We start from the raw sequence: 57,094 nt of genomic DNA, 5'->3' as shown, positions 1-57,094 counted from the left end.
TGACGCAAGGGCCGCGAACTCAGTGGGCCGGCAGCTCCCGTTCCAGCCGGGCCACCAGTGGCCCGACGAGGCCGTGGTCCCCGTCATCCGGGGTCCGCAGGACGCCGCCCGCCCTCTGCCGGACTCCCGCCATGCATGCACGTACCACTCAAGACTGGGACCTGCACCCCACCACCTCCGCCGGCCTGGAGGGTGGACGTCTTCATGGTCCGCGGCCCGGGGCTGCCTCGTAACCGTAAAAACCGAAGGGCCCCGTCCCACCGCGTGAACGGTGGGACGGGGCCCTTCTTGGTGCTCTGTGCGGAGCAACCAGGTCAGACGGTCAAGTGACTACTTGACGATCTTGGTGACCTGGCCGGCGCCCACGGTCCGGCCACCCTCACGGATGGCGAACTTCAGGCCCTCCTCCATGGCGACCGGCTGGATCAGCGCGACGTCCATGAGGGTGTTGTCACCCGGCATGACCATCTCGGTGCCCTCGGGAAGGGTCACAACGCCCGTCACGTCCGTGGTACGGAAGTAGAACTGCGGGCGGTAGTTGTTGAAGAAGGGGGTGTGACGGCCACCCTCGTCCTTCGACAGGATGTAGGCCTGGGCCTGGAAGTCCGTGTGCGGCGTGACCGAACCCGGCTTGATGATGACCTGGCCGCGCTCGACGTCCTCGCGCTTGATGCCACGGAGGAGCAGACCGACGTTCTCACCGGCCTGGCCCTCGTCGAGCAGCTTGCGGAACATCTCGATGCCGGTGACCGTGGTGGTGGTCTTCTCGGTCTTGATACCGACGATGTCGACGGTCTCGTTGACCTTGAGGACACCACGCTCGATGCGGCCGGTGACGACGGTGCCACGACCGGTGATCGTGAAGACGTCCTCGATCGGCATCAGGAACGGCTTCTCGACGTCGCGCTCGGGCTGCGGGATGTTCTCGTCCACGGCCTTCATGAGCTCGAGGACGGTGTTGCCCCACTCCTTGTCGCCCTCGAGGGCCTTGAGCGCCGAGACCTTGACGACCGGAAGGTCGTCGCCCGGGAACTCGTACTCGGAGAGCAGCTCGCGGACCTCGAGCTCGACGAGCTCCAGGATCTCCTCGTCGTCCACCATGTCGGCCTTGTTCAGGGCGACGACGATGTACGGAACGCCGACCTGGCGGGCCAGGAGCACGTGCTCCTTGGTCTGCGGCATCGGGCCGTCGGTGGCGGCGACCACGAGAATGGCGCCGTCCATCTGCGCGGCACCGGTGATCATGTTCTTGATGTAGTCCGCGTGACCCGGGCAGTCGACGTGCGCGTAGTGACGCGACTCCGTCTGGTACTCGACGTGCGCGATGGAGATGGTGATACCGCGCTGGCGCTCCTCGGGAGCCTTGTCGATCTGGTCGAAGGCCGAGGCCTCGTTCAGGTCGGGGTACGCGTCGTGCAGCACCTTGGTAATGGCGGCCGTGAGGGTCGTCTTACCGTGGTCGATGTGACCGATGGTGCCGATGTTGACGTGCGGCTTAGTCCGCTCGAACTTCGCCTTCGCCACTGGGTCCTCCTGTGGAGTGGTTCTGTACGCCTTGCTTCATCGGCGCCAGGTGATCTTTGCTGGGATGCCGGCCCCCGGGGGCATTCTCCACGAAGTGTGAACTGCGCGACGAATGCCCCACGGGCTCCGGTGACAAGCCTAAAGCGTGAGCTCGGGAGAGTTACTCGCCCTTGGCCTTCGCGATGATCTCCTCGGCGACGTTCCGCGGAACCTCGGCGTAGGAGTCGAACTGCATCGAGTAGCTTGCGCGACCCGAGGTCTTGCTGCGGAGGTCTCCGACGTAGCCGAACATCTCCGAGAGGGGCACGAGGCCCTTCACGACGCGAGCGCCGCTGCGCTCCTCCATGGCCTGGATCTGGCCACGGCGGGAGTTGAGGTCGCCGATGACATCGCCCATGTAGTCCTCGGGCGTGGTGACCTCGACGGCCATCATCGGCTCAAGGAGCACGGGGGACGCCTTGCGGGCACCCTCCTTGAACGCCTGCGAACCGGCGATCTTGAAGGCGAGCTCCGAGGAGTCGACCTCGTGGTAACCACCGTCGAGAAGGATGACGCGGACGCCGACCATCTCGTAACCGGCCAGGATGCCGAACTGCATGGCTTCCTGGGCACCCGCGTCCACCGAGGGGATGTACTCACGGGGGATGCGGCCACCGGTGACCTTGTTGACGAACTCGTACGACGCGTCGCCGCCCTCAAGGGGCTCAATGGCGATCTGCACCTTCGCGAACTGGCCGGTACCACCAGTCTGCTTCTTGTGCGTGTAGTCGATGCGCTCGACGGCCTTGCGGATCGTCTCGCGGTACGCGACCTGCGGCTTGCCGACGTTCGCCTCGACGCGGAACTCGCGCTTCATGCGGTCGACGAGCACCTCGAGGTGAAGCTCGCCCATACCACCGATGATGGTCTGGCCGGTCTCCTCGTCGGAGTGCACCTGGAAGGACGGGTCCTCCTCGGAGAGGCGCTGGATGGCGACACCCAGCTTCTCCTGGTCACCCTTGGACTTGGGCTCGATCGCGACCTGAATGACCGGCGCCGGGAAGTCCATGGACTCCAGGATGACCGGGTTCTTGTCGTCGCACAGCGTCTCACCGGTGGTGGTCTGCTTCAGGCCCATGACGGCGATGATGTCGCCGGCGCCCACCGAGTCGATCTCCTCACGCTTGTTTGCGTGCATGCGGTAGATCTTGCCGATGCGCTCCTTCTTGCCCTTGACGGAGTTCAGCACCGCGGTGCCGGCGTCCAGGCGACCGGAGTAGATCCGGACGAAGGTGAGCTTGCCGAGGTGCGGGTCGCTCGCGATCTTGAACGCCAGAGCCGAGAGCGGCTCGTCGTCCGAGGGCTTGCGCTTGATGACGGTCTCGGCGTCCTTGGGGTCGTGGCCCTCGATGGCCTCGACGTCCAGGGGGGAGGGCAGGTAGCGGACGACCGCGTCGAGCAGGGGCTGGACGCCCTTGTTCTTGAACGCCGTGCCACAGAACACCGGGGTGACCGTGACGGAGTCGGCGCTGCCGCGGGAGGCCAGCGTGATGCGGCGGATCGCCTCGTGCAGCTGGTCCTGGGTGGGCTCGGTGCCCTCCAGGTACAGCTCCATCATGGCGTCGTCGTTCTCGGCCACGGCCTCAAGGAGCTTGCCGCGCCACTCGTCGGCCTGCTCCTGGAGGTTCTCCGGGATGTCGACGACGTTGTACATCTCGCCCTTGGCGGCCTCTTCGGGGTACACGAAGGCCTTCATCGACACGAGGTCGACGACGCCCGTGAAGTCCGCCTCGGCGCCGATGGGCAGCTGCATGACGATCGGGGTCGCGCCGAGGCGGTCCACGATCATGTTGACGCAGCGCAGGAAGTCGGCGCCGGTGCGGTCGAGCTTGTTGACGAAGCAGATGCGCGGCACGCCGTAGCGGTCCGCCTGACGCCAGACCGTCTCGGACTGCGGCTCGACGCCGGCCACACCGTCGAACACGGTGACGGCGCCGTCGAGGACGCGGAGCGAACGCTCCACCTCGACGGTGAAGTCGACGTGACCCGGGGTGTCGATGATGTTGATGGTGTGGTCAACATCGTTGAGCGGCCAGTGACAGGTCGTCGCGGCGGACGTGATGGTGATGCCGCGCTCCTGCTCCTGCTCCATCCAGTCCATCGTGGCAGCGCCGTCGTGGACCTCACCGATCTTGTACGAAACGCCGGTGTAGAACAGGATCCGCTCAGTGGTGGTCGTCTTGCCCGCGTCGATGTGGGCCATGATCCCAATGTTGCGGACCTTGGCCAGGTCAAGCGAAGTGGTGGCCATAAGGCTCAGTCTTCTCTCGGTCTCGATGGGGGTAGCGACTACCAGCGGTAGTGCGCGAAGGCCTTGTTGGACTCGGCCATCTTGTGGGTGTCCTCACGCTTCTTGACGGCAGCGCCAAGACCGTTCGAGGCGTCGAGCAGCTCGTTCATGAGCCGCTCGGTCATCGTCTTCTCGCGGCGGGCGCGGGAGTAACCCACGACCCAGCGCAGCGCGAGGGTGGCGGCACGACCGGGCTTGACCTCGATCGGCACCTGGTAGGTGGCGCCACCGACACGGCGGGACTTGACCTCGAGCGAGGGCTTGACGTTCTCCAGCGCGCGCTTCAGCGTGATCACCGGGTCGGCGCCGGTCTTCTCACGAAGACCCTCCATGGCGCCGTACACGATCCGCTCGGCGGTGGAACGCTTGCCGTCGAGCAGGATCTTGTTGATCAGCGACGTGACAAGAGGAGAGCTGTAGACCGGGTCGATGATGACCGGGCGCTTCGGGGCGGGGCCCTTACGAGGCATTCTTACTTCTCCTTCTTGGCGCCGTAGCGGCTGCGGGCCTGCTTGCGGTTCTTGACACCCTGGGTGTCGAGCGAGCCGCGGATGATCTTGTAACGAACACCCGGCAGGTCCTTCACACGGCCACCACGCACGAGCACGATGGAGTGCTCCTGCAGGTTGTGTCCCTCACCCGGGATGTAGGCCGTGACCTCGATGCCCGAGGTCAGACGCACACGTGCGACCTTCCGGAGCGCGGAGTTCGGCTTCTTCGGGGTGGTCGTGAACACACGCGTGCAGACGCCGCGGCGCTGGGGCGAACCCTCGAGCGCGGGCGTCTTGTTCTTCTCGACCTTGTCCTGCCGGCCCTTCCGGACCAGCTGCTGGATCGTAGGCACTACTTCTCCGGTTTCTGTGTGCCGTCGGTGAAACTAACCTGGAACGTCGCCGACCCACGCGGTCGGGTGTGTCGGATCCTGCGAGCCCGTACCGGAACGGCATGAGGAGCACGGATCACGGTGGCCGAAGACAGGTCCGCCATGCGGTTGAGGACACGCACACGAACCCAGGCACACCCCAGGCACAAGGTCTGAGCGTACCTACCTCATGGACTGCGGTCAAAACAAATGCCCTGAGGCCGACGCCCGCTCCGGGGTGATCCCAAGGCAGCGCCCCACCTCGCACGCTACCCCGTGTCCCACGTCACAGGGGCTCACCGTCGGGCGCGACGCGGTTCGCGCCTCCGGCCGGCCGGCGCGACGGAGGGCGCAGCCGGGGAATCGTGGGCACCCGGGAGCTTCGGCTCCGGGGGCCGGGGCGGGCCCGGTCCCTCGCTCACCGCCGGCCGCACCCGCGAGTCAGTAGGACCCCAGCAGCCACGCGCCCACGGCGACAAATGGAACCCCCACCAGGGCGCCGAGCACGATTGCCCTCTTCAGCCCCGTACTGTCCAGGCTTCGCTCGGTCTCCAACAGCGCGTCCTGCGGCCTGCGGGAGTCATAGATCAGGGGATGGGACGAGCCCACCGGTGCGGGCGCGTACTTGGTCGTCAGCGTTGTCCGCACTTGCTCGGCGCCGACCGAATACTGCCAGACCACCCTCATCTCACCGTCGTCCGGAATTCCGTGAGCAACACAGACGGCCTCGGTCCTGACGCCACGCCTACGCATTTTCCGGACAGTCGAAAAGCTATTGAAACCAGCTAGGCCGAGGATGCAGAAGAACAGACCGACAAGCATGAAAAAGAATCCCAGCAGATCCATGAACCTTTTCCTCGCCACCCCAGAAGAGATGAGTCCGTAAACGTGGTCAGGAAAGCACACGGACGACGAATGCCGCGATGAGCAGCAGAAACATGACCAGAAGGAAAACGCGCACCTTCGTACCGTCTGGCGGGACCTGATAGGCGAGGCCGGCCCGTTTCGGGTTCTCCCGGTCGTAGAGGACTTCGACCTGCTGCCCTATCTGAGCAGCAGGAGCAGATGACGAGGAGGTCGTGAAAGTGACTTCGTCCTCACCTATTCGGTATTGAATACGACACGAGACCTTCTGGTCGACCGGGGCGGAATGCGCAATGCAGACACCCATGACGCGCACACCCCGCCGGCGAAGACGTTCATTCGACAGGTGCGGAACCGCAAAAACAAGAATGACGATGACTGCAAGGACCATTCCGACGTCCAGCAGAAGTTTCATATCGTCTCGCACCATCGATGCATCCCCTCCACCTACATACGCCCCGCACGCTCCTCGGCCTGAAAGTTCTCGTCGACCGGAACCATGCGCTGATCCGCACCGGGCCGGGCCGGACGCGGGCGGCTCCATCCTCTCTCGCGGCGCACCAACTACACTACGGAACGCGCGTATTGGAGCTCCGGGCCCCAGCACCACCCTCCCGAGCGCTCCCGCGTACGTGCCCCCCACACCTCCAGCCGTCCTCCCGCCCTTCAGGAGCACCACGTGCAGGTCGTGTCCCGTCCCGTCGTCGCCACCCTCGCCACTGTGAGCGTGCTGCTGCTCGGCTCAGCCTGCGGCAGTCAGGCCTCGGACGACTCAGCAGCCGCCCCCTCGGATCCCCCGGCCGCCTCGGTGGCCGCCGACGAGGAGAGCACGGAGCCGTCAGGTTCCCCATCCCCCTCCACTTCCGCCTCCGCCTCCGCCTCCGCGTCCCCCTCACCCTCGGCGTCGGCCTCCGCATCCGCGTCCCCCTCGAAGCGGCCCACCGGTTCGGCCTCGCCGAAGCGCGCCTCCGGTACGAAGACAGAGCCCACGAAGACCGCGTCGAAGCCGCCCGCCGCCCCGTCCTTCCCCGTACCGGTCTCCGTGGGCAACGCCACCCAGCTGATCACCGTGCGCGCCTCCGGCTCGTACGCGACCGTGACCGCGTGGCAGAAGGGCTCGGCGGGGTGGAAGGCACAGTTCTCCACCACGGCCGGACGTGTCGGCTCCAACGGAGTGACCAACGGGTCCACCCGGCGCCAGAACACGTACACGACCCCGAACGGCACCTACACCCTCACCGAGGGCTTCGGCGTCCAGGCCGGGGGCACGGCGATGCCGTACACCGTGGTCAACAGCACCCACTGGTGGGTGGAGGACCCGGAGTCGAAGTACTACAACCAGATGCACTCCGCGGCCGGCGCGGACTTCCCCCTGACGGAGAGCGGTGTACGAGGCAGCGAGCACCTGGTGAACTACCCCACGCAGTACGCCAAGGCGCTCGTCATCAACTACAACCGGTGGCCGGCCGTGCCCGGCCGGGGCGCCGGCATCTTCCTGCACGTCAACGGCAGCGGCGCGACCGCCGGCTGCGTCTCCGTCCCCCGGGCGACCATGGACCGGATCATGGGCTGGATCAGCCCGAACGCACACCCCCGGATAGCCATCGGCTGACCACCGCACGCAGAAGGGCGCCCACCCCGTCGATGACGGGATGGGCGCCCTTCTCACTACCTGCTACTGGTTGTACGGACCGTAGTCGTAGTCCTCCAGCGGAACGGCCTGGCCGGAGCCCGTGCCGAACGGCGAGTAGTCGATGTCGTCGTAGCCGACGGCCGAGTACATCGCGGCCTTGGCCTCCTCGGTCGGCTCGACCCGGATGTTGCGGTAGCGGGCCAGGCCCGTACCGGCCGGGATGAGCTTACCGATGATGACGTTCTCCTTGAGGCCGATGAGGCTGTCGGACTTGGCGTTGATCGCCGCGTCCGTCAGGACTCGGGTCGTCTCCTGGAAGGAGGCGGCCGACAGCCAGGATTCCGTCGCCAGCGAGGCCTTGGTGATACCCATCAGCTGCGGACGGCCGGAGGCGGGGTGACCGCCCTCGGTGACCACACGACGGTTCTCGGTCTCGAACTTCGAGCGCTCGACGAGCTCGCCCGGCAGCAGCTCCGCGTCGCCGGACTCGATGATCGTCACGCGGCGGAGCATCTGCCGGATGATGATCTCGATGTGCTTGTCGTGGATCGACACGCCCTGCGAGTTGTAGACCTTCTGGACCTCGCCGACCAGGTGCACCTGGACCGCGCGCTGGCCGAGGATGCGCAGCACATCGTGCGGGTTGGTGGCACCCACGGTGAGCTTCTGGCCCACCTCGACGGGGTCGCCCTCGCCCACCAGGAGACGGGCGCGCTTGGAGATCGGGAAGGCGATCTCGTCGCTGCCGTCGTCCGGGGTGACGACGAGCTTCTTGGTCTTCTCGGTCTCCTCGATGCGGACGCGGCCCGCGGACTCGGAGATCGGGGCGACACCCTTGGGCGTACGCGCCTCGAAGAGCTCGACGACACGCGGCAGACCCTGGGTGATGTCGTCACCGGCCACACCACCGGTGTGGAAGGTACGCATCGTCAGCTGGGTACCGGGCTCACCGATGGACTGGGCGGCGATGATGCCGACCGCCTCACCGATGTCGACCAGCTTGCCGGTGGCGAGCGAGCGTCCGTAGCAGAAGGCACAGGTGCCGACCGCGGACTCGCAGGTCAGGACCGAGCGGGTCTTGACCTCCTCGACGCCGGCGCCCACCAGGGCGTCGATCAGGACGTCACCGAGGTCGACGTTGGCAGGCGCGATGACCTTGCCGTCGACGACGACGTCCTCGGCGAGCATGCGGGCGTAGACCGAGGTCTCGACGTCGTCCGTCTTGCGGAGGACACCGTCGGCACCCTTGACGGCGATCTTCAGCTTGAGGCCGCGGTCGGTGCCGCAGTCCTCCTCGCGAATGATCACGTCCTGCGAGACGTCCACCAGACGACGGGTCAGGTAACCCGAGTCGGCGGTACGCAGGGCGGTGTCCGCCAGACCCTTACGGGCACCGTGCGTGGAGATGAAGTACTCCAGAACGGTGAGGCCCTCACGGAAGGACGCCTTGATGGGACGAGGGATCGTCTCGTTCTTGGCGTTGGACACCAGACCACGCATACCCGCGATCTGACGCATCTGCATCATGTTTCCTCGGGCACCCGAGTCAACCATCATGAAGATGGGGTTCGTCTTGGGGAAGTTCGCGTTCATCGCCTCGGCAACCTCGTTGGTCGCCTTGGTCCAGATCGCGATGAGCTCCTGCGTGCGCTCGTCCTTGGTGATCAGGCCGCGCTCGTACTGCTTCTGGACCTTCTCGTCCTGCTCCTCGTAGCCCTTGACGATGGCCTTCTTGGCCTCGGGCACGACGACGTCGGAGATGGCCACGGTGACGCCCGAACGGGTCGCCCAGTGGAAGCCGGCCGCCTTCAGGTTGTCGAGCGTCGCCGCCACGATGACCTTGGGGTAGCGCTCGGCGAGGTCGTTGACGATCTCGGAGAGCTGCTTCTTGCCGACCGAGTAGTCGACGAACGGGTAGTCCTCGGGCAGCAGCTCGTTGAAGAGCGCGCGGCCCAGGCTCGTCCGCAGCCGGAAGGTGTCACCCGGCTGGTACTCGGGCTCGCCCTCCTCGGCGACCGGCGGCACCCAGCCACGCGGCGGGATGGTGCCCACCGGGAAGCGGATGTCGACGGACGACTGGAGCGCCAGCTCGCCGGCGTCGAACGCCATGATCGCCTCGGCCGTGGAGCCGAACGCGCGCCCCTCGCCCTTGGTGTCGCGGAGCTCGCCGTCGGTGGTCAGGAAGAACAGGCCCAGCACCATGTCCTGGGTCGGCATGGTGACGGGGCGACCGTCGGCCGGCTTCAGGATGTTGTTCGAGGACAGCATCAGGATGCGGGCCTCGGCCTGCGCCTCCGCGGAGAGCGGCAGGTGCACGGCCATCTGGTCACCGTCGAAGTCCGCGTTGAACGCGGTGCAGACGAGCGGGTGGATCTGGATGGCCTTGCCCTCGACCAGCTGCGGCTCGAAGGCCTGGATACCGAGGCGGTGCAGGGTGGGCGCACGGTTCAGCAGCACCGGGTGCTCGGCGATGACCTCTTCGAGGACGTCGTACACCACGGTGCGTCCGCGCTCGACCATGCGCTTGGCCGACTTGATGTTCTGCGCGTGGTTCAGGTCGACCAGGCGCTTCATCACGAACGGCTTGAAGAGCTCCAGCGCCATCGCCTTCGGCAGACCGCACTGGTGCAGCTTGAGCTGCGGACCGACGACGATCACGGAACGCGCGGAGTAGTCCACGCGCTTGCCGAGCAGGTTCTGACGGAAGCGGCCCTGCTTGCCCTTCAGCATGTCGCTGAGGGACTTCAGGGGGCGGTTGCCGGGACCGGTGACCGGACGGCCACGACGACCGTTGTCGAAGAGGGCGTCCACGGCCTCCTGGAGCATGCGCTTCTCGTTGTTCACGATGATCTCGGGCGCGCCGAGGTCGAGAAGCCGCTTCAGGCGGTTGTTGCGGTTGATCACGCGGCGGTACAGGTCGTTCAGGTCGGAGGTCGCGAAGCGGCCACCGTCCAGCTGCACCATCGGACGCAGGTCCGGCGGGATGACCGGCACGCAGTCGAGCACCATGCCCTTGGGCTTGTTGCTGGTCTGCAGGAACGCGGAGACGACCTTGAGGCGCTTGAGCGCACGGGTCTTCTTCTGGCCCTTGCCGGTACGGATGATCTCGCGGAGGCGCTCGGCCTCCTCGTCGAGGTCGAAGGACTCCAGGCGCTTCTGCAGCGCGGCGGCGCCCATGCAGCCGTCGAAGTACGTGCCGAAGCGGTCACGCAGCTCGCGGTAGAGCAGCTCGTCGCCCTCCAGGTCCTGGACCTTGAGGTTCTTGAAGCGGCTCCACACCTCGTCGAGGCGGTCGATCTCGCGCTGCGCACGGTCGCGCAGCTGCTTCATCTCGCGCTCGGCACCCTCGCGCACCTTGCGGCGCACGTCGGCCTTGGCGCCCTCGGCCTCCAGCTCGGCCAGGTCGGTCTCGAGCTTCTTGGCGCGGTTCTCCAGGTCGGAGTCGCGGCGGTTCTCGACCTGCTGGCGCTCGACGGAGACGTGCGCCTCCAGCGACGGGAGGTCGCGGGTGCGGCGCTCCTCGTCGACGAACGTGATCATGTACGCGGCGAAGTAGATGACCTTCTCAAGGTCCTTCGGCGCGAGGTCCAGCAGGTAGCCCAGGCGCGACGGGACGCCCTTGAAGTACCAGATGTGGGTGACGGGAGCGGCAAGCTCGATGTGGCCCATGCGCTCACGGCGCACCTTGGCGCGCGTGACCTCGACGCCACAGCGCTCACAGATGATGCCCTTGAAGCGGACACGCTTGTACTTGCCGCAGTAGCACTCCCAGTCCCGGGTCGGACCGAAGATCTTCTCGCAGAAGAGTCCGTCCTTTTCGGGCTTGAGGGTGCGGTAGTTGATGGTCTCCGGCTTCTTGACCTCGCCGTGGGACCAGGTCCGGATGTCGTCCGCGGTGGCAAGGCCGATCCGCAGCTCGTCGAAGAAGTTGACGTCGAGCACTTGTCGTCAATCCCTCTTTCGGGGGTTCGAGCCCCCTCGCATCACGCGAGAAAATCGGGGCACTTCAGCAATGGTCTGAACGGGTCCGGGGAGAGCCGGCCGGATCACGGGGATCCGGCCGGCCAACCCGTCAGACCTCTTCGACGCTGCTCGGCTCGCGCCGGGACAGGTCGATACCGAGCTCCTCCGCCGCGCGGAAGACGTCCTCGTCCGTGTCGCGCATCTCGATGGACATGCCGTCCGAGGACAGCACCTCCACGTTGAGGCAGAGCGACTGCATTTCCTTGATGAGCACCTTGAAGGACTCGGGAATGCCCGGCTCGGGGATGTTCTCGCCCTTGACGATCGCCTCGTAGACCTTCACGCGGCCCGTGACGTCGTCGGACTTGATCGTCAGCAGTTCCTGGAGGGCGTAAGCGGCGCCGTAGGCCTCAAGGGCCCACACCTCCATCTCACCGAATCGCTGACCACCGAACTGCGCCTTACCACCCAGCGGCTGCTGCGTGATCATGGAGTACGGGCCGGTCGAGCGGGCGTGGAGCTTGTCGTCGACCAGGTGGTGCAGCTTGAGGATGTACATGTAGCCGACCGAGACCGGCTCCGGGAACGGCTCGCCGGAGCGGCCGTCGAACAGGTTGGCCTTGCCGGAGGGCTGCACCAGACGCATGCCGTCGCGGTTCGGGATCGTGGCCTCGAAGAGACCGGAGATCTCGTCCTCGCGCGCACCGTCAAAGACGGGCGTGGCGACGTTGGTACCGGGGGCCACCTGGTCGGCGCCGATGACCTGGAGGCGCTTGGCCCACTCGTCACCGAGGCCGGAGACGTCCCAGCCGCGGCTGGCGAGCCAGCCGAGGTGGATCTCAAGGACCTGTCCCGGGTTCATTCGGGACGGGACACCCAGCGGGTTGAGGATGATGTCGACCGGGGTGCCGTCCTCCAGGAACGGCATGTCCTCGATCGGCAGGATCTTCGAGATGACGCCCTTGTTGCCGTGACGGCCGGCGAGCTTGTCACCGTCGGTGATCTTGCGCTTCTGCGCGACGTAGACGCGGACCAGCTGGTTCACGCCGGGCGGCAGCTCGTCGCCCTCCTCACGGTCGAAGACGCGAACGCCGATGATCTTGCCGATCTCGCCGTGCGGCACCTTCAGCGAGGTGTCGCGCACTTCGCGCGCCTTCTCGCCGAAGATCGCGCGGAGCAGGCGCTCCTCGGGGGTCAGCTCGGTCTCGCCCTTGGGCGTGACCTTGCCGACGAGGATGTCACCGGCCGTGACCTCGGCGCCGATCCGGATGATGCCGCGCTCGTCGAGGTCCGCGAGGACCTCTTCGGAGACGTTCGGGATGTCCCGGGTGATCTCCTCCGGACCGAGCTTGGTGTCACGGGCGTCGACCTCGTGCTCCTCGATGTGGATCGAGGAGAGGACGTCGTCCTGCACGAGGCGCTGCGACAGGATGATCGCGTCCTCGTAGTTGTGACCCTCCCACGGCATGAACGCCACGAGCAGGTTCTTGCCGAGGGCCATCTCACCGTTCTCGGTGGCCGGACCGTCGGCGAGCACCTGGTCGGCGACGATCCGGTCGCCCTCGGCGACGACGACCTTCTGGTTGACCGAGGTGCCCTGGTTGGAGCGCATGAACTTCGCGATGCGGTACGTGGTGTACGTACCGTCGTCGTTCGTCACGGTGATGTAGTCCGCGGAGACCTCCTGGACCACACCGTCCTTCTCGGCCTTCAGCACGTCACCGGCGTCGGTGGCGCAGCGGTACTCCATGCCGGTGCCGACCAGCGGGGCCTCGCTCTTGATGAGCGGGACCGCCTGGCGCATCATGTTCGCGCCCATGAGGGCACGGTTGGCGTCGTCGTGCTCCAGGAACGGGATCATCGCGGTGGCGACGGACACCATCTGGCGCGGCGAGACGTCCATGTAGTCGACCTCGTCACCGGGGACGTAGTCGACCTCTCCGCCACGACGGCGGACCAGCACGCGGGGCTCGGTGAAGCGCAGGTCGTCGGAGAGCGTCGCGTTCGCCTGGGCGATGACGAAACGGTCTTCCTCGTCGGCGGTGACGTAGTCGACCTCATCGGTGACCTGGCCGTCGACGACCTTGCGGTACGGGGTCTCGATGAAGCCGAACGCGTTGACGCGGCCGTACGAGGCGAGCGAACCGATCAGACCGATGTTCGGGCCTTCGGGGGTCTCGATCGGGCACATGCGTCCGTAGTGGGACGGGTGCACGTCTCGGACCTCGAAGCCGGCCCGCTCACGGGACAGACCACCCGGGCCGAGAGCCGACAGACGGCGCTTGTGGGTGAGACCCGACAGCGGGTTGTTCTGGTCCATGAACTGCGACAGCTGGCTGGTGCCGAAGAACTCCTTGATGGAGGCGACGACCGGCCGGATGTTGATCAGGGTCTGCGGCGTGATCGCCTCGACGTCCTGGGTCGTCATGCGCTCGCGCACGACGCGCTCCATACGGGCGAGACCCGTACGGACCTGGTTCTGGATGAGCTCGCCGACGTTGCGCAGACGGCGGTTGCCGAAGTGGTCGATGTCGTCGGTCTCGACGACGATCGTCCGGCCGGACTCGCCCACGGTCTCGGTCTCACCGGCGTGCAGCTTGACCAGGTACTTGATGGTCGCGATGACGTCGTCGGTGGTGAGCACGCCGGCGTCCAGCGGCTCGTCGGCGCCGAGCTTCTTGTTCACCTTGTAGCGGCCGACCTTCGCGAGGTCGTAGCGCTTCGGGTTGAAGTAGAGGTTCTCGAGCAGCGTCTGAGCGGCCTCGCGGGTGGGCGGCTCGCCCGGGCGGAGCTTGCGGTAGATGTCGAGCAGCGCGTCGTCCTGGCCCTGGGTGTGGTCCTTCTCCAGGGTGGCGCGCATCGACTCGTACTCGCCGAACTCCTCGAGGATCTGCTCGGTGGTCCAGCCGAGAGCCTTCAGGAGGACGGTGACGGACTGCTTGCGCTTGCGGTCGATGCGCACACCGACCATGTCGCGCTTGTCGATCTCCATCTCCAGCCAGGCACCCCGGGAGGGGATGATCTTGGCGGAGAAGATGTCCTTGTCGGACGTCTTGTCGATCGACGAGTCGAAGTAGACACCCGGCGAGCGGACCAGCTGCGACACCACGACACGCTCGGTGCCGTTGATGACGAAGGTGCCCTTGTTGGTCATGAGCGGGAAGTCGCCCATGAAGACCGTCTGGGACTTGATCTCGCCGGTCTCGTTGTTGGTGAACTCGGCCGTGACGAAGAGCGGGGCGGCGAACGTGAAGTCGCGCTCCTTGCACTCGTCGATCGAGTTCTTCGGGGGCTCGAAGCGGTGGTCGCGGAACGTGAGCGACATCGACCCGGAGAAGTCTTCGATCGGTGAGATCTCCTCGAAGATCTCCTCGAGGCCGGACTTGGTGGGGACGTCTTGTCCACTGTCCAGAGCAGCCTCGACGCGAGCCTTCCAGGCGGCGTTGCCGAGGAGCCAGTCAAAGCTCTCGGTCTGCAGCGCGAGGAGGTTCGGAACCTCGAGGGGCTCCTTGATCTTTGCAAAAGAGATGCGCAGCGGGGCGGTGCTGGCGCCGTTGTTCGTATTCGCGGTCGAGGCGTTGCGCGAGGCGGCCAAGAGGGGGTCCTTCCGAGGGCTCGGACTCACTACGCGCGTACCGGTCCCAAATTGGACATGAGGGCAGAAAATCCCCGGTCAGGGAGGTTCGGTCCACGATGCACGAGATGGGTATGCCCCTGGTGACGGGCAGGAGGCAGCTAACAGGCAGCGCAAAGGGTCAGTGTAGCCAAGTGCCACACTGATGTCCAGTCGGGGTTCTCAGAGACCCACGTTGCTCTCAACAGCTTGTTTCAACACCCTTGTCCAGCCCTGCGCGAGGTGCGCTCTTCTTTACTGCCCGCTTCACCGTCGATCCATGCCTCGGATTCGGATCGATTCGGCGCCGCGCCTTGAGAATTGCGCGCCGCGTGCGGTTCGTCAAGGGCCCCCTCGGCCCCGTCGGCCCTCCGGCCCCGCGTATGCCGCCCCCGGCGGCGGCCGCGCACCCCACGAGAGGCGCACGGCGAAGATCACGATACTCGTCAACGCGGGAAGGGCAAGGCACCCGCCCCGGGGACGCCGAAAGGCGACCACCCGAACGGGTGATCGCCTTTCGCGATGTGACTCCGCGCCTCGCGGCACGGGTGTCCTGAGGAGTCAGACGACTCCTGAGGTCACTTGACCTCGACGGAGGCGCCGGCGCCCTTGAGGGACTCGGCAGCCTTCTCCGCGGCGTCCTTGGCGACCTTCTCGAGGACGGGCTTCGGGGCGCCGTCGACGAGGTCCTTGGCCTCCTTCAGGCCGAGGGAGGTCAGCTCGCGCACGACCTTGATGACCTGGATCTTCTTGTCACCGGCGGCGGTGAGGACGACGTCGAACTCGTCCTTCTCCTCCTCGGCCGGGGCGGCCGGGCCACCCTGGGCCGGGCCCGCGACGGCGACGGCCGCGGCGGCGGTGACGTCGAACTTCTCCTCGAAGGCCTTCACGAACTCGGAGAGCTCGATGAGGGTGAGCTCCTCGAACTGAGCGAGCAGGTCTTCCTGGCTGAGCTTCGCCATGATGGCGTCCTTCCACTATTCGGCAGGTGCCGGATGTACATGTCGGCGGGCGTACGTGGAGCCCGCTGGACCGCTGAGCGTGATTACTCGGCGGCCTCGGCGGGAGCCGGCGTACCGGCACCGCCCTGCTCCTCCAGCTTGACGCGAAGCGCTTCCGCAGTGCGGACGAACTTCGACGGCAGCGCCTGGAAGAGCTGCGCAGCCTGGGTCTGCTTGCCCTTCATGGCACCGGCCAGCTTGGCGAGCAGAACCTCGCGGGACTCGAGGTCCGCGAGCTGCTTGATGTCATCGGCGGACAGCGCCTTACCGTCAAGGACACCGCCCTTGATGATCAGGTTCGGGTTGTCCTTGGCGAAGTCACGAAGACCCTTCGCCGACTCCACCGGGTCACCGGTGACGAAGGCAACCGCCGTCGGACCTGCGAACAGGTCGTCCAGCGTGTCGATCCCGGCCTCGTTGGCCGCAATCTTGGTCAGCGTGTTCTTCACCACGGCGTACTGGGCGTTCTCACCGAGCGAACGGCGCAGCTGCTTGAGCTGTGCAACGGTGAGACCCCGGTACTCGGTCAGCACGGCGGCGTTCGAGCTGCGGAACTGGTCCGCGAGCTCGGCTACCGCGGCAGCCTTGTCGGGCCTTGCCATAGCGTCGGCCTCCTTCCGGGTGATGAGGACCGCTCAAAAGGACCCGGAAAGACGAAACGCCCCGGCGCAGGCGCCAGGGCGTAGCTCGACCGAAACGAAGTCCGGGAGCTTTCCACAGTCACCTGCGCAGGTCGTCCGCATCAACGGAGCCTTCGGTTGCCCGAACCCTTGCGGATCCAGGACAACGACCAGCGGTCTTTGGCTTCTGCAGAAGCGTACGCGACTCGAGTCGCGTCGGGCAAATCCGTCCCGTCTCGAGACATCTCGAGTCGGTCCCGGGAGGTTTGCACCCCCCGGAACCGGGTTACGAAGAGGTGCCCTGCTGCTGCTCCATCAGCTCCGCGAAGTCGACGGTCTGGTCGGCCGGCGGGCGCTCGACGGAGACCTTGGTGCCGTAGTCGCTGTAGTACACCGTGGAGTTGAGCTCGCCGGTCTTCATGTCACCGCGCTCGGTCTTCTTCACCAGCAGGTCGTTCTCGTCGACCCAGATGTCGATGGTCTCCGTGGTGATCCCACCGTCGGCCAGCTGCTTCTTGAGCGCAGCGAGCTCGTCGGCGTCGAGGTTGCTGCTCTTGGCGGTGAGATCGGCGACGTCGACCGTGCCCGAGTAGTGCGTGGCGCTGACGCCGCGCACGTCCTCCTGGCCGACCTTCTTGACGTCACCGGAGGCCAGCAGCGACTTCACTCCCTGCTCGGGGGTGCTGTTCTGCATCTGGTCCTTCATCACCGCGCCAGAGGCTCCGGCGAGCTTCGCGAGGTCGTCGTAGCTGTAGCTGATCCAGCGCTTGCCGCCGGTCTGCTGGGACATGGCCTCGCCCATGTCCACCGCGTACCCGTCCTTGAGGTAGCGGGCCTCCATCGTGCCGTTGCCGCCGAGCTTCTTCACGCTGTCGGCCATGGCGCCAGCGGTGGGGGTGATCTTCAGGGTGCCGGTGATCCCGTCGGACCAGTCGATGACGCCCGACTGCTTCGTGGACATCGTGCTGCCCATGGTCATCGTGCTGTCGATCCGGGCCGACTGCGCCTGACCGGTCTTCTTCTGGACGGCGACCAGCGCGGCGATCGGGTCGACCTTCGCCACGGAGCCGCCGGCGCTCTCCTTCTTGCTCCCGCCCTTGCTGCCGCCGTCGTCCGATCCGCCACAGGCCGCGACCGACGTCAGCGCCGCCACCACGGCCACGGACAGACCCACGCGCCGTACGGTATTGGTCAACATCTGTGATTCCACCCCTCGTTCGACTCTCGGTGACCCACGCTAACGCAGGGCACCGACAGCCATGTACACGTACGAATGAGGACGAGCCCCGCACCTCGAAAGGTTGCGGGGCCCGTCCTATGTCACACGCGACGCGGCGGTCGTACGAGCGCGAGGGCTCAGACGGCGGCCGGGTCCTCCTCGACGAGGAGGTTACGGGTGCGGTTGGAGTCCAGCGGGATGCCGGGGCCCATCGTGGTCGCCAGCGCGGCCTTCTTGATGTAGCGGCCCTTGGCGGCGGACGGCTTCAGACGGAGGACCTCTTCCAGCGCCGCTGCGTAGTTCTCCACCAGCTTGGTCTCGTCGAAGGAGACCTTGCCGATGATGAAGTGCAGGTTCGAGTGCTTGTCGACGCGGAACTCGATCTTGCCGCCCTTGATGTCGTTGACAGCCTTCACGACGTCGGGGGTGACGGTGCCGGTCTTCGGGTTCGGCATCAGACCACGCGGACCGAGCACGCGGCCGAGACGGCCGACCTTGCCCATGAGGTCCGGGGTCGCGACGACGGCGTCGAAGTCCAGACGGCCCTTCGCCACCTCGTCGATGAGCTCGTCGGAGCCGACGATGTCGGCCCCGGCGGCTTCCGCGGCCGCAGCACGGTCACCGGTCGCGAAGACCAGGACCCGGGCGGTCTTGCCGGTGCCGTGCGGGAGGTTCACGGTGCCGCGGACCATCTGGTCGGCCTTGCGCGGGTCGACACCCAGGCGGAAGGCGATCTCGACGGTGCCGTCGAACTTCGTGGAGGCGGTCTCCTTGGCGAGACGGACGGCCTCGAGCGGGGCGTACAGGCGCTCCCGGTCGATCTTGGCGTCCGCAGCGCGGAGGTTCTTGCTGCGCTTCACTTCTACTCCTGATGGTTTCAGAGTGTGGAGTCGTGGTGCGGACCAGCGCTTGGTCCTACCACTGAGGGGGTGGGGCTGAATCAGCCTTCGACCGTGATGCCCATGGAACGGGCGGTACCGGCGATGATCTTCGACGCGGCGTCGAGGTCATTGGCGTTCAGGTCGGGGAGCTTCGTCGTGGCGATCTCGCGGACCTGGGCGGCCGTCAGCTTGGCGACCTTGGTCTTGTGCGGCTCGCCGGAGCCCTTGTCCACACCCGCGGCCTTGAGGATCAGCTTGGCGGCCGGCGGAGTCTTGGTGATGAAGGTGAAGGAGCGGTCCTCGTAGACCGTGATCTCCACCGGCACGACCATGCCACGCTGCGACTCGGTCGCGGCGTTGTAGGCCTTGCAGAACTCCATGATGTTGACGCCGTGCTGACCCAGTGCGGGGCCGACCGGCGGGGCCGGGTTGGCCGCACCGGCGTTGATCTGGAGCTTGATAAGCCCCGTGACCTTCTTCTTCTTGGGAGGCATGTGCTCTCTCCGGGTCCTAGTGAGAGTTTTCGCCGTCATCCGGTCATCCGGATGCAGGCATACCGCACAACGATAACGGGTATAGCTGCGCGACCAAAAACCAAGCAGGTCAGACCGGCTTCGACAGCCTGTCTGACCTGCTCGGTAGGCATGTGTCCAGAAGCGAGCGGAAAGCTCAGTTCTTCTGGATCTGGTCGAAGCTCAGCTCGACCGGGGTCTCGCGACCGAAGATCTCGACGAGGCCCTTGACCTTCTTCGAGTCGGCGTTGATCTCGTTGATCGTCGCCTGCAGCGTCGCGAACGGGCCGTCGGTGACGGTGACCGAGTCGCCGACCTCGAAGTCCAGCACCTGGACCTCGACCTTGCGGGCCGGAGCCGGCTTGCCCTCGGCCTCGGCGGCCTCGCGGGCGGCCTTCTCCTCGGCCTCCGGAGCGAGCATCTTGACGATCTCGTCCAGCGTCAGCGGGTACGGGTCGTAGGCGTTGCCCACGAAGCCGGTGACGCCGGGGGTGTTGCGGACGACGCCCCAGGACTCGTTCGTCAGGTCCATGCGCACCAGGACGTAGCCCGGGAGCTTGTTCTGGCGGACGTTCTTGCGCTCGCCGTTCTTGATCTGGACGATTTCCTCCTCAGGCACCTCGGCCTGATAGATGAACTCCTCCACGTTCAGCGAGACGGCGCGCTGCTCCAGGTTGGCCTTCACACGCTTCTCGTAACCGGCGTACGTGTGGATGACGTACCACTCGCCCGGGAGGGTGCGGAGCTCCTCGCGCAGGGCGGTGACGGCGTCGACGGGCTCGGCCGGCTCGGCCTCCTCCACGTCGGCCGCGACCTCGGTCTCCTCGGCGGCGGCCTCGGGCGCCTCGTCGGTGTCGGTGTCGGTGTCGGCGGCTTCGGCCTGGTCCGACTCCTCGGCGTCCGCCGCCTCGACGATGTCGAGCTCGTCCTCGGCGGACTCGAAGGCGCCCGCCGTCGGCTCGACGGCGTCGTTCAGGTTCGGGTCAGACACGGTGGCTTCTTCCTGGATACAAATGGGTGGAACATGCGAAAGGGGCGCCCATCAGGCGCCCTTCGCGTGGATCAGCCGAAGACGTACTTGATGACCCGCGCGAATCCGAAGTCAATCACGGTTACGAGGCCAATCATGACGACTACGAACACGATCACCACACTGGTGTACGTCGTCAGCTGGTTGCGCGTCGGCCAGACGACCTTGCGCAGCTCCGCGATGATCTGGCGGTAGAAGAGCGCGAGACGGCCCAGAGGGCCCTTCTTTCCGCGCTTGCCGCCCTTCCGGGTCTTCTTCGACTCGGGGGCCTCGTCCTCGGCATCAGGCTTGTCGATGGAGCCCACGGCGTCCGTCACGCTTCTCACCTGATTCCGGGTCATGGCCGTGCCGCGCCCGGTGGAGCCGCACGGCGGTGCATTGAAGTACGTACATGCGCACACATCCTGGCGAAGGAGTGTGTAGCAGGGCCGGAGGGACTTGAACCCCCAACCGCTGGTTTTGGAGACCAGTGCTCTACCAATTGAGCTACGACCCTTTGTGGATTCCACCAACCTACCGCATGTTCCCGGATGACCCGAGTGCAGGAACGGCGCGGCTGGTGAAGGCCAACGACAGGAGAGTGTACGTGCTCAGCGGCCCGGCGTCGAACAGAAAGCTCCTGACCGCTCCTGGCCCCTTCCTGTCCGCATGCTGTCCGAGTGCTGTCCGGTCCCTGAAACCCCTGTGCCGACGCGGAAAACGGTCTGCGAGCATGGGGGGCATGAGCGCTGCTACTTCTCCGTCCGAGAGCCGGGTCTCCGCCCGCATCGGTGCCATCTCCGAGTCCGCCACCCTCGCCGTCGACGCCAAGGCCAAGGCCCTCAAGGCCGCCGGCCGTCCGGTGATCGGCTTCGGTGCCGGCGAGCCCGACTTCCCGACGCCCGGCTACATCGTCGACGCCGCGGTCGAGGCCTGCCGCACCCCGAAGTACCACCGCTACACCCCGGCGGGCGGGCTCCCCGAGCTCAAGGCCGCCATCGCGGAGAAGACGCTGCGCGACTCCGGTTACGAGGTCGACGCCTCCCAGATCCTGGTGACCAACGGCGGCAAGCAGGCGATCTACGAGGCGTTCGCCGCGATCCTCGACCCGGGCGACGAGGTCATCGTCCCGGCCCCGTACTGGACCACCTACCCCGAGTCGATCCGGCTGGCCGGCGGCGTGCCGGTGGAGGTCGTGGCCGACGAGACCACCGGTTACCGGGTCTCCGTCGAGCAGCTCGAGGCCGCCCGCACCGAGCGTACGAAGGTCGTCCTGTTCGTCTCCCCGTCGAACCCGACCGGCGCGGTCTACAGCGAGGCGGACGCCGAGGCGATCGGCCGCTGGGCCGTCGAGCACGGCCTGTGGGTGATGACCGACGAGATCTACGAGCACCTGGTCTACGGCGACGCGAAGTTCACCTCGCTCCCGGCGATCGTGCCCGAGCTGCGCGACAAGTGCATCGTGGTCAACGGCGTCGCCAAGACGTACGCGATGACCGGCTGGCGCGTCGGGTGGATCATCGGCCCCAAGGACGTCGTGAAGGCCGCGACCAACCTCCAGTCGCACGCCACGTCCAACGTCGCCAACGTCTCGCAGGCCGCCGCGCTGGCCGCCATCTCCGGGAACCTGGACGCGGTCGCCGAGATGCGCACCGCGTTCGACCGGCGCCGCAAGACCATCGTGCGGATGCTCAACGACATCGACGGCGTGTTCTGCCCGGAGCCCGAGGGCGCGTTCTACGCGTACCCGTCGGTCAAGGAGCTGCTCGGCAAGGAGATCCGCGGCAAGCGCCCGGAGACCTCGGTGGAGCTCGCGGCGCTGATCCTGGACGAGGCCGAGGTGGCCGTCGTCCCGGGCGAGGCGTTCGGCACGCCGGGCTACCTGCGCCTGTCGTACGCGCTGGGCGACGACGACCTGGTCGAGGGCGTCTCGCGCCTCCAGAAGCTGCTGGGCGAGGCGAAGGCGTAACGCCTCGCCATGCGCATAAGCGGGTCCCCGGCTCGGCCGAGGGCCCGCTTATGCGTTCAGGCAAGCCCTCGTTCGGTGAATCCGGCTGCCTGGTCCGAGATCCTTGCGGCAGGATCTTGCAGTGACTCCTCCCCCTGCGAAGGGGGCTTCTCGTATGCGCACACAGGCCATACGACGGACAAGCCCTGCCCGCGGCCTTTCGGCACAGTGCGGAGCGTAACAGCTACAGAAGGCGATCGGCCATGGAACGTGATGTCCGGCAGCTGCCCAAGGCCCACCTGCACCTGCACTTCACCGGGTCGATGCGGCCCACGACGCTGCTGGAACTCGCCGACAAGTACGGGGTGCGGCTGCCCGAGGCCCTGACCGGCGGCGAGCCGCCCAAACTGCGTGCGACGGACGAACGGGGCTGGTTCCGCTTCCAGCGGCTCTACGACATCGCCCGGTCCTGCCTGCGGGCCCCCGAGGACATCCAGCGCCTCGTGCGCGAGGCCGCCCAGGAGGACGTGGCGGACGGGTCGGGCTGGCTGGAGATCCAGGTCGACCCCACCTCGTACGCGCCGCTGCTCGGCGGGCTGATCCCGGCGATCGAGATCATCCTGGACGCGGTGGACGCCGCCTCGCGCGAGACCGGGCTGCCGATCCGGGTGGTCATCGCGGCGAACCGGATGAAGCACCCGCTGGACGCCAGGACCCTCGCGCGCCTCGCCGTGCGATACGCGGACCGGGGCGTCGTCGGCTTCGGCCTCTCCAACGACGAGCGGCGCGGGATGGCCCGCGACTTCGACCGGGCCTTCGCCATCGCCCGGGAGGGCGGCCTGCTCGCCGCTCCGCACGGGGGCGAGCTGTCGGGCCCCTCCAGCGTCCGGGACTGCCTGGACGACCTCGACGCGGCCCGGGTCGGGCACGGCGTGCGGGCGGCGGAGGACCCCCGGCTGATGCGCCGGCTGGCGGAGGCCGGGGTGACCTGCGAGGTGTGCCCCGCGTCGAACGTGGCGCTCGGCGTCTACGAGAAGCCCGCCGACGTACCCCTGCGCACCCTGTTCGACGCCGGGGTGCCGATGGCGCTCGGCGCGGACGACCCGCTGCTCTTCGGCTCCCGGCTGGCCGCGCAGTACGACCTGGTGCGCCGCCACCACGCGTTCACGGACGAGGAGCTGGCCGAGCTGGCCCGCCAGTCGGTACGGGGGTCATCGGCGCCCGAGCCGGTGCGGGCGGAGCTGCTGGCGGGGGTCGACACATGGCTCGCGGAGCCGGTGGCCTGAGCCCTCAGTCCGCCAGGCCCCGGAGCAGAGTGCGGGCCAGGGACGCGGCGAAGTCGTCGAGCGGCTGGGGCGGGTCGAGCAGCGGGTCGTCGGCGGGCTGCGGGGCGACCGGGGCGGACCCACCCGTGGGCCCTACAGGTTCACGCCCACCGTCACCGGTTCGTTGACGAGGGTGACGCCGAAGGCGGCGTGCACCCCGTCGACGACCTCGCGGGCCAGCGCGAGCAGGTCCTCCGTGGTCGCAGCGCCCCGGTTGGTGAGGGCGAGGGTGTGCTTGGTGGAGATGCGGGCGGGTCCGGTGCCGTAGCCCTTGGTGAAGCCGGCCCGGTCGATGAGCCAGGCGGCGGAGGTCTTGGTGCGGCCCTCACCGGCCGGGAAGGCGGGGGGTGCGACCTCGGGGCCGAGCCGGTCCGCGACCCGGGCCAGGAACGCGTCGAACTCGGCCTGTTCCAGGATCGGGTTGGTGAAGAAGGACCCGGCCGACCAGGTGTCGTGGTCCTCGGGGTCGAGCACCATGCCCTTGCCTGCGCGCAGCCGGAGGACGGTTTCGCGGGCGGCGGCCGCGGGAACGCGGTCACCCTCCTCGACGCCCATGGCCCGCGCGGTCTCGGGGTACTTCAGGGGCGCCGAGAGTCCGCCGGACTCCTCCAGGCCGAAGCGGACGCGCAGCACCACGTACCGGTCGGGTTCGGCCTTGAGGCGGCTGTGCCGGTAGGAGAAGTCGCACTCGGAGTTGGGCAGGACGACCGTTTCGCGGGTGCGCCGGTCGTAGGCGACGACCTCCGTGATGGTGGAGGACACCTCCTGCCCGTACGCGCCGACGTTCTGGATCGGTGTCGCGCCCGCGGAGCCGGGGATGCCGGCCAGGCATTCGAGGCCCGCGAGGCCGGCTTCCACGGTGCGGGCGACGGCGTCGGTCCAGACCTCGCCGGCGGCCAGTTCCAGGGAGCCGCCGTCGAGGACGAAGCCCTTGGTGGCGATGCGCAGGGCGGTGCCCTCGAAGCCCTTGTCGCCGATGACCAGGTTGCTGCCGCCGCCGATGACCAGGAGCGGAGTGCCGCTGTCGTCGGCCTCGCGCACGGCGTCGACGACCTCGGCGTCCGTGGTGGCGGTGAGCAGCCGGGTGGCGGGGCCGCCGAGCCGGAAGGTGGTCAGGGGGGCGAGGGGGGCGTCGTGGAGTTCCTGCACGGGGACAAGAGTACGGTCCGTGGCCCCACCGCTGGGCGGGGCCACGGACCGTTTCGGGTGTACGGGGCGCGTCAGGCGGGTACGGAGACCCGCTCCTCGGTGGGCTCCGCGGCCTCGGCCGCCTCCGTGGCGGGCTCGGACTTCGCGGCGCGGCGGCCGGGGATCATCAGGGCGACGAGCGCGGCCAGGGCGACGACTCCGGAGCCGATCCAGACGGCCGGCACGGTCCCGTCAGTGAAGGACCGGGCGGATTCGAGGCCGCCCTGCGAGGCGAAGACGGTGGTGAGTACGGCGACTCCGAGGGCGCCGCCGACCTCGCGCAGGGCGTTGTTGGCGCCGGACGCGATGCCCTGCTCACCGGGGCGGACGCTGGACATCACCAGGCTGGCGGCCGGTGCGAAGTAGAGGGCCATCCCGATGCCGCCGACGATCAGGCCGGGCAGCTGCGAGACGTAGGAGGCGTCCGGGGCGATGGCCATGGCGAACAGGGCGAGACCGGCCGCCTGGAGGGCGAGGCCCGTGACGACCACCGGACGCCCGCCGAAGCGGTCGGAGAGCATTCCGGCGATGGGGGCGACGAGCATCGGCATCCCGGTCCAGGGCAGCATCCGCAGTCCGGCCTCGGTGGGCGAGTAGCCGAGGACGCCCTGGAGGTACTGGCTGAGCAGGAAGATCGAGCCGAACATCCCGAGGTACATCAGCATGCTGGAGATGTTGATCCCGAAGAAGCCGCGGTCCCGGAAGAGGCGCATGGGCAGCATGGGCTTGCGGCCGCGGAAGCCGTGGCGGATGAAGGCGCCGATGAGCGCGGTGCCGGCGATGAGCGAGGTGAGGACGGTCGGGTCGGTCCAGCCGTCGGCGTTGGCGTTGACGAGGCCGTAGACGATCCCGAAGAGGCCGCCGCTGACCAGGAGGGTGCCGGGGATGTCGAGCCGGGCGCCGGGGGCGTACGACTCCGCGAGGCGGAAGCGGGCGAGCGGCAGCAGGAGCAGGCCGACCGGCACGTTGAGCCAGAAGATCCACTGCCAGGAGATGTGCTCGGTGAGGCTGCCGCCGATCAGGGGTCCGCTGGCCACGGCGAGGCCGGTCGCGGCGCTGAAGATGCCGAGCGCCATGCCGCGGCGGGCGGGTTCCACGGCGGCCGTGAGCAGGGTGAGCGTGAGCGGCATCATGATCGCGGCGCCGACGCCCTGGACCGCGCGGAAGGCGATCAGTTCGTTGATGCCGGGCGAGAGGGCGGCTGCGGCGGAGGCTCCGGTGAAGACGGTGAGCCCGGTGAGGAAGAGCCGGCGGCGGCCGAAGCGGTCACCGAGGGCGGCGCCGAACATCAGCAGGACGGCGAAGGTCAGCGTGTAGGCGTTGACCGTCCACTCCAGCTCCTCCATCTCTCCGCCGAGGCTCTCGCGGATGGACGGCAGGGCGGTGGTGACGACGAGGTTGTCGAGGGCCGCCATGAAGCCGGCGACGCTGGTGATGACGAGTGCCCAGGCCGCTCCTGCGCGGCCGGTCGTTTGCTGGTTCACTGCTCCCCCTGGAGAGTTGGTTAGTTATTGATGACTAACTTTCGCGGGCAGAAAACCGGGCCGAACCCGGGTGGAGCGTCGTCAGGCGGTGGCCGGCCGGGCGGAGGCGTAGAAACCGGACCAGATCCGGTGTCCGGCCGGGAAGCCGAGCGAGGTCAGCGTATTGGCGAGCATGCCGTACGCGAGGAACGTGGTGGCGTCGCCGGCATCGGCGCCGAGTGCGAGGTTGACGGAGTCGAACAGCTCCAGCCAGCCGGCCCGCACCGACTCGCCGAACGCGTGGTCACCGGCCGCCTCGGCGGCGGCGACGGCCGCGTACACCTGCATCTGCATGAGCAGCTTGTCGGGGTCGTCGGCGATCAGCCGCTGGTAGGAACGGGCCATCGAGTGGAGCGCCTCTTCGCCCTCCAGCCCGTCGGCCGCCTTCTCGAACACCTGCCGCGTCTCCAGGAGGCAGCGCTCGGCCGCCGCGAGGAACATCGCCTGCTTGTTGGGGAAGAGGCGGAAGAGGTACGGCTGCGAGACGCCCACACGCTTGGCGATCGCCTCGGTGGAGGTGGCGCTGTACCCGCCGCGGGCGAACTCGGTGATCGCCGCCCGGATGACGCTCTCGCGTCGCTCGTCCGCACTCATCCTTGCCATGCTCCAAAGTTATTGCTCAATCACTAACTTTGTCAACCGGGGTGGTGGAGCGGGTCGCGAGCAGGGGCACGAGTAAGGGGCACGGCCCATGGACCGTGCCCCTTACCTCAGGCCGTTCGCGCCGGTGTCAGGCGAGCTGCACCACGGCCCGGGACATGCCCAGGACCTTCTTGCCGTCGCTCATGACCGTCAGGTCGACCCGCACCCGCCGGTCGTCGAGCAGGGCGGCCACCTTGCCGCTGACCTCGATCTGCGCGCCCTTGTCGTCATTCGGGACCACCACGGGCTTCGTGAAGCGCACGCCGTACTCCACGACCGCTCCGGGGTCGCCGGCCCAGTCCGTGACCACCCGGATCGCCTCGGCCATCGTGAACATGCCGTGCGCGATCACATCGGGCAGCCCGACCTCGCGCGCGAAGCGCTCGTTCCAGTGGATCGGGTTGAAGTCGCCCGAGGCACCCGCGTACTGCACGAGCGTCGCCCGGGTGACGGGGAAGGACCGCGCCGGCAGCTCCGTGCCGACCTCGACCGCCTCGTAACTCACCTTCGCCGTCATCACGCCTCCTCGGCGGCGCGCGCCACCAGCTTCGTCCAGGCGGTCACGACCAGCTCACCGGACTCGTCGTGGACATCACCCCGCACGTCCAGGATGTCGTTGCCCGCCATGGACTTCACGGCCTCGATCGTCGAGGTGACCGACAGCCGGTCCCCCGCGCACACAGGGCGCACGTAGACGAACTTCTGGTCGCCGTGCACCACCCGGCTGTAGTCCAGACCCAGCTGGGGGTCCTCGATGACCTGGCCGGCGGCCTTGAAAGTGATCGAGAACACGAAGGTCGGCGGCGCGATCACATCGGCGTGGCCGAGCGCCTTTGCGGCCTCGGGGTCGGTGTACGCGGGGTGGGCGTCGCCCACGGCCTCGGCGAACTCGCGGATCTTCTCCCGTCCGACCTCGTACGGCGCGGTGGGCGGATAGGTCCGTCCCACGAAGGACTGGTCGAGCGCCATGAACTCGCAACCTCCTGATGAAAGAACGACTGGGCCGGCCTGTGGCGGCGTCCGGCACCATTCAACGCCACACCCGCCGCACAACGACACGAGGCCGCCCCCCGAAGGGGACGGCCTCGTGTACGAGCCTGATTCAGCGCGTTTCGCGGTGCGCGGTGTGCGAGTTGCAGCGCGGGCAGTGCTTCTTCATCTCAAGACGGTCCGGGTTGTTACGCCGGTTCTTCTTGGTGATGTAGTTCCGCTCCTTGCACTCCACGCAGGCCAGCGTGATCTTCGGGCGGACGTCGGTGGCAGCCACGTGAGTGCTCCTTGGACGGACGATGGACGGATGAACGCATAAAAGAGTAGCCGATCGAAGGACCGACCCCACAATCGGCTACTGTTAGTAGCGGTGACCGGACTTGAACCGGTGACACAGCGATTATGAGCCGCTTGCTCTACCGACTGAGCTACACCGCTTTGATGACTGGACCCCCCGCCGAGGCGGGGTTAACCGGTCACCAGAGCCCCAATGCGGAATCGAACCGCAGACCTTCTCCTTACCATGGAGACGCTCTACCGACTGAGCTATTGGGGCGAGCGATGAAGACATTACACGCTCGGTCGCCGATCGCCCAAATCCGTTTCGCGGCGCCCTGCCGACCCCGTCGCGTACCCCGCTCCGGACTCCCGCACACCGCTGATCAGCAAGGCCGCACCGGTACGACTATTGCGCTCCTCCTCGAACCGGGCGGGGCACGCCCCTAGGCTCTTCTCACTCTGCGTGATCTTGACCCCTTCCCAGGAGCACGATGCCCGACAGCCAGCCGCGGCAGCCCGACGACCGCGCGGCCGACACCACCGGCGCCCCGGAGGCCTCCGCGCTGACGCTCTCCGGCGCCCGCCTCGCCGACGGCCGCGTCGTGGACGTACGGGTCTGCGGAGGCCGCATCGAGGCCGTCGGCACCGCGGGCAGCCTCACCGCCCCCGGAGCCCGCCTCGACCTGCGCGGCCACCTCCTGCTCCCCGCGCCCGCCGAGCCGCACGCCCACGGCGACACCGCCCTCACCGCCGACGGCGCCGGGCCCGCCTCCCAGCACCCCGAGGACATCCAGCGCCGCGCCACCGAGGCCGCCCTGCTCCAGCTCGGCCACGGCGCGACGGCACTGCGCTCCCACGTACGGATCGGCGACGTACAGGGCCTGGCGGCGCTCGAAGCCGTCCTCCAGGCCCGGCGCTCCCTGCGCGGCCTGGCCGACCTGGCCCCGGTCGCCGTCCCCCGGCTGCTCACCGGCGTGGCCGGAGCGGGCAACCTGGCCATGCTCCGCGACGCGGTGAAGATGGGCGCCGGTGCGGTCGGCGGCTGCCCCGACCTCGACCCGGACCCGTCCGGCTACGTCGAAGCCGTCCTGGAGGTGGCCGCCGAGCACGGCTGCCCGGTGGACCTGCACACGGACGGCGACGACCCCGCCCGGCTGGCCCGGTTCGCCTCGCTGGCCGGCGGCATGCGCCAGGAGGTCACCATCGGCCCCTGCGCGGGCCTCTCCCGCCTCCCCGTCGACGCGGCGGCCCGGATCGCGGGCCGGCTGGCCGCCGCCGGCGTGAACGTGACCTGCCTCCCCCAGGGCCCCTGCCGCGGCGCGGAACACCAGGGCACCGCCCCCGCACGGCTGCTGCGCGACGCCGGGGTCCGGCTCGCGGCCGGCAGCGGGGCCCTGCGCGACCCGGCCAACCCGGTGGGACGCGGCGACCCGCTGGAGGCGGCCTTCCTGCTGGCCTCCCAGGGCGGACTGCGCCCCGAGGACGCCTACGCGGCGGTCTCCGCCGAGGCCCGGCACGTCATGGGGCTGCCCGAGGTCCGCGTCGAGGCGGGCTTCCCGGCCGAACTGCTCGCCGTACGCGGCGAAGGGCTCGCCGGCGCGCTGTCGCTCGCGTACAGCCGGATCGTGGTGCACCGGGGCCGGGTGGTCGCCCGTACCAGCGCGGTGCGCGAGTACTGCGACTCGGAGGCCGGGGGCGGGCCGGGTCTTCCCCGCCAGGGACGGCCGGAATCCACCGGCGGGCCGTGAGCGCGGCGGCCCGCTCCGGCGTACCGTCGGTTGCATGCGCATTGTCATCGCAGGTGGACATGGTCAGATCGCGCTGCGGCTGGAGCGGCTGCTCGCTGCACGCGGGGATGAGGCGGCCGGCATCATCCGCAATCCAGAACAGAGCGAGGACCTCCGGAAGGCGGGCGCCGAACCCGTGGTGCTGGACCTGGAATCGGCCACGGTCGAGGAGGCCGCCGAGGTGCTGCGCGGCGCCGACGCGGCGGTCTTCGCGGCCGGTGCGGGCCCCAACAGCGGCACGGCCCGCAAGGACACCGTGGACCGCGGCGCGGCCGTGCTGTTCGCGGACGCGGCGGAGCGGGCGGGGGTGCGGCGCTACGTCGTGGTCTCGTCCATGGGCGCGGACCCGGACCACGCCGGGGACGAGGTGTTCGACGTGTACCTGCGGGCCAAGGGGGCGGCGGACGCGGACGTACGGTCCCGCTCCGGCCTGGACTGGACGATCCTGCGCCCCGGGATGCTCACCAACGACGCGGGCACCGGCCAGGTCCTGCTCGCCGCGTCCACGGGCCGGGGCCCGGTCCCGCGCGACGACGTGGCGGCGGCACTCCTGGAACTCCTGGACACCCCGGCCACGGCGGGCCTGACCCTCGAACTGATCGCGGGCAACGTACCGCTGGCGGTCGCGGTGAAGGACATCGCCGGGAACTGACCCGGACAACGAAGAAGGCCCCCGTCCGAAGGACGGGGGCCTTGCTTGTGGCGGCGCCAGGGTTCGAACCTGGGTAGGCTGAGCCGGCAGATTTACAGTCTGCTCCCTTTGGCCACTCGGGCACACCGCCAAGGGATGCCGCCTTCGAGTCCCGGTTTCCCGTGGCGCTCTCTGGCAACGACGTAAACAATACCTGATGACCGAGGGTGCTACGCCACCGGATTGTTCGGCGGCCCGGGCGCCCCTGGGTGGCTAGGCTTTGCCGGGCGGCAGGGCCCGCGGGTCACGCGGCCGCCGCGCCACGCACGTCCATCCCCGCACCCCCGATCCAAGGAGCCACACGTCATGGCCGACTCCAGTTTCGACATCGTCTCGAAGGTCGAGCGGCAGGAGGTCGACAACGCCCTCAACCAGGCCGCCAAGGAGATCTCCACCCGTTACGACTTCAAGGGCACGGACGCCTCGATCGCGTGGTCCGGCGAGAAGATCCTGATGGAGGCGAACGGCGAGGAGCGGGTCAAGGCCATCCTCGACATCTTCCAGTCCAAGCTGATCAAGCGCGGGATCTCGCTGAAGTCGCTGGACGCCGGAGAGCCGCAACTGTCCGGCAAGGAGTACAAGCTGTTCGCCTCGATCCAGGAGGGCATCTCCCAGGAGAACGCCAAGAAGGTCGCGAAGATCATCCGCGACGAGGGCCCCAAGGGTGTCAAGGCCCAGGTCCAGGGCGAGGAGCTGCGCGTCACCTCGAAGAGCCGGGACGACCTGCAGGCCGTGCAGGCGCTGCTGAAGGCGCAGGACTTCGACTTCGACGTGCAGTTCGCGAACTACCGCTAGAACGTGGGGTCCGGGTGCGGAGGATTCCGTTCCGCACCCGGACTGCATGTCCGAATACCGCCGGTCGCGGCGGTTCGGGCGCAGCAGACTGGTCCGTGGCGGCAGGCGTTCCGGCCGGTCGTACGGACGAGGAGAGGGACCGGTCATGACCATGTACGCGACGGTCGAGAGCCCGTTGGGTGAACTGCTGCTCGTCGGGGAAGAGGCCCCGGGGGCGGCGGGCATCGCGCTCGTCTCGCTCTCCCTGCCCGGCCAGAAGGGCGCCGCGGTGATCCAGGACGGCTGGGTGCGCGCGCCCTCGGCGTTCGCGGGGGTCGCCGGTCAGCTGCGGGAGTACTTCGGGGGGCGCAGGACGCGCTTCGAGCTGGTGTACGCGCAGGGCCGGGGCACGGAGTTCCAGCGGCGGGTCTGGGCGGCCCTGGAGGGCGTTCCGTACGGGGAGACGGTCTCGTACGGGCAGATCGCCGAGCGGGTCGGCGCGAGCGGCGCCGGGGTGCGGGCCGTGGGCACGGCGATCGGGCGCAATCCGCTGCTGGTCGTGCGGCCGTGTCACCGGGTGATCGGTGCGGACGGCGCGCTGCGCGGGTACGCGGGCGGGCTTGAGTGCAAGGAACGGCTGCTGGGGCTCGAAGGCGCCCTGCGGCGTAAGGAACGGCTGCCGGGGCTCGACGGCGCCGCGCAGCGTCAGGATCGGCTCCCCGGGCTCGACAGCGCCGCCCTCGTCGCGCGCTGATGGACGGGCTCTTTCCCCGGTCGCGCGCGGTCGTCGCGCCGGGGGCGGTGCATGTGCCCGACTGGCTGTCGCCGGAGCGGCAGCGGGAGTTGGTGGCGGCGTGCCGGGAATGGGCGCGCGGGCCCGTACCGCTGCGGCAGACGGCGTTGCCGGGCGGCGGTGTGATGTCGGTGCGGACGGTGTGCCTGGGGTGGCACTGGCAGCCGTACCGCTACTCCCGTACGGCGGACGACGTGAACGGGGCGCCGGTGGACCCTTTTCCGGCGTGGCTGGCGGATCTCGGGCGGGCGGCGGTCGCGGAGGCGTACGGGCCGGAGGGCGGTCCGGAGACGTACGAGCCGGACGCCGCGCTGGTGAACTTCTACGACGGCACCGCCCGGATGGGCATGCACCAGGACAACGAGGAGCGGTCCGGGGCGCCCGTGGTGTCGCTCAGCATCGGCGACACGTGTGTCTTCCGCTTCGGCAACACGGAGGGGCGGGGCAGGCCGTGGACGGACGTGGAGCTGGTGTCCGGGGATCTGTTCGTGTTCGGCGGGCCGTCGCGCCGGGCGTTCCACGGGGTGCCCGCGGTCCGGCCCGGCACCGCTCCTCCCGGTACGGGGATGAGCGGTGGCCGGCTCAATGTGACGTTGCGTGAGACGGGGCTGAGGGGCTGACGTCAGCGCCGTTCGCGGGAGTTGCCGAAGAGCAGCCGGTAGGCGATCAGCAGGACCAGCGAGCCGCCGATGGCCGCGACCCAGGTGGCCGGGTCGAAGAAGTCCTTGGTGATCTCGCGGTCCAGGAAGCGCGACGATATCCAGCCACCGAGGAAGGCGCCGACGACGCCTATGAGGGTCGTGCCCACCAGGCCGCCGGGGTCGCGCCCCGGCAGCAGGATCTTGGCGATGACGCCCGCGACGAGCCCGAGAATGATCCAGCCGATTATGGTCATGCGTGCGAACCTACCCGTCCCTCTGTCCTGAAATCCAAGACGCGGGTGAGGGGCGGGCGGTTGCGTGGCGGGGCTGTCGGCCCCGGGTCGGTCACCAGCCGGCGAACTGCTCGTCGGTCCTGACGATCTCCTTGCCGAAGGGCATGAGCGACACCGGGATCAGCTTGAAGTTGGCGATGCCCAGGGGGATCCCGATGATCGTGAGGCACAGGGCGATGCCGGTGGTGATGTGGCCGAGCGCCAGCCACCAGCCTGCGAGGACGAGCCAGAGCACGTTGCCCACGCAGGACGGTCCGCCCGCGTCCCGGCGGTCGACGACCCGGTACCCGAAGGGCCACAGGGCGTAGACGCCGATCCGGAAGGCGGCCAGGCCGAAGGGGATGCCGATGACCGTGATGCAGAGCAGGACTCCCGCGAGCAGATAGCCGAGGAACATCCAGAATCCGCACAGGATCAGCCAAATGACGTTCAGAATGGTTTTCACGGGCGAGGACCTGCCATCTGCTCGAGTCGGGCGATGCGCTCCGCCATCGGCGGGTGGGTGGAAAACATCCTGGACATACTCTGCCCCGCGCGGAACGGGTTGGCGATCATCATGTGGCTCGCCGTCTCGATCCTCGGCTCCGGTGGCAGCGGGAGCTGCTGCGTCCCGGCCTCCAGCTTCCGCAGGGCGCCGGCCAGGGCGAGCGGGTCGCCGGTCAGCCGGGCACCCGAGGCGTCCGCCTCGTACTCCCGGGAGCGGCTCACGGCGAGCTGGATCACGGACGCGGCGAGCGGGCCCAGGATCATGATCAGCAGCATGCCGAGGAGGCCGGGGCCCTCGTCGTCGTTGGAGCGGCCGACCGGGATCAGCCAGGCGAAGTTGACCAGGAACATCACGACGGAGGCCAGGGCGCCGGCGACCGAGGAGATGAGGATGTCCCGGTTGTAGACGTGGCTCAGCTCGTGGCCGAGGACGCCGCGCAGCTCGCGCTCGTCCAGCAGCCGCAGGATGCCCTCGGTGCAGCAGACCGCCGCGTTGCGCGGGTTGCGGCCGGTCGCGAAGGCGTTGGGGGCCTGGGTCGGCGAGATGTAGAGGCGGGGCATGGGCTGGCGGGCGGACGTGGAGAGCTCGCGGACGATGCGGTAGAGCTGGGGCGCCTCGAACTCGCTGACCGGGCGGGCGCGCATGGCCCGCAGCGCCAGCTTGTCGCTGTTCCAGTACGCGTACGCGTTGGTGCCGATCGCGACCAGGAGGGCGACGATCAGGCCCGTACGTCCGAAGAAGCTGCCGATGACGATGATGAGTGCGGACAGGCCCCCGAGGAGTACGGCGGTTCTCAGCCCGTTGTGCCGGCGGTGCACGGTACGCCCTCCAAATCGTGCAGCAGGGGAACCCTTGCTGGGTGGGGCTCCACTCCCCAGTGGAGCCTCCCGTACTGGTCAACGCCAGGCGGCGGGAGCGAGTTCCCTGGTGCGGACGGCCGTACGGCCCAGGCCGTCCCCGCTGTACGCGCGGGGCGGGCTCTGGGCCGTACGGGTGGAGGCGCGCGAAGCGCTCAGCGCTGGACGGGGAGCTTCGCGAGCTCCACGGCCGCCGGGTCGGGCTCGACCTCGCTGGTGCAGTGGGCGCAGCGGGAGGCGATGGCCGGGATCTCGGTGTAGCAGCGGGGGCAGTCGCGCAGGGCGGCCTTGATGTCGACGGGCTCGTTCGCCTTCTTGGCGGTGAAGCGGTCCTGGACCTTGGCCATCGGCATGACGACGCCGAAGTAGAGGACGGCGGCGGTGATGATGAAGGCGATCGCGGCGCTGATGAACAGGCCGTACGGGAAGTTCACGCCGTCGACCACGAAGTGCGCCTTGCTGAAGTCACCGGTTCCGCGCGTGATGATGCCGATCAGCGGCACGATGAAGCCGTTGCTGAACCCGGTGACGACTGCGGTGAACGCGGCTCCGACGGCGAGACCGACCGCCATGGAGATGACGTTTCCGCGCAGGATGAAGTCCTTGAACCCGCTCAGCACTGCTCTGGCTCCTCTGTGGTGATGTGAAGGTCGTACGCGCCCGTACGCGGGCATGACCCTGCCCTGTGCGGGCGGCCGGGGGCAAACCGATCTTGCCGTCGCTCGAACTGGTGAACGATGTCAGAAGAGGTTGACGCCGGCGAATCTGAGGACGGTCTGCGGAGCGCCCGACAGGACGACTCCGGCGGCGGCCGTGAGGACGATCGCCGCGGTCAGCGGTGCCGGAACCCGGTGCCGTACGGCGGGCTCGGTCTCCTTCTCGGAGGGGTCGCGGAAGAGCGCGGCGGTCCACCGGAGGTAGTAGTACAGCGCGACCACGACGTTGACGGCCATGACGACGGCGAGCCAGCCGAGGCCGGCGTCGACGGCGGCGGAGAAGACCGTGACCTTCGCGAACAGGCCGATGATGCCCGGCGGCAGACCGGCGAGGCACAGCAGGAAGAAGGCCAGCGCGAGGGCGGCCAGGGGCCGGGCGGCGTACAGGCCTCGGTAGTCGTCGACGCGGTTGCCGGGGTGGCTACGGGCCACCAGGGCGGCCACCGCGAACGCGCCGAGGTTCACGACGGCGTACATGAGGGCGTACGCGACGGTGGAGCCGATCCTGCGCTCACCGGCGTACGCGGCGGCGGCTACGGGGACGAGCAGGTACCCGGCCTGGGCGACGGAGGACCAGGCGAGCAGGCGTACGGCGCTGCGCGCGCGGGAAGCGCTCTGGCGCAGCGCGGCGACGTTGCCGACGGTCATCGTGAGCGCGGCGAGGACCGCGAGGGCGGGGCCCCACACGTCCGCGTACGCCGGGAAGGCGACCACGGTGACGAGGATGAGGCCGGTGAAGCCGACCGCCTTGCCGACCACCGAGAGGTAGGCGGCGACGGGCAGCGGGGCGCCGACGTAGGTGTCGGGCACCCAGAAGTGGAAGGGCGCGGCGGCCGTCTTGAAGGCGAAGCCGACGAGGGTGAGGGCGACGCCCGCCCCGGCGAGGGTGGAGAGCGCGGGGTCGACGTGGTCGAGGCGGCCGGCCAGGTCGGTGAGGTGCAGGGTGCCGGTGGCCGCGTACACGAAGCTGACGCCCAGGAGCATCACGGCGGTGGCGACCACGGAGGACAGAAAGAACTTCAGCGCGGCCTCGGAGGAGCGGCGGTCGCCGCGCTTGATGCCGACAAGGGCGAACGCGGGCAGCGAGGCGACTTCGAGGGCGATGACCAGCGTGGCGAGGTCCCGGGAGGCGGGCAGCAGCGCGGCTCCGGCGGCGGACGACAGCAGCAGGAACCAGAACTCGCCGGCCGGGAGCTTGCGGGTGTCGCCGATGGAGAGCAGCGCGGTGAGCAGGGCGCCGCCGAGCACGAGGGCCTGGATGACCAGGGTGAAGTGGTCGGCGGTGTAGCTGCACGCGTGGCTGCCCGTGGTGAGGCAGAAGGTGGAGCGGTCGCCCGCGTGGAGCGGGACGATCAGGGCGAGCGCGGCGACGAGTCCGGCGACGGCCCCGTAGCCGAGGAGCGGTTTGCGGGCCTCGGGGACGAAGAGGTCGGCGACCAGGACGACGAGGGCGACGGCCGCGGCGGTGACCGGGGGCGCGATGGCGAGCCAGTCGACGGACTGGACGAGGCTGGTGGCGCTCTCGGCCGCTGTGGTCACGACTTGCCTCCTGCGAGGAGCTTCTGCACGGCCGGGTCGGTGAGGCCGAGGAGGACGGCGGGCCACAGGCCGGCGAGGACGGTGAGGGCCGCGAGGGGGGTCCAGGCGGCGAATTCGTAGCTCTGCACGTCGGCGATGGCCCGGGGTTCGTCGCGGTTCGCGCCCATGCAGACGCGGCGGACGACGATCAGGAGGTACGCGGCGGTGAGCAGGGTGCCGAACGCGGCGATCGACATGAACGTCAGGAAGGCGGGCCTGCTCAGCCCGGCGGCCGGGTCGAACGCGCCGAACAGGGCGAGCATCTCGCCCCAGAACCCGGCGAGTCCGGGCAGGCCGAGGGAGGCGATCGCGGCGAACGCGAGGAGGCCGCCGAGGCGGGGCGCGCGGCCGTAGAGCGCGGCGCCGGTTGCCCCGGCGAGGGTGTCCAGGTCGGCGGTGCCGTACCGGTCCTTGACCGCGCCGACCAGGAAGAACAGCAGGCCGGTGATAAGCCCGTGGGCGATGTTGGCGAAGAGCGCGCCGTTGACGCCGGTGGGGGTCATGCTCGCGATGCCGAGGAGGACGAAGCCCATGTGGCCGACGGAGGAGTACGCGATGAGCCGTTTCAGGTCGCCCTTGGCGCCGGGCCGGGCGAGCGCCAGGCAGGCGAGCGATCCGTAGACGATCCCGGCGACGGCGAAGGCCGCGAGGTACGGGGCGAAGGTGTGCATCCCGTCGGGGGCGACCGGGAGCAGGATGCGGACGAACCCGTATGTGCCCATCTTCAGCAGGACGCCCGCGAGGAGCACGGAGCCGACCGTGGGGGCGGCGGTGTGGGCGTCGGGCAGCCAGCTGTGCAGCGGCCACATCGGGGTCTTCACGGCGAGCCCGATTCCGATCGCCAGAACGGCGGTGACCTGCACGGACGAGGTGAGCCCGCGGCCGTTGTCAGTGGCGAGTGCCACCATGTCGAAGGTGCCGCTCTTCAGTCCGACGAGGAGCAGGCCCAGCAGCATGACGACCGAGCCGAGCAGTGTGTAGAGGATGAATTTCCAGGCCGCGGCCTGCCTCCCCGCACCGCCCCATCGGGCGATGAGGAAGTACATCGGGATGAGCACCATCTCGAACGCCAGGAAGAACAGGATCAGGTCGAGGACGGCGAAGGTGGCGAGGGTGCCGGACTCCAGGAGGAGGATCAGCGCGACGAAGGCCTTCGGGGAGGGTCCTTCGGGCAGCTTGAAGTAGCTGTAGAGCGCGCAGAGGAAGGTCAGCAGCGCGGTCAGTACGAGCAGGGGGAGCGAGATGCCGTCGATGCCGAGGTGGATGCGTACGTCCAGCGCCGGGATCCAGCTGATGTCGGTCGTGGCCTGCATCTTCGACGGGTGGTCGTGGTCGAAGCCGGCGGCCAGCACGAGGGTCGCCAGGAGGATGACCCCGGTGACGGTCACGCCGTGGCGGAGCACGGCCTGGTCGGGGCTGCGGCCCTTCAGCCCGGGTGGAGCGGGGAGCAGGGCGGCTACGGCGCCGATGAGCGGGCCGACGACGACGAACGCCAGAAGGAACTGCATCACGGATGCGCTGATATCGATCACGGCTCAGGACCCCGCGTTGACGTTGGCGAAGACGACGGCGGCGACCGCCAGGACCAGGGAACCGGCCAGCAGTGCGCTGAGGTAGGTCTGCACGTTGCCGGTCTGGGCGCGGCGGACGGCCGTGCCGAGCCAGCGTGCGCCGGTGGCGGAGCCGCGTACGTAGGTCTCGACGACCTCGCGGTCCAGGAAGCGGACGAGGCGTGCCGCGGCCTGGACGGGGCGGACGAACAGGGCCGCGTACAGGGCGTCGAGGTGGAAGCCGGTGGCCGCGTGGCGGTGGAGCGGGCCGAGGAGCAGGCGTCCGGGGTCGGCGGGGTCGGGCGCGTCCCCGGCCGGGCCGTAGGCGGCGGTGCGGGCCTCGATGGCCTCGATCTCGACGAGGGCCGGTTCCGCGTCGGGGTGGGCGACGACCGAACCCATGGGGACGCGGGCGGCGAGTGCGGTGGTGTGGCGCCACGCCCCGTAGGTGACCAGGCCGCCGACGAGGCCGACGCCGGTGGACAGGACGGCGGTGGTCAGCGAGGGGACCAGGCGGTGGCCGTCGAACCAGTCGCCGATCACGCCGACGCTCAGCCCGAGGGCGATGGTCGGGACGGCCAGCACCCACAGGACGGCGGTCATGGCGACGGGCTGCTTGCCGTGGTCGGGGGCCTCGGCGCCCCGGCCGCGGAAGGCGAGGAGCCAGAGCCGGGTGGCGTAGGCGGCGGTGAGCACGGCGGCCAGCAGCCCGGCGACGAGGACCGTCCAGCCGGCGGCGGCCGGGGCGACGTGCCGGTGGCCGAGCGCGGTGTGTTCGGCGGCGACGAGGACGGCTTCCTTGGAGAAGAAGCCGGCGAACGGGGGGATGGCGGCCAGCGCGAGCAGCGCGACGGTCATCGTCCAGTAGGCGTCCGGGATGCGCCGGGCGAGGCCGCTCATCCGGGACATGGCGGCCAGGGAGTTGGTGCCGGCGGCGTGGATGACGACGCCGGCCGCGAGGAAGAGGACCGCCTTGAAGGCACCGTGCGAGACGAGGTGGAAGACGGCGGCCCCGCGGTCGCCGACGGCCAGGGCACCGGACATGTAGCCGAGCTGCCCGATGGTCGAGTAGGCGAGGACGCGCTTGATGTCGTCCTGGGCGAGGGCGGCGAGCCCGGATCCGATCATCGTGACTGCGGCCATCACGGCGAGGACGACGAGGGCGGCGCCGGAGGACGCGAAGACGGGGAGGAGCCGGGCCACGAAGTAGATGCCGGCGGCGACCATCGTCGCCGCGTGGATCAGCGCCGAGACGGGGGTGGGGCCGGCCATGGCGTCGGGCAGCCAGGTGTGCAGGGGGAACTGCGCGGACTTGCCCGCGACCCCGGCCAGGAGGAGGAGCGCGATGACGGTGGGGTGATCGAGGCCGCCGTGGGCGACGGCGCCCAGGACGCGGGTGATGCGGAAGGAGCCGGTGTCGGCGGCGAGCGCGAACAGGCCGATGAGGAAGGGGACGTCGCCGAGCTTGGTGACCAGGAACGCCTTCAGGGAAGCGGCGCGCGCCTCGGGCGTCTCCCAGTAGTGGCCGACCAGGAAGTACGAGCAGATGCCCATGACCTCCCAGCCGACCAGGAGCACCATCAGGTCGCCGGAGTAGACGACGAGCAGCATCGCGGAGGTGAAGAGGGAGACGAGCGCCGCGTACGAGGGGTAGCGGGGGTCGTCGCGCAGGTACGCGGTCGAGTAGATCTGCACACAGCTCGCGACCAGGGCGACCAGCACGGCGACCAGGACGGCGAAGCCGTCGAGGTGCAGGGCGAGGTCGATGGGGACGGAGCCGGTGGGGGTGAGCTGGGTCGCCGCGTCGATGGCCCGGCCGCCGCCCTGGCGCGAGGCGACCACGGCCGCGAGGACGAGCGAGGCGAGGGTGGGCAGGACGGCGAGCGGGCGCACGTACTCGGGCGCGGTGCGGCCGATGAGCAGGCCGGCCGCGGCCGCCAGGAACGGGAGGAGGGGGACGAGGACGGCGAGGGTCGTGGTGGTCACGGGGTGGCCTCTGCCTTCTTTGCCTTCCCTGCCGCAGCAGTGGCCTGGTCTTCGGGGCGGCCGTCGGTGTCCGCCGGGTCGTCGTCCTCGTCGTCGCCGGCCGGGACCGTCTCGGCCTCGTCGGTCTCGGCGGTGTCGCGGAGGCGGTCGACGGCGGAGCTGCCGCGGTTGCGGTACACGGCGAGGACGATCGCCAGGCCGATGCCGATCTCCGCCGCCGCGATGGCGATGGTGAACAGGGTGAGGGCCTGGCCGGAGTGCAGGCGGTCGCGGAGCCAGACGTCGAAGGCGACCAGGTTGAGGTTGACGGCGTTGAGCATCAGCTCGACGGACATCAGGACGAGGATCGCGTTGCGGCGGGCGAGGACTCCGTACAGCCCGGTGCAGAAGAGGAGGGCGGCGAGCACGGCGGGATAGGCGAGGTGCATCAGCGCTTGTCCTCTCGGTTGCTCTGGTCCTGTCGGCCGGTGGCCCCGGCGTCGGCCCTGCCGCCCTTGCGGGAGAGGACGATCGCGCCGACCAGGGCGGCGAGCAGCAGGACGGAGAGCGCCTCGAAGGGGAGCACCCAGTTCCGGAAGAGGAAGGAGCCGGTGGCTTCGGTGGAGCCCTGGGCGGGCCCGTCCAGGGCGATCCACGTCGTACGGAAGGCGTCCACGACGACCCAGACCAGGGTGCCGGCGGAGGCGACGGCGACCGCGAGGGCGGCCCACCGGTTCTCCGAGTCGGCGTCCGGGGAGCGGCCGATCGGGGCTCTGGTGAGCATCAGCCCGAACAGGAGGAGGACGACGACGGAACCCACGTAGATCAGTACCTGCACCCAGGCGATGAACTCCGCCGTGAGCAGGAGGTACTCGACGGCGAGGCCGCCGAGCGCCACGATCAGCCAGAGGGCGGCGTGCACCAGCTGCCTGGTCGTGACGGTCACCAGGGCCGCGCCGAGGGTGGCGATGCCGACGAGGACGAAGGCGATCTCGACGCCGGTCGGGGAGAGGAAGCCGGGGGCCGCGGTGGCGCCGGAGGCGCCGAGGGCGGTGATCATGCGTCGCCCTCCCCTGCGTCCGGCTGTGCTGCGTCCGGCTGTGCTGCGTCCGGCTGTGCTGCATCTGCCTCTGCGGCGGCTTCCTGTGCCTGCTGTGCCTCTTGTGCCTGCTGTTCCCGCTGGGCGCGGAGTTTGTCGGCCGTCTTGCGGGCGGCGGCGATCTCCTTCGGCTCCTCGGCGTGCGGGTCGAGCGCGGGCGGCTCGGGGACCGTCCACATCCAGTCGCGCAGCTTGTCGCGCTCATGGGTGAGGTCGAGGATGTCCGTCTCCGCGTACTCGAACTCCGGCGACCAGAACAGCGCGTCGAACGGGCACACCTCGATGCAGATGCCGCAGTACATGCAGAGCGAGAAGTCGATCGCGAAGCGGTCCAGCACGTTGCGGCTGCGTTCGCGGCCGCCCGGGGCCGCCGCGGGCACCGTCTCCTTGTGCGAGTCGATGTAGATGCACCAGTCGGGGCACTCGCGGGCGCAGAGCATGCAGACCGTGCAGTTCTCCTCGAACAGCGCGATGACGCCGCGGGAGCGGGGCGGGAGTTCGGGCTGCACGTCCGGGTACTGGGCGGTGACGGTCTTCTTCGTCATCGTCCGCAGGGTGACGGCGAGGCCCTTGGCCAGACCTGAGCCGGGGATCGGGGGCACTAGTTGATCGCCACCTTCACGATGCCGGTGAGCGCGATCTGCGCGAGAGCGAGCGGGATGAGGGTCGTCCAGGCGAGCTTCTGCAGCTGGTCCTCGCGCAGGCGCGGGTAGGTGACCCGCAGCCAGATCACGACGAACGCGAGGATGCCGGTCTTCAGCAGGGTCCAGACCCAGCCGAGTCCGTCGGCGCCCAGCGGTCCGTGCCAGCCGCCGAGGAACAGCACGGTGGTCAGCCCGCAGAGCACGACGATGCCGGCGTACTCGGCGAGCAGGAACAGCGCGAAGCGGAGGCCGGTGTACTCGGTGTACGCGCCGAAGATGATCTCCGAGTCGGCGACCGGCATGTCGAACGGGGGCCGCTGGAGTTCGGCGAGCCCCGCCACGAAGAAGACCAGTGCGCCGATGATCTGCCAGGGCAGCCACCACCACTCGAACGCGTCGAGGATGCCGGGCAGGGACACCGTGCCGGCCGCCATCGCCACCGAGGCGGCGGCGAGCAGCATCGGCAGCTCGTACGCGAGGAGTTGGGCGGCGGTACGGAGGCCGCCGAGCAGGGAGAACTTGTTCGCCGACGCCCAGCCGGCCATCAGCGAGCCGAGTACGCCGACGCCCATGACGGCGAGCACGAAGAAGATGCCCGCGTCGACGACCTGGCCGACCGCGCCCTCGCCCGGGCCGATCGGGATGGCGACGAGTACGAGCAGATACGGGAGGAGGGCCACGGCCGGCGCGAGGCGGAAGACCTTGCGGTCGGCGCCGGCGGGGACGATGTCCTCCTTCTGCGCGAACTTCACTCCGTCGGCGACGAGCTGGGCCCAGCCGTGGAAGCCGCCCGCGTACATGGGGCCGAGGCGGCCCTGCATGTGGGCCATGACCTTGTGCTCGGTCTGGCCCACGACGAGGGGGAGGACCAGGAAGACGGCGAAGACGATGACGATGCGGAGGGCGACGTCCAGTGCGTCGGTCACTCTTGATCGCCTCCGTTGTCGGGGGTGCCGGTGTCGGGTCGAACCGGGGGCTCCGCCCCCGTGCCCCCGCTCCTCGAACGCCGGAGGGGCTGGTTTTGGCCCGGCTCGTGCCACGGGGCGTCCGGCGTCTCCGGCGTCCCCGTGTCCCGCTGGCTCGCCGAGCCCTGGGATGCGCTGCGGCTGCGGCGCGGGCGGGTCGCCGGGGCCTCCGGCGGGGTTCCGGCGGCCGTCTCGCCCGCCGTGCGGGTACGCCGCGCCGGGCGCGCCGGGGCCGGCGGGAGCTGGCCCTTCAGGGGGCCCCACTCGTTCGGGTCCGGGACGCCGGGCGGGAGCATGGTGCGGCGCTTCGGGCCGCCGTGTTCGGACTCGCCCGGTTCCTTCGCGCCCGGCCAGGCCTTCGCCACGCGGGCGGCCAGGACGAAGTCCTTGCGCAGGGGGTGGCCCTCGAAGCCCTCGGGGAGGAGCAGGGGGACCAGGTGCGGGTGGTCCTCGAAGTCGACGCCGAACATCTCGTGCGTCTCGCGTTCGTGCCAGGCGGCGCCCGCGTACACACCGACAGCCGTCGGCAGGACCGGGGCCTCGTGCGGCACCGTCGTACGGACCAGCAGCCGGCGGACACCGGCCCCGGCGGACGGCAGCGCCGCCACATGGGCGCAGACCCGGAAGCCCGTGCCCGGCTCGTCCACCGCGCTCAGCCAGTCGAAGTACGTGCAGCCGAGGGCGTCGCGGGCCGTTTCCAGGGCGGTGATCCACGCGGCGGGCGGGACGTCGACCGTGAGGAGGTCGTACGCCTGCTCGGCGGTGGCGTCCTCGCCGAAGATCTCGGTGACGGCGTCCGGGAGCCGGTCGAAGGGGGCGGTCACTTGCCCTCCCCCGCGTCCGGAGGCGGGGTCACCAGGCCGCTGCGCAGGGCCGCTGTGGAGGGGCGGCCGCCCGCGGCCTCGGCGTAACGCTCGCCCAGCGACTCGCGCGCGATCTTCTCCTGGAGCTTCAGGATGCCCTGGAGCAGCGCCTCCGGGCGGGGCGGGCAGCCCGGGACGTAGACGTCGACCGGGATGATCTGGTCGACGCCCTTGGTGACGGAGTACGAGTCCCAGTACGGGCCGCCGCAGTTGGAGCAGGCGCCGAAGGAGATGACGTACTTGGGTTCGGGCATCTGCTCGTACAGGCGCTTGACCGCCGGGGCCATCTTGTCCGTCACCGTGCCGGAGACGATCATGAGGTCGGCCTGGCGCGGGCCCGGCGCGAAGGGGATGACGCCGAGCCGGATGAAGTCGTGGCGTGCCATGGAGGCGGCGATGAATTCGATGGCGCAGCAGGCGAGTCCGAAGTTGAAGACCCAGAGGCTGTAGCGGCGGCCCCAGTTGAGGACCACCTTCATCGGTTCCGGCGCGAGCCGGGACAGGACGCCCAGGCGCTTCGGTTCCGGGAGGAACGTGGGTACGGCGGCGGGTTCGTCCCCCGCCCCTGCGGACGACGGGCTCGTCACGTCCATTCGAGGACGCCCTTCTTCCATGCGTAGAGCAGTCCCACGGCCAGGAAACCGAGGAAGATGAACATTTCCACCAGCGTGGTCGCGCCGTAGCCCGGAGCAGCGAAGACCGTCGCCCAGGGGAACAGGAAGATCGAGTCCACGGCGAAGATCACGTACAGGAACGCGTAGACGTAGTAACGGACCTGGGTGTGGGCCCAGCCCTCGCCGACGGGGTCCACGCCGCACTCGTAGGTGAGGAGCTTCTCCGGCGTCGGGACGACGGGGCGCAGCAGCCGGCCGGCGCCGAAGGCGACCGCGACGAACAGGACGCCGACCAGGGCGAGCAGTCCGACCACCGAGTAGCTGTGGAAGTAGTCCGAGGACGCGAGCACCGCCCGCGTGGGCGCCACACCCGGTAGGTCCGCCACGTCCGCCCCTCGCTCCCTCGACCCCGTTCGACGATCTGTACGCACGGGAGTCTAGGCCCTGTAAAGGGCGGGTAAGCAGTTGCGTCGGGCAACGGACGGGGAACGGGTGAGGCACGGGTGGGGATATCCCTACTTCACCTCACCCACGAGCCCCATGGCATCCGCATGCCGCGCCCGGCAGGCTGGTCGTATGACCATGAGCCCCCAGGTGCCCTCCGACGACGGGCCCCCTCCCGTCCGCTTCGCCTTCGGCCGGTGGACGTGGAAGGAGGTCGCGCACCTCCTCGCCAATCTGCCGATGGCGATCGTCGGGTTTGTTTACACAGTGTTGATGATCGCGATCGGTGTGGGCCTCGCGGTCACGGTCGTCGGGCTGCCGCTGCTCGCCGCCGGGCTGCAGGGGTCGCGGCTGATCGGGCGGGCCGAGCGGGCCCGGGCCCGGAAGCTGCTCGGGGTCCGGGTCGACGAGCCCAGCCCGCTCGCCCTGGGCCGCCGGGAGAACGGGTTCTTCGCCTGGCTGTGGAGCGGTCTGCGCGACCCGGTCGCCTGGCGGACGGTGCTGTACTCGTTCGTACGGCTGCCGTGGGGCATCCTCACCTTCGCGGTGACGCTCGTCTGCCTCGTCGTGTGGCCGGCGCTCCCCTATACGGCCCGGCTCCTGGCCAACGCGGACCGGGCCATGGTGCGCGGGCTGCTCTCCCCCTCCGACGACCTCGAACGCCGCATCGCCGAGCTCGAGTCGGACCGGGGCGTGGTCGTCGACACGGCCGCGGCCGACCTGCGCCGCATCGAGCGCGATCTGCACGACGGGGCGCAGGCCAGGCTCGTCGCCCTCGCCATGGGGCTCGGCCTGGCCAAGGAGAAGCTGACCGACGATCCGGAGGCCGCCGCGCGCATGGTGGACGAGGCGCACGGCGAGGTGAAGGTCGCCCTCCAGGAACTGCGCGACCTGGCCCGGGGCATCCACCCGGCCGTCCTCACCGACCGCGGCCTGGACGCCGCGCTGTCCGCCATCGCCTCCCGCTGCACGGTGCCCGTCACCGTACGGGTGGATCTTCCGGGGCGACCCGCGCAGGCCATCGAGGGCATCGCGTACTTCACGGTCTCGGAGCTCCTCCAGAACGTCAGCAAGCACAGCGGGGCCCGTACGGCGTCCGTCGACGTGTGGCGTTCCGGCGACCGGCTGCTGATCCAGGTCGGCGACGACGGCCGGGGCGGGGCCTCGATGGATGGCGGTACGGGAATGGCGGGGCTCGCGGAGCGGCTGGACGCCGTCGACGGGGTCTTCGTACTCGACTCCCCCGCCGGCGGCCCGACGACCGTCACGGCGGAACTGCCGTGGCGCGACCGGGAGACGGAGAAGAGCGCGGCCCGCACGCACACCGCGTGACGGGGTGGGGAAAACCCCCGGTCCGAGACGGAGACCGTCCTCATGGTGCGGCGGCGCGCCGCCCCGCACCCTTGAAGTACAGAACGCACGCATGAAGTACAGAACGCACGCACGTTCACGGACCACGAAGCAGAAACGGACGGAACCCATGGCCACGGCATACGGACCGGACACACGGGACCCCCAGCGGTCGGGCAGCGGCCTCGCGGAGCGGCCGTCGAAGCGGCACGTCCTGCCGGCCGCGCTGCGGGCGCCCGTGGCGGGCAGGACCTGGCGCGAGTTCTGCTACCTGCTGCTCAGCCTGCCGATCAGCATCGTGCTGTTCACCTTCGCGATCACGATGATCTCGCTGGGCGCGGGGCTCCTCGTCACCTTCATCGGCATCCCGGTGCTGGCCGCCGGGCTGGTCATGTGCCGGGGCTTCGGAATGCTGGAGCGGACCCGGGCGCGGGCGCTGCTCGGGGTGGACGTGGCCGACCCGGCGCCGGTGCGCGGGCGGAAGGGCGGGCTGATGTCCTGGATCGGCGCGGTCCTCAAGAGCGGGGTGTCCTGGCGCCACCTGCTGTACGCGCTGATGCACTTCCCGTGGGCGGTCTTCGCGTTCTGCCTCTCGCTGACGCTCCAGGCGTGGGGCTGGGCGGCGCTCACCTACCCGCTGTGGCACTGGGCGGTCCCCTCGCACGCCGGCGTCACGGGCATCCAGCTGTACGGAGACAGCCAGCACGAGGTGTACCTCGACTCGGCCGCCGACCTGGCGCTGACCGCCGGCCTGGGCCTGGGCATCGTCCTCCTCTCCCCCTGGGTGATCCGGGGCCTGGCGACCGTGGACCGGCTGATGGTGACGGGGCTGCTCGGCCCGTCCCGGCTGGCGGAGCGCGTGACGGAGCTGGAGTCCGACCGGGGTGTCGTCGTGGACACGGCCGCGGCCGACCTGCGCCGCATCGAGCGCGATCTGCACGACGGGGCGCAGGCCAGGCTCGTCGCCCTCGCCATGGACCTGGGCCTCGCGAAGGAGAAGCTGACCGCCGACCCGGAGGCCGCCGCGCGCATGGTGGACGAGGCGCACGGCGAGGTGAAGGTCGCCCTCCAGGAGCTGCGCGACCTGGCCCGGGGCATCCACCCGGCCGTCCTCACCGACCGCGGCCTGGACGCCGCGCTGTCCGCCATCGCCTCCCGCTGCACGGTCCCCGTGACCGTCGAGGTGGATCTGGCCTCGCGGCCGGCGCAGGCCATCGAGGGCATCGCGTACTTCACGGTCTCCGAGCTCCTCCAGAACGTCAGCAAGCACTCCGGCGCCACCCGCGCCTCGGTCGACGTGTGGCGCACGGAGGACCGGCTGCTGCTCCAGGTGACCGACGACGGGCGCGGCGGCGCCGACCCGACGGCCGGCAGCGGGCTCGCCGGGCTGACCGAGCGGCTGGACGCGGTGGACGGGGTCCTGGTCGTCGATTCGCCGGCGGGCGGTCCGACGAAGGTCACCGCCGAGCTGCCCTGGCGCGGCTGACCGACGACTTCACGGCACGGCACCACTGAGCTCAACCCCGCGAACGTTCGCGACGTCCCTGCCGTTACTGGGATGCTGGACGGCGTACAAGTCCGGTCGGCAAGCGAGCAGCGGGGGAAACAGCGTCGTGGTGGAGGACAGGGTGCGTGTGGTGATCGCCGAGGATTCGGTACTGCTGCGGGAGGGACTGACCCGGCTGCTGACCGATCTCGGGCACGACGTCGTCGCGGGGGTCGGGGACGCGGAGGCGCTGATCAAGACGATCGGGGACCTCGCCGGGCAGGACGCGCTGCCGGACGTGGTGGTCGCGGACGTGCGGATGCCCCCGACCCACACCGACGAGGGCGTCCGGGCGGCGGTGCGGCTGCGCCGGGACTACCCGGGGATCGGGGTGCTGGTCCTGTCGCAGTACGTGGAGGAGCAGTACGCCACCGAGCTGCTGGCCGGGTCGAGCCGGGGCGTCGGGTATCTGCTGAAGGACCGGGTCGCAGAGGTCCGGGAGTTCGTGGACGCGGTGGTCCGGGTGGCGCAGGGCGGTACGGCGCTGGACCCCGAGGTGGTGGCGCAGCTGCTGGGCCGCAGCCGCAAGCAGGACGTGCTGGCCGGGCTGACGCCGCGTGAGCGCGAGGTGCTGGGCCTGATGGCCGAGGGGCGTACGAACTCCGCGGTGGCCAAGCAGCTGGTGGTGAGCGACGGGGCGGTGGAGAAGCACGTCAGCAACATCTTCCAGAAGCTGGGCCTGGCCCCGAGCGTGGGCGACCACCGCCGGGTGCTGGCGGTGCTGACGTATCTGAACTCCTGAGGCCTCTCCGGCCGCCTGACGGGCTGCCGGGACCGACGCGGGCGGGTGTGTCTCCAGCGAGGGTCCGACGGGGAACCAGGCGGCTGGTGAATCATGACGGAACAGCGCCGGGAAACGTCTCAGCATCCAGAATCACAGCGTCTCAAAACGCCGTCCACCATGTGATCGGCCCCAGGAAGGCGACCCTCACAGACGTAGGGTGGGCGGGGAACCTCCGGCGGGCCGGACGGTTCCGAGCCGCCGTCCGAGGGAGGTCCAGTAAGTGGCCAGCCAGGTCAGTAGCACAGCCGAACAGGCCGACGAAGCCGGTGAGACGCTCGTGGGGGGACAGCGCGCCCCCCGGACCGCCGGCACCGGCGGAAAAGAGATCCGCCGTCTGGACCGGGTGATCATCCGCTTCGCGGGTGACTCGGGTGACGGCATGCAGCTCACGGGTGACCGGTTCACCTCGGAGACGGCGTCCTTCGGGAACGACCTGTCCACGCTGCCCAACTTCCCCGCCGAGATCCGCGCCCCCGCAGGCACCCTGCCGGGGGTCTCGTCGTTCCAGCTGCACTTCGCCGACCACGACATCCTGACCCCGGGCGACGCGCCGAACGTGCTGGTCGCGATGAACCCGGCGGCCCTGAGGGCGAACATCGCCGATGTGCCGCGCGGGGCAGAAATCATCGTGAACACCGATGAGTTCACGAAGCGGCCGATGGCGAAGGTGGGGTACGAGACCAACCCGCTGGAGGACGGCTCGCTGGAGGCGTACAACATCCATCCGGTGCCGCTGACCACGCTGACGATCGAGGCGCTGAAGGAGTTCGGGCTCTCCCGCAAGGAGGCCGAGCGCTCGAAGAACATGTTCGCGCTCGGGCTGCTGTCCTGGATGTACCACCGGCCGACCGAGGGCACCGAGGCGTTCCTGCGGGCGAAGTTCGCCAAGAAGCCGCAGATCGCCGAGGCGAACGTGACGGCCTTCCGGGCCGGGTGGAACTTCGGCGAGACGACGGAGGACTTCGCCGTCAGCTACGAGGTCGCGCCGGCCTCGCAGGCCTTCCCCACCGGCACGTACCGCAACATCTCGGGGAACCTCGCCCTGTCCTACGGCCTGATCGCGGCCGGCCGCCAGGCGGACCTGCCGGTCTACCTCGGCTCGTACCCGATCACCCCGGCCTCCGACATCCTGCACGAGCTGAGCAAGCACAAGAACTTCGGCGTGCGCACCTTCCAGGCCGAGGACGAGATCGCGGGCATCGGGGCCGCGCTGGGCGCCGCGTTCGGCGGGGCGCTGGCCGTGACGACGACGTCCGGGCCCGGTGTGGCCCTGAAGTCGGAGACCATCGGGCTCGCCGTCTCGCTCGAACTGCCGCTGCTCATCATCGACATCCAGCGCGGCGGCCCGTCCACCGGGCTGCCCACCAAGACCGAGCAGGCCGACCTGCTCCAGGCGATGTACGGGCGCAACGGCGAGGCCCCGGTGCCGATCGTGGCCCCGCGCACCCCGGCCGACTGCTTCGACGCGGCGCTGGACGCGGCCCGGATCGCCCTGACCTACCGCACCCCGGTCTTCCTGCTCTCCGACGGCTACCTGGCCAACGGCTCCGAGCCCTGGCGCATCCCGGAGCTCGACCAGCTCCCGGACCTGCGCGTCCAGTTCGCGGGCGGCCCGAACCACGAACTGGCCGACGGCACCGAGGTGTTCTGGCCGTACAAGCGCGACCCGCAGACGCTGGCCCGCCCGTGGGCGGTCCCGGGCACGCCCGGTCTCGAACACCGCATCGGCGGCATCGAGAAGCAGGACGGCACCGGCAACATCTCGTACGACCCCGCCAACCACGACTTCATGGTCCGCACCCGCCAGGCCAAGGTGGACGGCATCGAGGTCCCGGACGTGGAGGTCGACGACCCGGCGGACGCGAAGACGCTGGTCCTGGGCTGGGGCTCCACGTACGGCCCGATCACCGCCGCCGTGCGCCGGCTGCGCGCCTCGGGGCGCTCCATCGCCCAGGCCCATCTGCGCCACATCAACCCGTTCCCGCGGAATCTGGGCGAGGTCCTGAAGCGTTACGACAAGGTGGTCGTCCCCGAGATGAACCTGGGGCAGCTGGCCACGCTCATCCGCGCCAAGTACCTGGTGGACGCGCACAGTTACAACCAGGTCAACGGCATGCCGTTCAAGGCCGAGCAGCTCGCGGCAGCTCTTGAGGAGGCCATCGATGCCTGAGACGAACGAACTGCTCCAGCTGGTGCCCAAGGCCGAGGCGAAGCAGTCCATGAAGGACTTCAAGTCCGACCAGGAAGTGCGCTGGTGCCCCGGCTGCGGTGACTACGCGGTCCTCGCCGCCGTGCAGGGCTTCATGCCCGACCTCGGTCTGGCGAAGGAGAACATCGTCTTCGTCTCCGGCATCGGCTGCTCGTCGCGTTTCCCGTACTACATGAACACGTACGGGATGCACTCGATCCACGGCCGCGCCCCGTCCATCGCGACCGGCCTCGCCACCTCGCGGCGCGACCTGTCGGTCTGGGTCGTCACGGGTGACGGCGACGCGCTGTCCATCGGCGGCAACCACCTGATCCACGCGCTGCGCCGCAACGTGAACCTGAAGATCCTGCTGTTCAACAACCGGATCTACGGGCTGACCAAGGGCCAGTACTCCCCCACCTCCGAGCTGGGCAAGATCACCAAGTCGACGCCGATGGGCTCGCTGGACGCCCCGTTCAACCCGGTGTCGCTGGCGATCGGCGCGGAGGCGTCGTTCGTCGCCCGTACCGTCGACTCCGACCGCAAGCACCTCACCAGCGTGCTGCGGGCCGCCGCCGACCACCCGGGCACGGCGCTGGTGGAGATCTACCAGAACTGCAACATCTTCAACGACGGCGCGTTCGAGGTCCTGAAGGACAAGGACCAGGCGCAGGAGGCGGTGATCCGCCTGGAGCACGGGCAGCCCATCGTCTTCGGTGCGGAGGGCGCGAAGGGTGTCGTACGGGACTCGTTGACCGGGGACCTGCAGGTGGTCGCGGTCACCGAGGACAACAAGTCGCAGATCCTCGTCCACGACGCGCACGCGCCCAGCCCGACGACGGCGTTCGCGCTGTCGCGGCTCGCCGACGCGGACACCCTGCACCACACCCCGATCGGGGTGCTGCGCAGCGTGGAGCGGCCGGTGTACGACACGAAGATGGCGGAGCAGCTGGACCTGGCCGTGGAGCGCAACGGCAAGGGCGACCTGGCCGCGCTGCTCGCCGGGAACGACAACTGGACGGTGGTCGGCTGACGCCGGCCCCCCGATACGCGCGAGCGCGTCGGACCTGCCCCTCGCGGGCGGGACCGGCGCGCTCTCGCATGTCCGCGACCAGGGACGCTTTCTTTTAGTTAGCGCATTCCGTAAGGTGGTGTGAGAGCGAAGCGAACAAAGAGGAGAAACCCCATGAGCATCGTCGTCACCGGAGCCACCGGAGCACTCGGCCGCCTCGTCGTCGAGCACCTGCTGACCACCGTCCCCGCAGGCGAGGTCGCCGCCGTGGTCCGCGACAAGGAGAAGGCCGCCGATCTCGGCGCCCGGGGCGTCGAGCTGCGCATCGCCGACTACGACCGCCCCGAGACCCTGGCCGGGGCGTTCCGCTCCGGCGACCGGGTGCTGCTGATCTCGGGCAACGCGGTCGGCAGCCGGGTCGCCCAGCACACCGCGGTCATCGACGCGGCGAAGGCGGCGGGCGTCGCCCAGCTCGCGTACACCGGGATACTCGGCGGGCCCGACGCGGACTTCACGCTGGCCGACGAGCACCGGGCGACCGAGCAGCTGATCCTGGACTCCGGCCTGCCGTACACCTTCCTGCGCAACGGCTGGTACACGGAGAACCTCACCGAGAACCTGGCGCCCGTCCTCGCGCACGGCGCGGTCGTCGCCAACGCGGGCGAGGGCCGGATAGCCTCCGCCACCCGCGACGACTACGCGGCCGCGGCCGCCGCCGCCCTGACCGGCGAGGGCCACCTGAACCGCGCGTACGAGCTGAGCGGCGACACCGCCTGGTCCTACGCCGAGTACGCGGCCGAGGTCGCGAAGGCCTCCGGCAAGGAGATCGCCCACCAGGACGTCCCGGCCGCCGTCCACCAGGAGATCCTGACGGGCGCCGGCGTGCCGGAGTTCTTCGCGGCGATCCTGGTCGACGTGGACGAGGCGGTCCGGCGCGGGCGCCTGGCCGGGACCAGCGGCGACCTGTCCCGCCTGACCGGCCGCCCGACGACCCCGCTGGCCGACACCGTCGCCGCCGCGGTCGCCGCGCTCTGACCCGCACCCTGTCCGGTGTCATGACCGTCTGACGATACGGGTATGACACCGGGCCCCGGCGGCGCTACCTTCGTCTGGTTGACGGTCGTACGACAGACACCACCGGGAGGGCCCGTGCAGGGGACGAATGACCAGCGGGCCGGACTCCTCTCCGGGCTGGGCGCGTACGGCATGTGGGGCATCGTCCCGCTCTACTGGCCACTGCTGAAGCCGGCCGGGGCGGTCGAGATCCTGGCCCACCGCATGGTGTGGTCGCTCGGCGTGGTGGCGGTCCTGCTGCTCGTCCTGCGCCGCTGGTCCTGGATCGGCCCACTGCTGCGGCAGCCGCGCAAGCTGGGCCTGCTCGCCGTCGCCGCGACGACGATCACCGTCAACTGGGGCCTGTACATCTGGGCCGTGAACAGCGGCCATGTGGTCGAGGCGTCCCTCGGCTACTTCATCAATCCGCTGGTCACCATCGCCATGGGCGTCCTGCTCCTGGGCGAACGGCTGCGCCCGGCGCAGTGGGCCGCGGTCGCCACCGGCGTCGTGGCGGTGATCGTGCTGGCCGTCGGTTACGGGAAGCCGCCGTGGATCTCGCTGATCCTGGCGTTCTCCTTCGCGACGTACGGCCTGGTCAAGAAGAAGGTCGACATGGGCGGCCTGGAATCGCTCACCGTCGAGACCGCGGTCCTCTTCCTGCCCGCGCTCGGCTATCTGGTGTGGCTGGGCGCGCAGGGCACCTCGACCCTGACCTCCGAGGGCGCCGGGCACACGGCGCTCCTCGCGTCGACCGGTGTCGTCACGGCGGTGCCGCTGATCCTGTTCGGGGCCGCCGCGATCCGCATTCCGCTGTCGACGATCGGGCTGCTCCAGTACATGACCCCGGTCGCGCAGTTCCTGCTGGGCGTCGCCTACTTCCACGAGGAGATGCCGCCGGAGCGGTGGGCCGGATTCGGCCTGGTGTGGGCGGCGCTGATCGTGCTCACCTGGGACGCGCTGCGGACCGCGCGCCGCTCGAGGGCGCAGGCGCAGGCGGCCCGGCTTGCCGCGACGGCGACGGCCGCCCCTGCGGGGCCGAACCGAACCGAGACCCCCTCTAGCGCAACCTAGTTGCTTTTTTAACTCGGTTACGTTTTCCTGGAGGTCCACCGCACCGGACCGGCCCCAGGAGCACCCATGCACGCCTCCCCGCCCGCGCTTCCCGTCCTCGTCGTGGGCTCGGGCCCGACCGGGCTGACCCTGGCCATCGACCTCGCCCGCCGGGGCGTCGGCGTCCGGATCATCGACAAGAGCCCCGAGTTCCCGCGTACCTCCCGCGCCAAGGGCCCCAACCCGCGCTCGCTCGAAGTCCTGGAGGACCTCGGGGTCGTCGACGCGGTCCTGGCCGCCGGGGCCGCGCCGCTGCCGATGCGCAAGTACCGGGGCGGGGTCGCCATCGCCGACGCCGAGCCGTTCGCGGACCAGCGGCCGACGCCGGACGCCCCGTACGACCGGCCGCGCATGATGGCCCAGTGGCGCCTGGAGGAGGTGCTGCGGGCGCGGCTCGCGGAGTACGGCGTACGGGTCGAGCTCGGCGCCGAACTCGTGGGCCTGGCCGAGGGCGAGGAGTCCGTGACCGCCACGCTCGCCGACGGCGGCCGGATCGAGACCTCGTACGTGGCCGGCTGCGACGGCGGCCACAGCGCGGTCCGCAAGCTGCTCGGCATCCCGTTCGAGGGCAGGACCGACGAGACCCAGCTGATGGTGTGCGGGGACGTCGAGGTGGACGGCCTAGACCGGGGCTTCTGGCACCAGTGGTTCGACGAGGACGGCGCCGTGATGCTCTGCCCGATCCCGGGAACCCGGTCGGGCTGGTGGTTCCAGGCGGGCCCCGAGCGGGACGAGTCGGGCGCCCCGCTCGCACCGTCGCTGGCCGGGTTCCGCCGCCTCTTCGCCAAGCACACCGGTCTGCCCGCCGACCGCCTCACCGAGGCGACGCTGCTCTCCACATACCGCGTCAACGAACGCGTGGCCGCGCGCTACCGGGTGGGCCGGCTCCTCCTCGCCGGGGACGCGGCCCACGTGCACTCCATCGCGGGCGGCCTCGGCATGAACACCGGCATCCAGGACGCGTACAACCTGGGCTGGAAGCTCGCCCGGGTCGCCTCCGGGCTCGCCGGACCCGCCCTGCTCGACACGTACGAGGAGGAGCGGCTGCCGGTCGCCGCGCAGGTCCTGGACATCAGCGCGGAACGGCTGCGGGCCACGCTGGAGGCGATCAAGAAGCCCGGCGGCGGCCTCGACTCGGCGGTCGGCCCCGGCACGAACGGCCTCGGCGGCGGCTACCGCTGGAGCTCGCTGGCCGCCTCTCCGCGCGCCACGCCCCTTCTGCGCGCGGGCGACCGCGCCCCGGACGCGCCCTGCCTGGACGCGGCGACCGGCGAGCCGCGCCGCCTCTTCGAGGCCTTCGCGGGACCGCACTTCACGCTCCTGGGCTTCGGTACGGGGACGGGCGGGGCCCTGCGCGAGGCGGCGGTCCACGGCGACGATGTGCGGGCGTACGGGATCGACGTGGACGGCCCGTCCGGCCGCCTCACCGACCACGAGGGGCACGCGCACGCGGCGTACGGCATCGGACCGGACGACGAACTGCTGGTACTCGTACGGCCGGACAGTCACGTGGGGCTGATCGCCGCTGCGGACGACGCGAAGACGATCACCGAGTACCTGAGCGGAATCCCCTATTCCGGGACAGAATGCCGCTCATGACTCTTGAGTGGAAAGTCGTCATCGACGCCGCCGACCCGCACGCGCAGGCCGGCTTCTGGTCCCAGGCCCTCGGTTACGAGATCGAGGACAACAGCCCCCTGGTGGAACACCTCCTGGGCCTCGGAGCCGTACCGGAGGCGGTCACGACGACGGCCCACGGCCGCCGCGCCTGGCTCGACCTGGCGGCGGTACGGCACCCCGACGACCCGTACGACGAGCAGAGCGGCGCCGGACACGGCCGCCGCCTCCTCTTCCAGCGCGTCCCCGAGCCCAAGACGGTCAAGAACCGCCTCCACCTCGACCTCCACGCGGGCCCTGACCGCCGCGAGGCCGAGGTGGCCCGGCTGGACGGCCTGGGCGCGAAGGTCGAACGCGAGGTGGCGGAGCAGGGCGGCACGTGGACGATCCTCACGGACCCGGAGGGCAATGAGTTCTGCGTGTCGTAGGGCTTGATACGGCCACAACTCCCCTTTCAAGCCATTACAGGGGAAGGGTCGGACCTGAGAGGGAATGCCTGCTTAGATTCTGGCGCCCGATCAAGTGCCGCACACTTGTACGTCCGTTGTGGACCGGGTGCTGTCCCATTCGATTCGAAGGGAACCACTGTGAGAACTGCCCGAGCACTCGCCGCGTTACTGGCGGCGATCCTCACCTCCGCCCTGATGCTGACGGGAACGGCCGCCGCGACGCCGGCCCCGGACCCGGCTCCCGCCGGCGTCGCGGCGGACGGAAAGTACTTCCAGGGGCAGGACTGGGGCTTCTCCCCGGCCATGGCAGAAGCCAACGCGACAGGCCGCGCACTGAACATCGCGAAGCAGGCGCGCTATCAGGGATGCGTGCCGACGGGACCGGCGCAGTTCCAGTTCAACGGCGACATGTACCTGGCGACCGTGGTCCTGTTCTGCACGCCCATGCCGCCGATCACCGGCGGCCCGATCGTCGGCGTCCACTCCGGCAAGTGCGTGGACGTCAAGGGCGCCAGCAAGGCGGACGGCGCGCCGATCCAGCTCTACACCTGCAACGGCAGCGAAGCCCAGGCGTGGACGATCCACTCGGACGGCACGATCCGGGCCATGGGCCGGTGCCTCGACGTGCAGTACGCGAAGACCGAGGACGGCTCACTCCTGGGCCTCAACACCTGTCACGGCGCGGCCAACCAGCGCTGGGAGAAGCTTCCGAACGGGCTGCTGCGCAGCGTCCACTCCGGCAAGTGCCTGGACGCGCTCGGCTGGGCCACGGGCGACCGCGCCCGGCTCGGCATCTGGACCTGCGCCCCCAGCCACACCAACCAGCAGTGGACCGGCGCGGGGATGAACACCTGAGCCATGGATGAGGCCGGGCGCGCGGAGCGAAGCCCCCGCGCGCCGGCGGTCGTGACCGGACACCGCGTGCCGCCCTAGCGGAGCGCGGCCGCGACCCGGGAACGCAGAACCTCGTCTGCGATCGTGTCCACGCTGCGCCACGCGTACCCGCTCACCTCTTCCTCCTGCAGCTTCACGGCCTGGTCGCCGCTCGTGCGGAAGAGGTAGCGGAAGTCCGCGTGCCAGTGAGCGCCCTCACCCTTGCTGTCGTTGGCAGGGATGGGATGTACGTCGACGCGTACAGGGGTCGCCCGCACGGGCGAGACGCTGAGCGTGATCCCCGTCTCCTCGATCAGCTCGCGCAGAGCCGCGCCCAACAGGGTCACATCCTCCGGCTCCAGGTGGCCGCCGGGCGTGAGCCACTTGTCGAGTGCGACGTGGTGGATGAACAGCGCCTCACCG

54 protein-coding genes, 4 tRNA genes and 1 pseudogene (1 of these 59 running past the window's edge) are annotated in these 57,094 nt (G+C 69.6%); 18 read left to right on the top strand and 41 right to left on the bottom strand.

All coding sequences use genetic code 11. The features are described from left to right. Positions 1-330: 330 nt before the first annotated feature. The 7 genes from tuf to OG242_RS19325 form a co-directional block, all read right to left on the bottom strand. Positions 331-1,524, bottom strand: a complete 1,194-nt coding sequence (gene tuf / locus OG242_RS19355) for an elongation factor Tu (protein WP_405899362.1) — start codon at positions 1,522-1,524, stop codon at positions 331-333. Positions 1,525-1,684: 160 nt separating this feature from the next. Continuing rightward, a complete protein-coding gene (gene fusA, locus OG242_RS19350) occupies positions 1,685-3,814 on the bottom strand; it encodes an elongation factor G (RefSeq protein WP_405899361.1) in 2,130 nt (709 codons plus the stop codon). 38 nt (positions 3,815-3,852) lie between these two features. Then, on the bottom strand, positions 3,853-4,323 hold the full coding sequence (gene rpsG / locus OG242_RS19345; protein ID WP_018101248.1) for a 30S ribosomal protein S7: 471 nt from the start codon (positions 4,321-4,323) through the stop codon (positions 3,853-3,855). Positions 4,324-4,325: 2 nt separating this feature from the next. Further along, positions 4,326-4,697, bottom strand: coding sequence for a 30S ribosomal protein S12 (gene rpsL, locus OG242_RS19340; protein WP_003948652.1), 372 nt, complete (start codon positions 4,695-4,697; stop codon positions 4,326-4,328). A 459-nt stretch (positions 4,698-5,156) separates the two neighbouring features. Continuing rightward, entirely contained in the window at positions 5,157-5,561 is a 405-nt protein-coding gene (locus OG242_RS19335) for a DUF3592 domain-containing protein (RefSeq protein WP_405899360.1), read from the bottom strand. A 46-nt stretch (positions 5,562-5,607) separates the two neighbouring features. Continuing rightward, a complete protein-coding gene (locus OG242_RS19330) occupies positions 5,608-5,994 on the bottom strand; it encodes a DUF3592 domain-containing protein (protein ID WP_405899359.1) in 387 nt (128 codons plus the stop codon). Positions 5,995-6,335: 341 nt separating this feature from the next. After that, positions 6,336-6,635: a hypothetical protein gene (locus OG242_RS19325; protein ID WP_405899358.1), complete on the bottom strand. Its 300-nt coding sequence runs from the start codon at positions 6,633-6,635 to the stop codon at positions 6,336-6,338. Between OG242_RS19325 and OG242_RS19320 the strand changes: the two genes are divergently transcribed. Beyond that, positions 6,622-7,191 carry a L,D-transpeptidase gene (locus tag OG242_RS19320; protein WP_405899357.1) on the top strand — a complete coding sequence of 190 codons (570 nt, stop codon included), beginning with the start codon at positions 6,622-6,624 and terminating at the stop codon, positions 7,189-7,191. The two genes, OG242_RS19325 and OG242_RS19320, sit on opposite strands and share 14 nt — an antisense overlap. A 63-nt stretch (positions 7,192-7,254) precedes the next feature. Here OG242_RS19320 and OG242_RS19315 read toward each other — a convergent pair whose 3' ends face one another. From OG242_RS19315 to OG242_RS19270, 10 genes are all read right to left on the bottom strand, one after another. Further along, a complete protein-coding gene (locus OG242_RS19315; RefSeq protein WP_405899356.1) occupies positions 7,255-11,154 on the bottom strand; it encodes a DNA-directed RNA polymerase subunit beta' in 3,900 nt (1,299 codons plus the stop codon). Between the two features lie 130 nt (positions 11,155-11,284). Next, complete coding sequence (gene rpoB / locus OG242_RS19310) at positions 11,285-14,770, bottom strand: DNA-directed RNA polymerase subunit beta (protein ID WP_405899355.1); 3,486 nt, start codon at positions 14,768-14,770, stop codon at positions 11,285-11,287. A 596-nt stretch (positions 14,771-15,366) separates the two neighbouring features. Next, positions 15,367-15,750, bottom strand: coding sequence for a 50S ribosomal protein L7/L12 (rplL, locus tag OG242_RS19305; protein ID WP_405899354.1), 384 nt, complete (start codon positions 15,748-15,750; stop codon positions 15,367-15,369). Positions 15,751-15,833: 83 nt separating this feature from the next. Next, positions 15,834-16,391, bottom strand: coding sequence for a 50S ribosomal protein L10 (gene rplJ / locus OG242_RS19300; protein ID WP_018101258.1), 558 nt, complete (start codon positions 16,389-16,391; stop codon positions 15,834-15,836). A 304-nt stretch (positions 16,392-16,695) separates the two neighbouring features. Next, entirely contained in the window at positions 16,696-17,607 is a 912-nt protein-coding gene (locus OG242_RS19295; protein WP_405899353.1) for a hypothetical protein, read from the bottom strand. A gap of 158 nt (positions 17,608-17,765) precedes the next feature. After that, positions 17,766-18,488: a 50S ribosomal protein L1 gene (rplA, locus tag OG242_RS19290; RefSeq protein WP_405899352.1), complete on the bottom strand. Its 723-nt coding sequence runs from the start codon at positions 18,486-18,488 to the stop codon at positions 17,766-17,768. An 80-nt stretch (positions 18,489-18,568) separates the two neighbouring features. Beyond that, the gene (gene rplK, locus OG242_RS19285; protein ID WP_010058817.1) at positions 18,569-19,003 is read right to left on the bottom strand and encodes a 50S ribosomal protein L11; all 435 of its coding nucleotides are present in this window, start codon (positions 19,001-19,003) and stop codon (positions 18,569-18,571) included. Positions 19,004-19,178: 175 nt separating this feature from the next. Further along, entirely contained in the window at positions 19,179-20,012 is an 834-nt protein-coding gene (nusG, locus tag OG242_RS19280; protein WP_405899351.1) for a transcription termination/antitermination protein NusG, read from the bottom strand. Between the two features lie 71 nt (positions 20,013-20,083). Then, complete coding sequence (gene secE, locus OG242_RS19275; protein ID WP_405899350.1) at positions 20,084-20,368, bottom strand: preprotein translocase subunit SecE; 285 nt, start codon at positions 20,366-20,368, stop codon at positions 20,084-20,086. Between the two features lie 106 nt (positions 20,369-20,474). Further along, positions 20,475-20,547, bottom strand: a tRNA-Trp gene (locus OG242_RS19270). Between the two features lie 225 nt (positions 20,548-20,772). Between OG242_RS19270 and OG242_RS19265 the strand changes: the two genes are divergently transcribed. Continuing rightward, positions 20,773-21,999, top strand: a complete 1,227-nt coding sequence (locus OG242_RS19265) for a pyridoxal phosphate-dependent aminotransferase (RefSeq protein ID WP_018519324.1) — start codon at positions 20,773-20,775, stop codon at positions 21,997-21,999. Between the two features lie 242 nt (positions 22,000-22,241). Then, on the top strand, positions 22,242-23,264 hold the full coding sequence (locus OG242_RS19260; RefSeq protein ID WP_405899349.1) for an adenosine deaminase: 1,023 nt from the start codon (positions 22,242-22,244) through the stop codon (positions 23,262-23,264). Positions 23,265-23,396: 132 nt separating this feature from the next. On the opposite strand, the gene OG242_RS19255 is transcribed toward OG242_RS19260, so the two are convergent. The 8 genes from OG242_RS19255 to OG242_RS19220 form a co-directional block, all read right to left on the bottom strand. Next, the gene (locus OG242_RS19255; RefSeq protein WP_405899348.1) at positions 23,397-24,452 is read right to left on the bottom strand and encodes a UDP-N-acetylmuramate dehydrogenase; all 1,056 of its coding nucleotides are present in this window, start codon (positions 24,450-24,452) and stop codon (positions 23,397-23,399) included. A gap of 71 nt (positions 24,453-24,523) precedes the next feature. Continuing rightward, positions 24,524-25,975, bottom strand: a complete 1,452-nt coding sequence (locus tag OG242_RS19250) for a DHA2 family efflux MFS transporter permease subunit (RefSeq protein ID WP_405899347.1) — start codon at positions 25,973-25,975, stop codon at positions 24,524-24,526. A gap of 81 nt (positions 25,976-26,056) precedes the next feature. Beyond that, the gene (locus tag OG242_RS19245) at positions 26,057-26,608 is read right to left on the bottom strand and encodes a TetR/AcrR family transcriptional regulator (protein ID WP_405901660.1); all 552 of its coding nucleotides are present in this window, start codon (positions 26,606-26,608) and stop codon (positions 26,057-26,059) included. Between the two features lie 136 nt (positions 26,609-26,744). Beyond that, a complete protein-coding gene (locus OG242_RS19240) occupies positions 26,745-27,173 on the bottom strand; it encodes a MaoC family dehydratase (RefSeq protein WP_405899346.1) in 429 nt (142 codons plus the stop codon). Beyond that, entirely contained in the window at positions 27,173-27,625 is a 453-nt protein-coding gene (locus tag OG242_RS19235) for a MaoC family dehydratase N-terminal domain-containing protein (protein ID WP_018519332.1), read from the bottom strand. The genes OG242_RS19240 and OG242_RS19235 overlap by 1 nt, the downstream gene beginning before the upstream one ends. Before the next feature lie 133 nt (positions 27,626-27,758). Beyond that, a complete protein-coding gene (gene rpmG, locus OG242_RS19230) occupies positions 27,759-27,923 on the bottom strand; it encodes a 50S ribosomal protein L33 (protein WP_003956487.1) in 165 nt (54 codons plus the stop codon). 88 nt (positions 27,924-28,011) lie between these two features. Then, positions 28,012-28,084 (bottom strand) — tRNA-Met (locus OG242_RS19225). 45 nt (positions 28,085-28,129) lie between these two features. Beyond that, positions 28,130-28,202 (bottom strand) — tRNA-Thr (locus OG242_RS19220). 214 nt (positions 28,203-28,416) lie between these two features. Between OG242_RS19220 and OG242_RS19215 the strand changes: the two genes are divergently transcribed. Then, a complete protein-coding gene (locus OG242_RS19215) occupies positions 28,417-29,673 on the top strand; it encodes an amidohydrolase family protein (protein ID WP_405899345.1) in 1,257 nt (418 codons plus the stop codon). 34 nt (positions 29,674-29,707) lie between these two features. Then, positions 29,708-30,364: an SDR family oxidoreductase gene (locus OG242_RS19210; RefSeq protein ID WP_405899344.1), complete on the top strand. Its 657-nt coding sequence runs from the start codon at positions 29,708-29,710 to the stop codon at positions 30,362-30,364. 48 nt (positions 30,365-30,412) lie between these two features. Here the strand turns inward: OG242_RS19210 and OG242_RS19205 are convergent. Continuing rightward, a tRNA-Tyr gene (locus OG242_RS19205) sits at positions 30,413-30,494 on the bottom strand. Between the two features lie 215 nt (positions 30,495-30,709). Here OG242_RS19205 and OG242_RS19200 point away from each other — a divergent pair. The 3 genes and pseudogenes from OG242_RS19200 (at position 30,710) to OG242_RS19190 (ending at position 32,590) form a co-directional block, all read left to right on the top strand. Beyond that, complete coding sequence (locus tag OG242_RS19200; protein ID WP_405899343.1) at positions 30,710-31,198, top strand: YajQ family cyclic di-GMP-binding protein; 489 nt, start codon at positions 30,710-30,712, stop codon at positions 31,196-31,198. 145 nt (positions 31,199-31,343) lie between these two features. Further along, positions 31,344-31,838 (top strand): annotated as a pseudogene (locus tag OG242_RS19195) (methylated-DNA--[protein]-cysteine S-methyltransferase); the annotation flags it as partial. A 92-nt stretch (positions 31,839-31,930) separates the two neighbouring features. Further along, positions 31,931-32,590: an alpha-ketoglutarate-dependent dioxygenase AlkB family protein gene (locus OG242_RS19190; protein WP_405899342.1), complete on the top strand. Its 660-nt coding sequence runs from the start codon at positions 31,931-31,933 to the stop codon at positions 32,588-32,590. A gap of 2 nt (positions 32,591-32,592) precedes the next feature. On the opposite strand, the gene OG242_RS19185 is transcribed toward OG242_RS19190, so the two are convergent. The 14 genes from OG242_RS19185 to OG242_RS19120 all read right to left on the bottom strand — a co-directional run bounded on the left by OG242_RS19185 (position 32,593) and on the right by OG242_RS19120 (position 44,628). Beyond that, positions 32,593-32,865, bottom strand: coding sequence for a GlsB/YeaQ/YmgE family stress response membrane protein (locus tag OG242_RS19185; protein ID WP_405899341.1), 273 nt, complete (start codon positions 32,863-32,865; stop codon positions 32,593-32,595). A 91-nt stretch (positions 32,866-32,956) separates the two neighbouring features. Further along, entirely contained in the window at positions 32,957-33,349 is a 393-nt protein-coding gene (locus OG242_RS19180; RefSeq protein WP_405899340.1) for a YccF domain-containing protein, read from the bottom strand. Further along, positions 33,346-34,209 carry a zinc metalloprotease HtpX gene (gene htpX, locus OG242_RS19175; protein ID WP_405899339.1) on the bottom strand — a complete coding sequence of 288 codons (864 nt, stop codon included), beginning with the start codon at positions 34,207-34,209 and terminating at the stop codon, positions 33,346-33,348. The genes OG242_RS19180 and htpX overlap by 4 nt, the downstream gene beginning before the upstream one ends. A 194-nt stretch (positions 34,210-34,403) precedes the next feature. Next, positions 34,404-34,868: an MscL family protein gene (locus OG242_RS19170; protein WP_405899338.1), complete on the bottom strand. Its 465-nt coding sequence runs from the start codon at positions 34,866-34,868 to the stop codon at positions 34,404-34,406. 120 nt (positions 34,869-34,988) lie between these two features. Continuing rightward, positions 34,989-36,503 carry an NADH-quinone oxidoreductase subunit N gene (locus tag OG242_RS19165; protein WP_405899337.1) on the bottom strand — a complete coding sequence of 505 codons (1,515 nt, stop codon included), beginning with the start codon at positions 36,501-36,503 and terminating at the stop codon, positions 34,989-34,991. Then, on the bottom strand, positions 36,500-38,050 hold the full coding sequence (locus OG242_RS19160; RefSeq protein WP_405901659.1) for a NuoM family protein: 1,551 nt from the start codon (positions 38,048-38,050) through the stop codon (positions 36,500-36,502). The genes OG242_RS19165 and OG242_RS19160 overlap by 4 nt, the downstream gene beginning before the upstream one ends. A 27-nt stretch (positions 38,051-38,077) precedes the next feature. After that, complete coding sequence (locus OG242_RS19155; protein WP_405899336.1) at positions 38,078-40,078, bottom strand: NADH-quinone oxidoreductase subunit L; 2,001 nt, start codon at positions 40,076-40,078, stop codon at positions 38,078-38,080. Beyond that, the gene (nuoK, locus tag OG242_RS19150; protein WP_405899335.1) at positions 40,075-40,506 is read right to left on the bottom strand and encodes an NADH-quinone oxidoreductase subunit NuoK; all 432 of its coding nucleotides are present in this window, start codon (positions 40,504-40,506) and stop codon (positions 40,075-40,077) included. The genes OG242_RS19155 and nuoK overlap by 4 nt, the downstream gene beginning before the upstream one ends. After that, positions 40,506-41,117: an NADH-quinone oxidoreductase subunit J gene (locus OG242_RS19145; protein ID WP_405899334.1), complete on the bottom strand. Its 612-nt coding sequence runs from the start codon at positions 41,115-41,117 to the stop codon at positions 40,506-40,508. Before OG242_RS19145 ends, nuoK begins: the two co-directional genes overlap by 1 nt. Further along, positions 41,114-41,758, bottom strand: a complete 645-nt coding sequence (locus tag OG242_RS19140; protein WP_405899333.1) for a NuoI/complex I 23 kDa subunit family protein — start codon at positions 41,756-41,758, stop codon at positions 41,114-41,116. Before OG242_RS19140 ends, OG242_RS19145 begins: the two co-directional genes overlap by 4 nt. After that, the gene (locus OG242_RS19135) at positions 41,758-42,726 is read right to left on the bottom strand and encodes an NADH-quinone oxidoreductase subunit H (RefSeq protein ID WP_405899332.1); all 969 of its coding nucleotides are present in this window, start codon (positions 42,724-42,726) and stop codon (positions 41,758-41,760) included. The genes OG242_RS19140 and OG242_RS19135 overlap by 1 nt, the downstream gene beginning before the upstream one ends. Beyond that, entirely contained in the window at positions 42,723-43,589 is an 867-nt protein-coding gene (locus tag OG242_RS19130; RefSeq protein ID WP_405899331.1) for an NADH-quinone oxidoreductase subunit C, read from the bottom strand. Before OG242_RS19130 ends, OG242_RS19135 begins: the two co-directional genes overlap by 4 nt. Beyond that, on the bottom strand, positions 43,586-44,221 hold the full coding sequence (locus OG242_RS19125) for an NADH-quinone oxidoreductase subunit B (RefSeq protein ID WP_405899330.1): 636 nt from the start codon (positions 44,219-44,221) through the stop codon (positions 43,586-43,588). Before OG242_RS19125 ends, OG242_RS19130 begins: the two co-directional genes overlap by 4 nt. Further along, a complete protein-coding gene (locus OG242_RS19120; protein WP_026242586.1) occupies positions 44,212-44,628 on the bottom strand; it encodes an NADH-quinone oxidoreductase subunit A in 417 nt (138 codons plus the stop codon). The genes OG242_RS19125 and OG242_RS19120 overlap by 10 nt, the downstream gene beginning before the upstream one ends. Positions 44,629-44,818: 190 nt before the next feature. Here OG242_RS19120 and OG242_RS19115 point away from each other — a divergent pair, with 190 nt between their 5' ends. The 10 genes from OG242_RS19115 to OG242_RS19070 all read left to right on the top strand — a co-directional run bounded on the left by OG242_RS19115 (position 44,819) and on the right by OG242_RS19070 (position 56,653). After that, the gene (locus tag OG242_RS19115) at positions 44,819-46,018 is read left to right on the top strand and encodes a sensor histidine kinase (RefSeq protein ID WP_405899329.1); all 1,200 of its coding nucleotides are present in this window, start codon (positions 44,819-44,821) and stop codon (positions 46,016-46,018) included. 148 nt (positions 46,019-46,166) lie between these two features. Further along, a complete protein-coding gene (locus OG242_RS19110; protein ID WP_405899328.1) occupies positions 46,167-47,522 on the top strand; it encodes a sensor histidine kinase in 1,356 nt (451 codons plus the stop codon). 142 nt (positions 47,523-47,664) lie between these two features. Then, a complete protein-coding gene (locus OG242_RS19105; RefSeq protein ID WP_405901658.1) occupies positions 47,665-48,324 on the top strand; it encodes a LuxR C-terminal-related transcriptional regulator in 660 nt (219 codons plus the stop codon). A gap of 262 nt (positions 48,325-48,586) precedes the next feature. After that, on the top strand, positions 48,587-50,536 hold the full coding sequence (locus tag OG242_RS19100; RefSeq protein WP_405899327.1) for a 2-oxoacid:acceptor oxidoreductase subunit alpha: 1,950 nt from the start codon (positions 48,587-48,589) through the stop codon (positions 50,534-50,536). Next, positions 50,529-51,587: a 2-oxoacid:ferredoxin oxidoreductase subunit beta gene (locus tag OG242_RS19095; RefSeq protein WP_405899326.1), complete on the top strand. Its 1,059-nt coding sequence runs from the start codon at positions 50,529-50,531 to the stop codon at positions 51,585-51,587. Before OG242_RS19100 ends, OG242_RS19095 begins: the two co-directional genes overlap by 8 nt. A 153-nt stretch (positions 51,588-51,740) precedes the next feature. After that, positions 51,741-52,601: an SDR family oxidoreductase gene (locus OG242_RS19090; RefSeq protein ID WP_405899325.1), complete on the top strand. Its 861-nt coding sequence runs from the start codon at positions 51,741-51,743 to the stop codon at positions 52,599-52,601. A 114-nt stretch (positions 52,602-52,715) separates the two neighbouring features. After that, positions 52,716-53,693 (top strand): EamA family transporter RarD, encoded by a 978-nt coding sequence (gene rarD, locus OG242_RS19085; protein WP_405899324.1) that lies wholly within the window; start codon positions 52,716-52,718, stop codon positions 53,691-53,693. A gap of 66 nt (positions 53,694-53,759) precedes the next feature. Continuing rightward, positions 53,760-55,331: an FAD-dependent monooxygenase gene (locus tag OG242_RS19080; RefSeq protein ID WP_405899323.1), complete on the top strand. Its 1,572-nt coding sequence runs from the start codon at positions 53,760-53,762 to the stop codon at positions 55,329-55,331. Continuing rightward, positions 55,319-55,777: a VOC family protein gene (locus OG242_RS19075; RefSeq protein WP_405899322.1), complete on the top strand. Its 459-nt coding sequence runs from the start codon at positions 55,319-55,321 to the stop codon at positions 55,775-55,777. Before OG242_RS19080 ends, OG242_RS19075 begins: the two co-directional genes overlap by 13 nt. Before the next feature lie 159 nt (positions 55,778-55,936). Next, entirely contained in the window at positions 55,937-56,653 is a 717-nt protein-coding gene (locus tag OG242_RS19070; RefSeq protein ID WP_405899321.1) for an RICIN domain-containing protein, read from the top strand. Positions 56,654-56,727: 74 nt separating this feature from the next. Here the strand turns inward: OG242_RS19070 and OG242_RS19065 are convergent, their stop codons facing one another. Then, a protein-coding gene (locus OG242_RS19065; RefSeq protein ID WP_405899320.1) for an NUDIX hydrolase crosses the window boundary here: on the bottom strand, positions 56,728-57,094 show its 3' portion. It continues 176 nt past the right edge of the window; 367 of the gene's 543 nt are visible here — the last part of the coding sequence; the start codon falls outside the window, past its right edge — the gene reads right to left on this strand; it ends in the stop codon at positions 56,728-56,730.

Source organism: Streptomyces sp. NBC_00727, from assembly GCF_045161745.1.
Taxonomy (GTDB): Bacteria; Actinomycetota; Actinomycetes; order Streptomycetales; family Streptomycetaceae; genus Streptomyces.
This window is presented reverse-complemented; position numbering and strand designations above follow the sequence as displayed.

Excerpts from the sequence above, each read along its gene's own strand:
- OG242_RS19215 (WP_405899345.1), top strand. The coding sequence starts at position 28,417 with ATGCCCGACAGCCAGCCGCGGCAGCCCGACGACCGCGCGGCCGACACC.
- OG242_RS19115 (WP_405899329.1), top strand. The coding sequence starts at position 44,819 with ATGACCATGAGCCCCCAGGTGCCCTCCGACGACGGGCCCCCTCCCGTC.
- OG242_RS19090 (WP_405899325.1), top strand. The coding sequence starts at position 51,741 with ATGAGCATCGTCGTCACCGGAGCCACCGGAGCACTCGGCCGCCTCGTC.
- nuoK (WP_405899335.1), bottom strand. The coding sequence starts at position 40,506 with ATGCACCTCGCCTATCCCGCCGTGCTCGCCGCCCTCCTCTTCTGCACC.
- OG242_RS19210 (WP_405899344.1), top strand. The coding sequence starts at position 29,708 with ATGCGCATTGTCATCGCAGGTGGACATGGTCAGATCGCGCTGCGGCTG.
- fusA (WP_405899361.1), bottom strand. The coding sequence starts at position 3,814 with ATGGCCACCACTTCGCTTGACCTGGCCAAGGTCCGCAACATTGGGATC.
- OG242_RS19295 (WP_405899353.1), bottom strand. The coding sequence starts at position 17,607 with ATGTTGACCAATACCGTACGGCGCGTGGGTCTGTCCGTGGCCGTGGTG.
- OG242_RS19110 (WP_405899328.1), top strand. The coding sequence starts at position 46,167 with ATGGCCACGGCATACGGACCGGACACACGGGACCCCCAGCGGTCGGGC.
- OG242_RS19265 (WP_018519324.1), top strand. The coding sequence starts at position 20,773 with ATGAGCGCTGCTACTTCTCCGTCCGAGAGCCGGGTCTCCGCCCGCATC.
- rpsG (WP_018101248.1), bottom strand. The coding sequence starts at position 4,323 with ATGCCTCGTAAGGGCCCCGCCCCGAAGCGCCCGGTCATCATCGACCCG.
- OG242_RS19095 (WP_405899326.1), top strand. The coding sequence starts at position 50,529 with ATGCCTGAGACGAACGAACTGCTCCAGCTGGTGCCCAAGGCCGAGGCG.
- OG242_RS19185 (WP_405899341.1), bottom strand. The coding sequence starts at position 32,865 with ATGACCATAATCGGCTGGATCATTCTCGGGCTCGTCGCGGGCGTCATC.
- OG242_RS19080 (WP_405899323.1), top strand. The coding sequence starts at position 53,760 with ATGCACGCCTCCCCGCCCGCGCTTCCCGTCCTCGTCGTGGGCTCGGGC.
- OG242_RS19245 (WP_405901660.1), bottom strand. The coding sequence starts at position 26,608 with ATGAGTGCGGACGAGCGACGCGAGAGCGTCATCCGGGCGGCGATCACC.
- rplK (WP_010058817.1), bottom strand. The coding sequence starts at position 19,003 with ATGCCTCCCAAGAAGAAGAAGGTCACGGGGCTTATCAAGCTCCAGATC.
- OG242_RS19160 (WP_405901659.1), bottom strand. The coding sequence starts at position 38,050 with ATGCAGTTCCTTCTGGCGTTCGTCGTCGTCGGCCCGCTCATCGGCGCC.
- OG242_RS19125 (WP_405899330.1), bottom strand. The coding sequence starts at position 44,221 with ATGGACGTGACGAGCCCGTCGTCCGCAGGGGCGGGGGACGAACCCGCC.
- OG242_RS19335 (WP_405899360.1), bottom strand. The coding sequence starts at position 5,561 with ATGGATCTGCTGGGATTCTTTTTCATGCTTGTCGGTCTGTTCTTCTGC.
- OG242_RS19240 (WP_405899346.1), bottom strand. The coding sequence starts at position 27,173 with ATGACGGCGAAGGTGAGTTACGAGGCGGTCGAGGTCGGCACGGAGCTG.
- OG242_RS19075 (WP_405899322.1), top strand. The coding sequence starts at position 55,319 with ATGCCGCTCATGACTCTTGAGTGGAAAGTCGTCATCGACGCCGCCGAC.
- rplL (WP_405899354.1), bottom strand. The coding sequence starts at position 15,750 with ATGGCGAAGCTCAGCCAGGAAGACCTGCTCGCTCAGTTCGAGGAGCTC.
- OG242_RS19260 (WP_405899349.1), top strand. The coding sequence starts at position 22,242 with ATGGAACGTGATGTCCGGCAGCTGCCCAAGGCCCACCTGCACCTGCAC.
- OG242_RS19145 (WP_405899334.1), bottom strand. The coding sequence starts at position 41,117 with ATGATCACCGCCCTCGGCGCCTCCGGCGCCACCGCGGCCCCCGGCTTC.
- OG242_RS19190 (WP_405899342.1), top strand. The coding sequence starts at position 31,931 with ATGGACGGGCTCTTTCCCCGGTCGCGCGCGGTCGTCGCGCCGGGGGCG.
- rplJ (WP_018101258.1), bottom strand. The coding sequence starts at position 16,391 with ATGGCAAGGCCCGACAAGGCTGCCGCGGTAGCCGAGCTCGCGGACCAG.
- OG242_RS19235 (WP_018519332.1), bottom strand. The coding sequence starts at position 27,625 with ATGGCGCTCGACCAGTCCTTCGTGGGACGGACCTATCCGCCCACCGCG.
- OG242_RS19330 (WP_405899359.1), bottom strand. The coding sequence starts at position 5,994 with ATGAAACTTCTGCTGGACGTCGGAATGGTCCTTGCAGTCATCGTCATT.
- OG242_RS19200 (WP_405899343.1), top strand. The coding sequence starts at position 30,710 with ATGGCCGACTCCAGTTTCGACATCGTCTCGAAGGTCGAGCGGCAGGAG.